At 35.6% G+C, this 57,671-nt stretch carries 60 protein-coding genes (2 of these 60 running past the window's edge); 28 read left to right on the forward strand and 32 right to left on the reverse strand.

Annotated elements, in window-relative coordinates:
* Both C7B89_RS08245 and C7B89_RS08250 read left to right on the forward strand, forming a co-directional pair.
* Positions 1 to 246: the 3' portion of an NADPH:quinone oxidoreductase family protein gene (locus C7B89_RS08245; RefSeq protein WP_054550664.1), read on the forward strand. 747 nt of this gene lie to the left of the window's left edge; only the last 246 of its 993 coding nucleotides appear in the window; its start codon lies beyond the left edge, outside the window; the stop codon is at positions 244 to 246.
* Positions 247 to 534: 288 nt separating this feature from the next.
* The gene (locus tag C7B89_RS08250; protein ID WP_115673471.1) at positions 535 to 1,662 is read left to right on the forward strand and encodes an acyltransferase; all 1,128 of its coding nucleotides are present in this window, start codon (positions 535 to 537) and stop codon (positions 1,660 to 1,662) included.
* Positions 1,663 to 2,419: 757 nt separating this feature from the next.
* Here C7B89_RS08250 and C7B89_RS08255 read toward each other — a convergent pair.
* On the reverse strand, positions 2,420 to 4,891 hold the full coding sequence (locus tag C7B89_RS08255) for an S-layer homology domain-containing protein (RefSeq protein WP_115673472.1): 2,472 nt from the start codon (positions 4,889 to 4,891) through the stop codon (positions 2,420 to 2,422).
* A 676-nt stretch (positions 4,892 to 5,567) separates the two neighbouring features.
* On the reverse strand, positions 5,568 to 6,104 hold the full coding sequence (locus tag C7B89_RS08260) for a TetR/AcrR family transcriptional regulator (protein ID WP_048391146.1): 537 nt from the start codon (positions 6,102 to 6,104) through the stop codon (positions 5,568 to 5,570).
* Between the two features lie 133 nt (positions 6,105 to 6,237).
* On the opposite strand from C7B89_RS08260, the gene C7B89_RS08265 reads away from it, so the two are divergent.
* Positions 6,238 to 6,978 (forward strand): SDR family oxidoreductase, encoded by a 741-nt coding sequence (locus C7B89_RS08265; protein ID WP_244205593.1) that lies wholly within the window; start codon positions 6,238 to 6,240, stop codon positions 6,976 to 6,978.
* A gap of 93 nt (positions 6,979 to 7,071) precedes the next feature.
* Here the strand turns inward: C7B89_RS08265 and C7B89_RS08270 are convergent, their stop codons facing one another.
* The 4 genes from C7B89_RS08270 to C7B89_RS08285 all read right to left on the reverse strand — a co-directional run bounded on the left by C7B89_RS08270 (position 7,072) and on the right by C7B89_RS08285 (position 9,755).
* Positions 7,072 to 7,383, reverse strand: coding sequence for a cupin domain-containing protein (locus tag C7B89_RS08270; RefSeq protein ID WP_048391149.1), 312 nt, complete (start codon positions 7,381 to 7,383; stop codon positions 7,072 to 7,074).
* A 41-nt stretch (positions 7,384 to 7,424) separates the two neighbouring features.
* A complete protein-coding gene (locus C7B89_RS08275; protein WP_115673473.1) occupies positions 7,425 to 8,411 on the reverse strand; it encodes an ABC transporter substrate-binding protein in 987 nt (328 codons plus the stop codon).
* 82 nt (positions 8,412 to 8,493) lie between these two features.
* A complete protein-coding gene (locus tag C7B89_RS08280; protein WP_115673474.1) occupies positions 8,494 to 9,321 on the reverse strand; it encodes a helix-turn-helix transcriptional regulator in 828 nt (275 codons plus the stop codon).
* A gap of 218 nt (positions 9,322 to 9,539) precedes the next feature.
* Positions 9,540 to 9,755, reverse strand: coding sequence for an opine metallophore biosynthesis dehydrogenase (locus tag C7B89_RS08285; protein ID WP_115673543.1), 216 nt, complete (start codon positions 9,753 to 9,755; stop codon positions 9,540 to 9,542).
* A 105-nt stretch (positions 9,756 to 9,860) separates the two neighbouring features.
* Here C7B89_RS08285 and C7B89_RS08290 point away from each other — a divergent pair, with 105 nt between their 5' ends.
* Complete coding sequence (locus C7B89_RS08290) at positions 9,861 to 10,481, forward strand: flavin reductase family protein (RefSeq protein WP_048391158.1); 621 nt, start codon at positions 9,861 to 9,863, stop codon at positions 10,479 to 10,481.
* 189 nt (positions 10,482 to 10,670) lie between these two features.
* Here the strand turns inward: C7B89_RS08290 and C7B89_RS08295 are convergent, their stop codons facing one another.
* From C7B89_RS08295 to C7B89_RS08315, 5 genes are all read right to left on the reverse strand, one after another.
* A complete protein-coding gene (locus tag C7B89_RS08295) occupies positions 10,671 to 11,612 on the reverse strand; it encodes an alpha/beta fold hydrolase (protein ID WP_244205603.1) in 942 nt (313 codons plus the stop codon).
* Between the two features lie 274 nt (positions 11,613 to 11,886).
* Positions 11,887 to 12,819, reverse strand: a complete 933-nt coding sequence (locus C7B89_RS08300; RefSeq protein WP_054550654.1) for an EamA family transporter — start codon at positions 12,817 to 12,819, stop codon at positions 11,887 to 11,889.
* Between the two features lie 386 nt (positions 12,820 to 13,205).
* Positions 13,206 to 13,415, reverse strand: coding sequence for a hypothetical protein (locus C7B89_RS08305; RefSeq protein WP_048391161.1), 210 nt, complete (start codon positions 13,413 to 13,415; stop codon positions 13,206 to 13,208).
* 227 nt (positions 13,416 to 13,642) lie between these two features.
* Entirely contained in the window at positions 13,643 to 14,296 is a 654-nt protein-coding gene (locus C7B89_RS08310; protein ID WP_115673476.1) for an MBL fold metallo-hydrolase, read from the reverse strand.
* 29 nt (positions 14,297 to 14,325) lie between these two features.
* A complete protein-coding gene (locus tag C7B89_RS08315; protein WP_115673477.1) occupies positions 14,326 to 15,249 on the reverse strand; it encodes a DMT family transporter in 924 nt (307 codons plus the stop codon).
* A gap of 113 nt (positions 15,250 to 15,362) precedes the next feature.
* On the opposite strand from C7B89_RS08315, the gene C7B89_RS08320 reads away from it, so the two are divergent.
* Both C7B89_RS08320 and yiaA read left to right on the forward strand, forming a co-directional pair.
* Positions 15,363 to 16,781 (forward strand): aminotransferase-like domain-containing protein, encoded by a 1,419-nt coding sequence (locus C7B89_RS08320; protein WP_115673478.1) that lies wholly within the window; start codon positions 15,363 to 15,365, stop codon positions 16,779 to 16,781.
* A gap of 437 nt (positions 16,782 to 17,218) precedes the next feature.
* A complete protein-coding gene (gene yiaA, locus C7B89_RS08325) occupies positions 17,219 to 17,689 on the forward strand; it encodes an inner membrane protein YiaA (RefSeq protein ID WP_048391167.1) in 471 nt (156 codons plus the stop codon).
* Positions 17,690 to 17,813: 124 nt separating this feature from the next.
* Here the strand turns inward: yiaA and C7B89_RS08330 are convergent, their stop codons facing one another.
* The 4 genes from C7B89_RS08330 to C7B89_RS08345 form a co-directional block, all read right to left on the reverse strand.
* Entirely contained in the window at positions 17,814 to 18,863 is a 1,050-nt protein-coding gene (locus C7B89_RS08330; RefSeq protein ID WP_054550650.1) for a 2,3-butanediol dehydrogenase, read from the reverse strand.
* Positions 18,864 to 18,882: 19 nt separating this feature from the next.
* Positions 18,883 to 19,521 (reverse strand): GntR family transcriptional regulator, encoded by a 639-nt coding sequence (locus C7B89_RS08335; RefSeq protein ID WP_048391171.1) that lies wholly within the window; start codon positions 19,519 to 19,521, stop codon positions 18,883 to 18,885.
* A gap of 558 nt (positions 19,522 to 20,079) precedes the next feature.
* Positions 20,080 to 21,057, reverse strand: coding sequence for a serine hydrolase domain-containing protein (locus tag C7B89_RS08340; protein WP_115673479.1), 978 nt, complete (start codon positions 21,055 to 21,057; stop codon positions 20,080 to 20,082).
* Between the two features lie 91 nt (positions 21,058 to 21,148).
* Entirely contained in the window at positions 21,149 to 21,754 is a 606-nt protein-coding gene (locus C7B89_RS08345) for a TetR/AcrR family transcriptional regulator (protein ID WP_048391175.1), read from the reverse strand.
* A 291-nt stretch (positions 21,755 to 22,045) separates the two neighbouring features.
* Here C7B89_RS08345 and C7B89_RS08350 point away from each other — a divergent pair, with 291 nt between their 5' ends.
* The gene (locus C7B89_RS08350; protein WP_054550648.1) at positions 22,046 to 23,443 is read left to right on the forward strand and encodes a hypothetical protein; all 1,398 of its coding nucleotides are present in this window, start codon (positions 22,046 to 22,048) and stop codon (positions 23,441 to 23,443) included.
* A 30-nt stretch (positions 23,444 to 23,473) separates the two neighbouring features.
* Here the strand turns inward: C7B89_RS08350 and C7B89_RS08355 are convergent, their stop codons facing one another.
* From C7B89_RS08355 to C7B89_RS08370, 4 genes are read right to left on the reverse strand one after another with little or no spacing between them, the layout of a single operon-like run.
* Positions 23,474 to 23,872, reverse strand: coding sequence for a GntR family transcriptional regulator (locus C7B89_RS08355; protein WP_115673480.1), 399 nt, complete (start codon positions 23,870 to 23,872; stop codon positions 23,474 to 23,476).
* 21 nt (positions 23,873 to 23,893) lie between these two features.
* Positions 23,894 to 24,673 (reverse strand): ABC transporter permease, encoded by a 780-nt coding sequence (locus C7B89_RS08360; protein WP_048391181.1) that lies wholly within the window; start codon positions 24,671 to 24,673, stop codon positions 23,894 to 23,896.
* Positions 24,674 to 24,679: 6 nt separating this feature from the next.
* Entirely contained in the window at positions 24,680 to 25,582 is a 903-nt protein-coding gene (locus tag C7B89_RS08365; RefSeq protein ID WP_054550646.1) for an ABC transporter ATP-binding protein, read from the reverse strand.
* Positions 25,566 to 25,817 (reverse strand): PLD nuclease N-terminal domain-containing protein, encoded by a 252-nt coding sequence (locus C7B89_RS08370; protein WP_054550645.1) that lies wholly within the window; start codon positions 25,815 to 25,817, stop codon positions 25,566 to 25,568. Before C7B89_RS08370 ends, C7B89_RS08365 begins: the two co-directional genes overlap by 17 nt.
* A 183-nt stretch (positions 25,818 to 26,000) precedes the next feature.
* On the opposite strand from C7B89_RS08370, the gene C7B89_RS08375 reads away from it, so the two are divergent.
* Together C7B89_RS08375 and C7B89_RS08380 are read left to right on the forward strand one after the other, a co-directional pair.
* Entirely contained in the window at positions 26,001 to 26,540 is a 540-nt protein-coding gene (locus tag C7B89_RS08375; RefSeq protein ID WP_048391183.1) for a transcriptional regulator, read from the forward strand.
* A 32-nt stretch (positions 26,541 to 26,572) separates the two neighbouring features.
* On the forward strand, positions 26,573 to 27,433 hold the full coding sequence (locus C7B89_RS08380; protein ID WP_048391185.1) for a YitT family protein: 861 nt from the start codon (positions 26,573 to 26,575) through the stop codon (positions 27,431 to 27,433).
* 41 nt (positions 27,434 to 27,474) lie between these two features.
* On the opposite strand, the gene C7B89_RS08385 is transcribed toward C7B89_RS08380, so the two are convergent.
* Positions 27,475 to 28,638, reverse strand: coding sequence for a YbfB/YjiJ family MFS transporter (locus tag C7B89_RS08385; RefSeq protein WP_115673481.1), 1,164 nt, complete (start codon positions 28,636 to 28,638; stop codon positions 27,475 to 27,477).
* 100 nt (positions 28,639 to 28,738) lie between these two features.
* On the opposite strand from C7B89_RS08385, the gene C7B89_RS08390 reads away from it, so the two are divergent.
* Positions 28,739 to 29,617 carry a LysR family transcriptional regulator gene (locus C7B89_RS08390; RefSeq protein WP_103117676.1) on the forward strand — a complete coding sequence of 293 codons (879 nt, stop codon included), beginning with the start codon at positions 28,739 to 28,741 and terminating at the stop codon, positions 29,615 to 29,617.
* Positions 29,618 to 29,702: 85 nt separating this feature from the next.
* Here C7B89_RS08390 and C7B89_RS08395 read toward each other — a convergent pair whose 3' ends face one another.
* The gene (locus C7B89_RS08395) at positions 29,703 to 31,304 is read right to left on the reverse strand and encodes a Na/Pi cotransporter family protein (RefSeq protein ID WP_208644730.1); all 1,602 of its coding nucleotides are present in this window, start codon (positions 31,302 to 31,304) and stop codon (positions 29,703 to 29,705) included.
* Positions 31,305 to 31,583: 279 nt separating this feature from the next.
* Here C7B89_RS08395 and C7B89_RS08400 point away from each other — a divergent pair, with 279 nt between their 5' ends.
* A complete protein-coding gene (locus C7B89_RS08400) occupies positions 31,584 to 31,889 on the forward strand; it encodes a hypothetical protein (RefSeq protein ID WP_048391191.1) in 306 nt (101 codons plus the stop codon).
* 4 nt (positions 31,890 to 31,893) lie between these two features.
* Here C7B89_RS08400 and C7B89_RS08405 read toward each other — a convergent pair whose 3' ends face one another.
* The 5 genes from C7B89_RS08405 to C7B89_RS23220 form a co-directional block, all read right to left on the reverse strand.
* Positions 31,894 to 33,405, reverse strand: a complete 1,512-nt coding sequence (locus C7B89_RS08405; RefSeq protein ID WP_115673483.1) for a sensor histidine kinase — start codon at positions 33,403 to 33,405, stop codon at positions 31,894 to 31,896.
* Positions 33,389 to 34,090, reverse strand: coding sequence for a response regulator transcription factor (locus C7B89_RS08410; protein WP_048391196.1), 702 nt, complete (start codon positions 34,088 to 34,090; stop codon positions 33,389 to 33,391). Before C7B89_RS08410 ends, C7B89_RS08405 begins: the two co-directional genes overlap by 17 nt.
* A 53-nt stretch (positions 34,091 to 34,143) precedes the next feature.
* Entirely contained in the window at positions 34,144 to 34,731 is a 588-nt protein-coding gene (locus C7B89_RS08415; RefSeq protein WP_103117674.1) for a DedA family protein, read from the reverse strand.
* Complete coding sequence (locus tag C7B89_RS08420) at positions 34,731 to 35,303, reverse strand: class I SAM-dependent methyltransferase (protein WP_054550638.1); 573 nt, start codon at positions 35,301 to 35,303, stop codon at positions 34,731 to 34,733. The genes C7B89_RS08415 and C7B89_RS08420 overlap by 1 nt, the downstream gene beginning before the upstream one ends.
* Before the next feature lie 461 nt (positions 35,304 to 35,764).
* Positions 35,765 to 36,130, reverse strand: a complete 366-nt coding sequence (locus C7B89_RS23220; protein WP_244205594.1) for a hypothetical protein — start codon at positions 36,128 to 36,130, stop codon at positions 35,765 to 35,767.
* Between the two features lie 285 nt (positions 36,131 to 36,415).
* On the opposite strand from C7B89_RS23220, the gene C7B89_RS08430 reads away from it, so the two are divergent.
* The 4 genes from C7B89_RS08430 (at position 36,416) to C7B89_RS08445 (ending at position 39,791) form a co-directional block, all read left to right on the forward strand.
* Positions 36,416 to 37,315: a hypothetical protein gene (locus tag C7B89_RS08430; protein ID WP_115673484.1), complete on the forward strand. Its 900-nt coding sequence runs from the start codon at positions 36,416 to 36,418 to the stop codon at positions 37,313 to 37,315.
* Between the two features lie 137 nt (positions 37,316 to 37,452).
* Positions 37,453 to 38,088 carry a TetR/AcrR family transcriptional regulator gene (locus C7B89_RS08435; protein WP_115673485.1) on the forward strand — a complete coding sequence of 212 codons (636 nt, stop codon included), beginning with the start codon at positions 37,453 to 37,455 and terminating at the stop codon, positions 38,086 to 38,088.
* A gap of 21 nt (positions 38,089 to 38,109) precedes the next feature.
* The gene (locus C7B89_RS08440) at positions 38,110 to 38,991 is read left to right on the forward strand and encodes an ABC transporter ATP-binding protein (protein ID WP_244205605.1); all 882 of its coding nucleotides are present in this window, start codon (positions 38,110 to 38,112) and stop codon (positions 38,989 to 38,991) included.
* Between the two features lie 2 nt (positions 38,992 to 38,993).
* A complete protein-coding gene (locus tag C7B89_RS08445) occupies positions 38,994 to 39,791 on the forward strand; it encodes an ABC transporter permease subunit (RefSeq protein ID WP_175400711.1) in 798 nt (265 codons plus the stop codon).
* Positions 39,792 to 39,830: 39 nt separating this feature from the next.
* Here C7B89_RS08445 and C7B89_RS08450 read toward each other — a convergent pair whose 3' ends face one another.
* Entirely contained in the window at positions 39,831 to 40,427 is a 597-nt protein-coding gene (locus tag C7B89_RS08450; protein WP_115673487.1) for a TetR/AcrR family transcriptional regulator, read from the reverse strand.
* 116 nt (positions 40,428 to 40,543) lie between these two features.
* Between C7B89_RS08450 and C7B89_RS08455 the strand changes: the two genes are divergently transcribed.
* The 6 genes from C7B89_RS08455 (at position 40,544) to C7B89_RS08480 (ending at position 46,238) form a co-directional block, all read left to right on the forward strand.
* Positions 40,544 to 41,272: an ABC transporter ATP-binding protein gene (locus tag C7B89_RS08455; RefSeq protein ID WP_115673488.1), complete on the forward strand. Its 729-nt coding sequence runs from the start codon at positions 40,544 to 40,546 to the stop codon at positions 41,270 to 41,272.
* The gene (locus tag C7B89_RS08460; protein WP_115673489.1) at positions 41,269 to 42,285 is read left to right on the forward strand and encodes an ABC transporter permease; all 1,017 of its coding nucleotides are present in this window, start codon (positions 41,269 to 41,271) and stop codon (positions 42,283 to 42,285) included. The genes C7B89_RS08455 and C7B89_RS08460 overlap by 4 nt, the downstream gene beginning before the upstream one ends.
* 159 nt (positions 42,286 to 42,444) lie before the next feature.
* Positions 42,445 to 43,317 carry an ABC transporter ATP-binding protein gene (locus C7B89_RS08465; protein WP_115673490.1) on the forward strand — a complete coding sequence of 291 codons (873 nt, stop codon included), beginning with the start codon at positions 42,445 to 42,447 and terminating at the stop codon, positions 43,315 to 43,317.
* 18 nt (positions 43,318 to 43,335) lie between these two features.
* On the forward strand, positions 43,336 to 44,034 hold the full coding sequence (locus C7B89_RS08470; RefSeq protein ID WP_048391214.1) for a hypothetical protein: 699 nt from the start codon (positions 43,336 to 43,338) through the stop codon (positions 44,032 to 44,034).
* Positions 44,035 to 44,066: 32 nt separating this feature from the next.
* Positions 44,067 to 44,786 carry a response regulator transcription factor gene (locus C7B89_RS08475; protein ID WP_115673491.1) on the forward strand — a complete coding sequence of 240 codons (720 nt, stop codon included), beginning with the start codon at positions 44,067 to 44,069 and terminating at the stop codon, positions 44,784 to 44,786.
* Between the two features lie 9 nt (positions 44,787 to 44,795).
* The gene (locus tag C7B89_RS08480; protein ID WP_115673492.1) at positions 44,796 to 46,238 is read left to right on the forward strand and encodes a sensor histidine kinase; all 1,443 of its coding nucleotides are present in this window, start codon (positions 44,796 to 44,798) and stop codon (positions 46,236 to 46,238) included.
* Between the two features lie 13 nt (positions 46,239 to 46,251).
* Here the strand turns inward: C7B89_RS08480 and C7B89_RS08485 are convergent, their stop codons facing one another.
* Positions 46,252 to 47,010 (reverse strand): DUF4184 family protein, encoded by a 759-nt coding sequence (locus tag C7B89_RS08485; RefSeq protein WP_115673493.1) that lies wholly within the window; start codon positions 47,008 to 47,010, stop codon positions 46,252 to 46,254.
* A gap of 159 nt (positions 47,011 to 47,169) precedes the next feature.
* Between C7B89_RS08485 and C7B89_RS08490 the strand changes: the two genes are divergently transcribed.
* The gene (locus C7B89_RS08490) at positions 47,170 to 47,928 is read left to right on the forward strand and encodes an ABC transporter ATP-binding protein (RefSeq protein WP_115673494.1); all 759 of its coding nucleotides are present in this window, start codon (positions 47,170 to 47,172) and stop codon (positions 47,926 to 47,928) included.
* A 3-nt stretch (positions 47,929 to 47,931) separates the two neighbouring features.
* The gene (locus C7B89_RS08495) at positions 47,932 to 50,316 is read left to right on the forward strand and encodes an ABC transporter permease (protein WP_115673495.1); all 2,385 of its coding nucleotides are present in this window, start codon (positions 47,932 to 47,934) and stop codon (positions 50,314 to 50,316) included.
* A 39-nt stretch (positions 50,317 to 50,355) separates the two neighbouring features.
* Here C7B89_RS08495 and C7B89_RS08500 read toward each other — a convergent pair whose 3' ends face one another.
* On the reverse strand, positions 50,356 to 50,805 hold the full coding sequence (locus C7B89_RS08500) for a 2-thiouracil desulfurase family protein (protein ID WP_115673496.1): 450 nt from the start codon (positions 50,803 to 50,805) through the stop codon (positions 50,356 to 50,358).
* 82 nt (positions 50,806 to 50,887) lie between these two features.
* Between C7B89_RS08500 and C7B89_RS08505 the strand changes: the two genes are divergently transcribed.
* Together C7B89_RS08505 and C7B89_RS08510 are read left to right on the forward strand one after the other, a co-directional pair.
* On the forward strand, positions 50,888 to 51,433 hold the full coding sequence (locus C7B89_RS08505) for a GrpB family protein (protein WP_115673497.1): 546 nt from the start codon (positions 50,888 to 50,890) through the stop codon (positions 51,431 to 51,433).
* Between the two features lie 19 nt (positions 51,434 to 51,452).
* On the forward strand, positions 51,453 to 51,938 hold the full coding sequence (locus C7B89_RS08510) for an NUDIX hydrolase (protein WP_066036627.1): 486 nt from the start codon (positions 51,453 to 51,455) through the stop codon (positions 51,936 to 51,938).
* Between the two features lie 48 nt (positions 51,939 to 51,986).
* Here the strand turns inward: C7B89_RS08510 and C7B89_RS08515 are convergent, their stop codons facing one another.
* From C7B89_RS08515 to C7B89_RS08525, 3 genes are all read right to left on the reverse strand, one after another.
* Positions 51,987 to 52,502, reverse strand: coding sequence for a DUF6886 family protein (locus C7B89_RS08515; RefSeq protein ID WP_115673498.1), 516 nt, complete (start codon positions 52,500 to 52,502; stop codon positions 51,987 to 51,989).
* 13 nt (positions 52,503 to 52,515) lie between these two features.
* On the reverse strand, positions 52,516 to 53,256 hold the full coding sequence (locus tag C7B89_RS08520; protein WP_115673499.1) for a class I SAM-dependent methyltransferase: 741 nt from the start codon (positions 53,254 to 53,256) through the stop codon (positions 52,516 to 52,518).
* 185 nt (positions 53,257 to 53,441) lie between these two features.
* Entirely contained in the window at positions 53,442 to 54,626 is a 1,185-nt protein-coding gene (locus tag C7B89_RS08525; RefSeq protein WP_115673500.1) for a YbfB/YjiJ family MFS transporter, read from the reverse strand.
* A 117-nt stretch (positions 54,627 to 54,743) separates the two neighbouring features.
* Here C7B89_RS08525 and C7B89_RS08530 point away from each other — a divergent pair, with 117 nt between their 5' ends.
* The 3 genes from C7B89_RS08530 to C7B89_RS08540 all read left to right on the forward strand — a co-directional run.
* Entirely contained in the window at positions 54,744 to 55,634 is an 891-nt protein-coding gene (locus tag C7B89_RS08530; protein WP_115673501.1) for a LysR family transcriptional regulator, read from the forward strand.
* A 194-nt stretch (positions 55,635 to 55,828) separates the two neighbouring features.
* Positions 55,829 to 57,196: a guanine deaminase gene (gene guaD, locus C7B89_RS08535; protein ID WP_112117588.1), complete on the forward strand. Its 1,368-nt coding sequence runs from the start codon at positions 55,829 to 55,831 to the stop codon at positions 57,194 to 57,196.
* 51 nt (positions 57,197 to 57,247) lie between these two features.
* A protein-coding gene (locus tag C7B89_RS08540; RefSeq protein WP_115673502.1) for a uracil-xanthine permease family protein crosses the window boundary here: on the forward strand, positions 57,248 to 57,671 show its beginning. 926 nt of this gene lie beyond the right edge of the window; the window shows 424 of its 1,350 coding nt (coding positions 1-424); its start codon is at positions 57,248 to 57,250; its stop codon lies off the right edge, out of view.

The raw sequence follows: 57,671 nt of genomic DNA on the forward strand, positions 1-57,671 counted from the left end.
GCAGGTACACAGCTTCCTACAAGTGTATTTCCCTTCATTTTAAGAGGCGTGAGTTTACTTGGAATTGATTCTGTTTATTGCCCAATGGACATTCGATTGAACATTTGGCATCGACTAGCGACTGATTTCAAACCAGCAAACCTTAATGATTTTATTCAGCAAGAGGTAACACTACAACAACTTCCTGATGTTTTACCTATTTTACTGAAGGGTCAAGCAAGAGGTAGAATCCTTGTTGCATTATAAGGAGTTTAATTAAGCTTCCTTCTTTATTCTATTTCCCAGAAAATAATTCTAGATGGCAAATAACAACATACAGCTACTACGCAAAGCGAGCGTGGTAGCTTTTTTTATTGTTGACATCTCCCTGACATAAAAGCGCTTTATAGTAGCTCATGAACAACCCACTTGTTTCCTTTAGACAAATTTAGGCAACAAAGCTTGTCTAAATTTGTACTAACAAGCATACCAATAGAGTATGTAGGCAGTATTCCGGGAATTCAATACTATAATTAATACTTTGGAGATGATCGTATGAAGCGAGCACATATTAATGAATTAGCTATTACACGGGCTTTAGCCATTCTAGCTGTTCTTCTTATTCATTCTACTAGTACACCTGTAACGGCTTTATCTAGTGACTCAAAATTATATCCATTTTATGTATTTTTCAATATCTCCCCTAAATTCGCTGTCCCTGCTTTTATTTTTTTAAGTGGCTTTGTATTATTTTACAATTATATACAAAAGGATTTAACAAAGGAGCTTATCATTCATTTTTATAAAAAAAGAGTGACCCAAATACTCATTCCTTATCTCTTTTTTTCTATTTTTTTTTATGCAGCAATGCAATTTTATGTGACACATGATTTAGTAGACACATGGCGTTCTCTATTTAGTATCGAATTTCTAGAAAAACTTTTATTAGGCAAAGCGTATACGCATCTATACTATATTTTTATTATTGTTCAATTCTATCTTATGTTCCCATTATTCCTATATATTTTAAAGAAAAAACCAGCACTATCTCCTTATTTAATTTGGATTGGGTTCGTTCTTCAATGGGTCTTTATTCTATTAAACGCTGAGTTATGGCAGTATCCCTATAGAGGGAGTATCGCTTTTTCCTATCTCTTTTATTTCTTAGCAGGGGCATTTTTAGGAATTTATTTTGAAAAATACAAAGGATGGCTTCAACTAAAAAAAGAAAATTTTCCTATCAAGATACTTTTTGTGTGGTGTATTTGGCTAATTTCTACTATATATAATGTTTATTTATATTACTTTGTTTATACATCACAAACCTATATAGTGAACAGCACAATATTTGAGCTAGTTTTTCAGCTACAATCTTTAACAGCCTGTATTGTCTTATTACAGCTTTCTTTCTGGATCTATGATAAATGGAACCATGCTTTTGTAAATGGCTTAATCAATCTAGGAACAGTATCATTTGGCGTCTATCTATTGCATCCATTTTTCCTTTTCCTTTATAGACAATTAAGTACTGGTGGTAATAGTATTCTGTATCATCTTTGGAGCATTGGGGGCTTTATCTTTGCACTCTTCGTTCCATGGATGGTCGTGCTATTGATGGGCAGATTCTTTAAGTACCATTGGATTGCCTTTGGTCCTATCCCGAGTAAATTCCCTTACAAATAGCCGTTCATTATGCACAGCCAGTCGTCGATTTGTTGCCGTCAACTGGCTGTGTATATTTAGTTGAGAACCTGTTATTTTGTGCTTACCGTTACTGAAATACTAATGTTTCTTCTGAGGTGCATTATTAAATAAGAAGAAACTAATTAAAAAGGCCCTGTGGAAATCTACCAAGGGGTTTCATAGTGTTAAAAAACAATCAATAAAATTTTTGTAAAAAGTGAAAATGAATTTCCGTTGCAGGCTACTTACTTTCCTGTGGGCGAGCGCCGAATTGCTTCCTCCGATACCACTCCGTTTAGCGTTTTGCCTGTCTTGCTATCCCACGGGAGTCAAGTAGCCCTCCCCTCCCCCACAAAAGTGTTACCTTATTAGCAAAGGTTTGCAAATAAAGTGAAGGTTTTATGAAGAGGTGTTATCACGCATCATTTATCCTACATTGAAAATAAAAACCTATCCTTTTTCTAATCATGCAAATCATGGGCTATTTTGATCACTACTGCTAGTATGAAAAATAAGGAAAAAACACTTTTGCAGAATGGTTGATTGGAGTGGAGCCAGCGTCACTCCTAGGGGATTTAGCGTCTCAGAGGAGACCCTGGAGCGAACACAGCGGCTCATCGGACGCCCCCTGGAAAGGACCGCTGGCGGAACGGAAATCAACCTCTCGCAGGTCTTTCTTTCCTATTAGCATGATCTTATTTAAACACTAAAAAAGCCCTGTGGAAATCTCCACAGGGCTTTTCAATGAACGATTTAATTATTTTGCAATAGAACCGTCTTTTACTTTGTTGTTATTAGCATCAACTAGGTTTGTTGATTTGAATTCAACTACAATGCTGTCAGTTAATGCATAGTCAGCTTTAGTTGTCGCAGTAAGTTTACCACCAGCTACTGTAATAGAAGCAAGTTCTACAGTTGATCCTGCAATTTTAACAGTAACACCTGTTGGAGCAGCTTGATCAGCAATATTTTCAGAGAAATCTACTGTAAATGTTTTGCTATCTACTGCAGTTACTTTAGTAGCAACAGGAACAATATTTTCTTTAAGTGCTACTTGAGTTGTCACTTTTCCACCTTTAAGCGTGTTACCTTTTGTATCTACTACATTGCTAGCTTCAAGTACATAATTACCATTAGCTGTGATAGAACCTTCTGGTAAAGTGAATCTTACTTTCTTAGTACCATCTACAAACTGAAGTTGCGTACCTGCAGGAAGTTCTTTTCCTCCAAGTGTGTAGTTAGCAGCATTTGTAGCTGTTGCAGTCACATCTTTAGCATACTCAACTGTGAATACGTTATTATCAGTTACAACAACTGGAGTAGCGCCGAATACTAATGAATCTGTTGGTGTTTCAGGTGTAGCTTCAAATACGCCTGTTGTTACATTGAAAGTAACAGTATCAGCAGTTACATTGCCAGCTAAATCTGTTACTGCTTTAGCAGATAACTCGAAAGTGTATGTTGAATTGCTATCTAGATCAATGTCAACTTTTACAGTGTTTTTCTCTGCACCCTCGATTTTACCGTTACCATCTACATCGAAACCTGCATCTGCTTTTACTACTGTTTCTTTTCCAGTAGTGTAAGCAATACCATTTTGTGTTTTAACAGTTAATTTTCCTTCTACTTTTACTGGCTCACTAAAAGTAAGGTATAATGCATCAACGTCTGTAGTAGCATTTACATCATCAGCTACTAACATTTTAGTAGCAGTAGAAACAAGTGTAGCAGGTGTTAAATCTTTTGAAAGAATAGCATTGAACTCAAATGCATCACCTGCATTACCAGCTAAATCTTTTTGTCCTTCTACTTTAATGTTTGTATTAATGAATGTAGCTGTACCTAAAGCAGATTTAGCATCAATAGTGAATACAGTTTTATCCTCTGTATCTTTAATATCAGCATCTGTTAAATAGAATACAGTTGATCCTACTGTTACTTTTGCATATTCTTTAGTCTCTGCATCTGCATTAAGATTTTGTTTCATTAATTCTTCAGAGAAATCAAACGTAATTTCTGTACCATTCACTGCTGTAGAAACAGTTGGTTTTGAATTATCAACGTCTGCTTTCAAAACTGTGAAGTTAACTGCGATAGGATTTGCGATATTATTAGCGAAGTCAGTTGCACCAACAATGTCTACTTTGTAAGATTGTTCTGCTGTTAATCCAGTAATTGTTAATTTCTTACCAGATAAAGTATAGCGATCTTTTGATAGTTCTGTACCATTTAAGCTGATTGTTCCTTCACTTTGTACAGGCTCGTCGAAAGTGATAACAGCTGTAGTACCTTTAGCTTCTACAGAATTAACGCTTACAGGAGTCGTATCTGCAAATGTGATTAATTTGTTGAACTCTTCAGTTAGAACTTTAGCATCTGCTTTTGTTTTAATTGGTTTTACAGTTACTTTACCATTTGTTAATTTTACTTCTTTATCAGTTGTTAACGTAACTGTCATACCGTCTTCAGATACTACTGCGTTAGTGATTGCTACACCTTCAACAGCATATTTTGTTGTGATTGCTGCATCTTTTGCATCAACAGCTGTGTTGAATTTCACTTCAAGTTCTTTTGCATTAAGCCCTTTTACAGCTTCTACAGCTGGTGTTACTTCTTGAACTGCATCAATCGTACGTTTTACCATTGTAGCGAATTCTTCGCGGCTAATTTTATCTTGTGGTGCTAATAAAGAGCCTTTACCATTGATTACACCATTTTCTACAGCTGTTTCTAAGTAAGATACAGCCCATTTAGAAGCTTTAGAAGCATCTGCAAATTGGCTAAGATCTGCTTTACCTGTTAATTGGTAGCCCTGAACGATGACTTTAGCAGCTTGTTCTCTTGTTAATTGAGCTTTAGGCTCAAATTTACCATTGCCCATACCATCAAATAATTCTGGTGAAGTTGCAAGTACAGCATTATAGAACCAATCATTTTCACTAACATCAGAAAAATCTTCAGTACCAGTAGCTTTTAAATCTAATGCTTTTGATAAAATTTCAGCCGCTTCTGCACGAGTAAGTGTACCAGCTGGGTTGAAGTTTCCTTTTTCATCGCCTTGGATGTAGCCTTTATCAGTTAAAAATTGAACAGCTTCTTTTGCCCAAGATGAAATGCTAGCTGCATCTTGAAATTCCGCAGCTGATGCTACTGGTACGATTGCTGATGCTACAAGTGCTGCTGTAGCTGTAGTTGCGAAAAATTTACGACCTTTGTTTTGTTTTGTCATAGTATATTCCTCCAGAATTTTAATAAATTATATTATTCTGTGAGAACAATATTATCGCGCTATTTAATTATAAAATTATAAAAATATGTATAAATCGTTCCCACAAATAATAATTCAACCAATTATATGTAAAGCAATCTTCTAAATTTTTCATGATTAAATATCCCAATCAAACTGTAATTTGCTTTACAAGACAATAATATAACTTCATTACCAATAAATAAACGCTAAAAATAAGGTAATTTTAATACTGCATTGGTTATATAGGGAATCTTTTCATAAAAAATTTCTATAATTTAGAAATACTATAACCTTTAACGGCAAAAGTAGCTGTTTCAATTAAATTTACAAATAATTCCTTTTTTAATCTAATCCGATTTCATTATTTTTTCGATATAATGATATACAGAATCATAAATTTTTATCCTCCTGAAATTACATCTACGATTCTATTATCCATTTATGCCTCGTTAGAAATATTCAATTGAGTATCTGAATGCTTTGATTGCAAATTCTTCATTTACCACATTATCCTATCTTCCATAAAGAAATAGATTGCCTTAGCTGAATCTAATAATAAAAAGAAACGGATTGGGGAAATACTTATTTCCCCATCCGTTTTATAATTTTGATCATAAAAGCACAACAAGCAGTACTTACTTTGAAAGATCAAGACTTAATGAGATCTACTAACAACAGACCAAACCTGTTCAAACAAATGTAGATGGTCCCCCTGATTCCACCGTTCAGCAAAATAAGGATTATGGAAGTAAGTAAAAGCTACAATAACTGCCATCCCCTTATTTTCCCAACCACTAATTTCTTCAACTTTTTTAGCAAGATGCTGGAGATGATCTTTAATTAAATCTTTATTTGTTTCTATATAATTTGTATACAACAGAAACATTTTTTGATGATTTTGATACAGATTTCTTTTTGTGACGTGAAGAAGCCATAGCCAATCATGTAAAGCGATTTCCGCATCAACGCCTTTTTTAGGACTCCATTCAAACAAATCTTTAGAAGTATTATCCAACCACTTAAGGGCAAGCTTTTGGAGCAAATCGTCCTTATTCTTATAGTGTTTATAAAGCGCAGCATGTGTTACGCCTAGCATCTTTGCAATATCTGATAATGTTGTTTTATTTATACCTTTGCTTAAAATAATTGCTTCAGCCGTAGAAAAAATCTTCTCTTCTGAAAGAATAGCCATTAAATATACTCCTTTCGCTTCTCATAGTTACATTTTGTTGACAATGTAACTATAACATGTGTAATATACAATAACAAAGTTACAAAATCGAAAAATTGTAACTTTTAATAACGGGTTGTGGAGGATGAATTTTATGGTGAAAGAAATGTATGAACGTGTTGCTTTGGTATTAGGCGGATCTGGAGGGATAGGACGTACTGTTGTAGCAAAATTAGTAGAGGAAGGTTATGCAGTTGGCGTTCACTTTTCTTCAAGTGAATCAAAGGCTAACGAATTAGTTGAAGAAATATTAGCTGATAAAGGACATGCTATAAGTGTGGGAGGTGATGTAGCAAATGAAATAGAAATGAATATGGCTTTTGACCAAGTAGAAACCGCTTTTGGTGGTATAGATGTCGTGATAAATACAGCAGGAATCATGTTACTTAGTCCAATTGCAGATTTGAATTTAAATGATTTAGATAAAATGCATCGCACAAACATCAGAGGTACATTTGTTATCTCACAATTAGCTGCACAACGAGTAAGGAGAGGTGGCTCCATAATTAATTTCTCTACCTCTGTCAATCGTAGCCAATTTCCAAACTATGGTGCTTATGTAGCAAGTAAAGCAGCTGTTGAATCTATTTCAATGATTCTAGCTCGTGAATTAAGAGGAAAAGATATAACTGTTAATGCAATAGCTCCTGGACCAACGGCAACACCTTTGTTCTTCAATGGAAAAGATGAAAAACAGATTCATAATTTAGCAAATGCTGTACCATTAGAAAGACTAGGAGAACCTAGGGATATTTCAGAAGTTGTTTCTTTTTTAGCAGGACCAGCACGTTGGGTAAATGGACAAGTAATCTTCGTAAATGGTGGTTTAGCTTAATAACGAACTGTTCCCAAGGTAAATACCCCTTTAGATTAATCTAAAGGGGTAAGATAAAAAATCATCTATCTCTTTTTGTTATTCTGGTAATGCCTACATGACCTTAGGCTCCACAAGCATAATATGGCATTCCTTTTCAGCAAAGGGCATGTGTTCCGCTCCTCCAGGAACAATAAACATCTCACCTTTGGATATTTTCACCTGACCATCCCGAAAAGCAATAAACATCTCCCCTTCGAGCACAATAAATACCTTATCAGCCCCTTGATGTTCATGCCATATAAAATCCCCAGCAATCTTCACCACTTTGAATTGAAAATCGTGTATTTCACCAATAATTTTCGGTGACCAAAGCTCCTTTAATTCGGATAATTTCTCATTTATATTGATAACTTGATCTTGCATATTCATCTCTCCTTATTTACTTTTGGAAAAGGTTTTTCCTATTATTCGTCCTTTTGTAAGGCTTCTGTTATATTTTGCAAAGCGTACTCGATAGCTAATGGACCTCCTGTAATAGCGGAAGTATCCATTAAATGAATATTACCTTTTTTTACGGCATTCATATTATTCCAGACATTGCTTTGATTTAACTCACTCATTAATGCTTCCTTTTTTGTAATATCACCGATAAGGAAAATATGGTCTGCTTGAATAGTTGAGATGCCTTCAAATGCAGCGAATTGATTATTATTCCCCTTAAATGTATGATCTGGTGTTAGACCCAAACCCTTTTCTTTATCGAAAGCAAGTGTATAAACAGGGTTATCTTCACCAAGAACATTAAACGTTTTTCCGTCCCAAGACAAAATAAGCGCTACAGACTCTCCTTGAATTGACTTTAATGCTTCACGTCCTATTGAGATATCTTTCATCATTTTATCAATTACTTTTTCCGCCTCATCGTCTTTTCCGATAATCTCGGCTACTGTACGAAGTCCATATTGCCAGTCTTCGTAGATGTCCTGTGATTGCAACGTAATGACTGGGGCGATTTTTTCTAGGGATTCATACAATTTTTCATGATGTTCTGTTGCTAAAATATAATCAGGACCAATCGATAGCGTTTTTTCAATACTAGGGGACAATTTATCGCCTAATTCCTCTGTTGAATCTAGCTTACCGTTTAAATAAGACAAAGTGGATAAATATTCTTTATCAGTAGAAGCTGTAGGTGGCTCACCTAATGCAACTAAAATTTCAGGGTAAAAATACCATAATGAAACAATTTTTTCTGGTTCTTTCTCGATGACAAATTCCTTACCTAGGGCGTCTTTAATGGTTCTAGGCCACGCAGTTTCTTCTACATTAGCTGCTGATGAAGATATGTCTTTTGTAGTTAACCCCTTACTTTCAGCAGGTGATTTATGACAACCTCCCAATATACCTGCTAGTAGTAGCATTAAAAATAGCAGTCCTTTAATCTTTTGCATTGAAATTCCTCCAACATAAAATCTCTGATATACACTTAGTATAGTAAAGTCATGTTTGGCGGAGAATGGAAGCTTGGTGAACTTAGCATGGATTATTGATGAACTTATCTCGATATTTAGTAGGAGAGATACCATATTGCTTCTTGAATACTCTACTAAAATAAAAGGGATCAGTAATTCCCACCGTTTCTGCAATTTGTTGTACAGGCACATCACTTGTAAATAGCATTTTTTGAGCCATGTTTATACGATAGTTTAATAAATATTCTGCCGGACCCATCCCTGCATGCTTTCTAAATATATAGGATAGTCGATTTCGATTAACGTTATATTGTTCGGCAAGAGAGGTAATGGAAAGGCTTTGATAATAGTTTTCATGAATATAAGTAGTTATTCGTTCGAATAGAGTGTGTGACGCACAGCTATTTTGTCGATTAGCCACACATAATAATGCTTCATTCAGTACATCACGAAATAGCATTTCTGTCTGAAACATTGATATACCTCCACGCTGATTATATACATGCCATAGACGCATAATTAACTCGATTAGACGAGGAGATTGTCCTATCGGTAATTCAAAATGCTGATGTGAAAAGCTTGTCTCTGCTAAATTCTCCGTACATATCCTGTACAAAACCAGAATATATTCCCAATTTGCATCATCAAAATTTTTTTGATTTAGTTTCATTTTCGCTCCCCCGTGTACAACTTTTCCTGGTGAAAAGATGTAAGGGGTGCCATTAAATTGAAATTCTATTTTTCCACAAAGGGGAAAAACAAATCCTGGAAAAGAATCTGTATAATCAGCGAAAGGTACACCTGTATTTCTAGAATATCGATAGATTCCTTTTACTTGGAAAGGAGTGTTTGCTAAATGCTCTGCAAGCTGATTTACGTCGATTTTCATACTTATATACCTCATTTCAATAATAATTTGTTTAGTCCTCGGTAGTTGGGTTGAATTATAGTTTTCATCTTATTCATTACCAAAAATATAAAAAGGTAGGGATGACGGCTCTCGCCTACCCCTACCTTATCGATAACGATTATCATTGTCAATTAAGTTGAAGCCTCCCTCTTATACCCAAAGATCCATCAACCTCACTCATTTCATTTCCCTATCTTTTATCCTCTTCCTAAAAGCAATTTCTTGCAAATCATCTCTCTTTCTCTTGAGAAAGATTTTATTTGGAAGGCTTCTGAAAGCCTTTGATTCTCAGATAAAGCTACTGCTTGTAACAATTTTTCTTCATAAGTTTGTACAAAATGATCAAGCGTCCGACTGGTTACTTTCAGGACTTTCGCAATATGGAGACTTGAAACTATACCTTTGCTCAACATTATAGATTGAAGTATCAATTTTGTAATCAACACTTCGATGAACGTCGAAATGTTTATATTTTACAATGAGTCTGACAGTGAAAACATTTATGGGAGGAACCAAAAATGAAAATAATGAAACAAATGCCAAATACAAAAATAATAAATCCTAAAATTTTATATTATGGATTTCCTGTAATTTTACTAAGTACGTTAAATGAGGATGGAACAGTAAATATTAGCCCTTTATCTTCTTCTTGGGTATTAGGAGACTGCATTATCTTAGGGATTGGTCTTGGAGGAAAGGCAATTGAAAACTTAGAACATCATCCTGAATGTGTCATAAATATCCCAGACCCCTCTCTCTGGGAAAACGTGGAACAGTTAGCTCCTTACACAGGAAAAAATCCAGTTCCTGATTTTAAGAAACAGATCGGTTTTACATTTAGAAAAGAGAAATGTGATATTAGTTGCTTAACACCTATTGGGTCTACAACGGTTATTCCTACTCGAATTATGGAGTGTCCTATTCAAATCGAAGCAAAGGTAAAACATATACGTATTCCAGATTATTCTCCTAATTTTGCTATCGTTGAGACCCAAACGACACAAGTACATGCCCACGAAGAAATAATTATTGACGAAAATCATATTGATCCAAATAAATGGAGTCCACTAATTTATAATTTTCGTCATTATTTTGGTTTGGGTAGCAACCTTGGTAATAACTTCCGCTCTGAGATCTAAACATTGGGATTAAAACATATGGTTCACAAAAAAGACCAGGTTCTCATTTGAGCGCCTGGTTATTTGTTAATAATTAGGTCTATAATAATATGCTTGCTGCTCATACGCACTAAATACTTCACTATTAAGCAATACAATAATTAAATCTGTTTTTTTCCATTTAGAAATGAAAAATCTTTCTTAGAACATTCACTTTATCTCTTTCATAAATTCTCTAAAGTCTTCAACGATTTCTTTTGCTTTTGTACGATATAAGAAATGATCCCCTTCAAATGTCATCACTTTCCCATGGACAGAATTAGCTATTTGTTTTTTATGCTCTGGTACCCATCTGTCCGTTACTGGATGCTTCTCTTGTATAAACAAAATAACTGGAAGATTTTTAGGGAATATTAAACTTTCAGCCGCTTTAAAGTTAGCATACATCATTTCAGCTTCATTTAACTGGCTGAGATTATACATATTTTTGTGCTTAAGAATTTTCAGTTGTTCTTTTGTTTTCTCATCATAGGGTAGTTCGACATATGGGTCATCACTAAGCTTCACCTGCAATCTAGCTAAACCTGATTTTTTTAGTAGTTTTAAAGTAGTTATTACTGAAGGTTCAATCTTTCTTTCACTTATTGTCGGAACACTACTATCCAGCCCGACAAATGCACTTACTTCGTTTGGATATTTGTTCACATAATCCAATCCGTAAAGGCCTGAAATGGAGTGACCCATTAGAATATAACGCTCAATTTGAAGGCGCTGTAATGCTTCATGGATTTCACTAACAATATTCTCAGTGCTTCTTTCTTTTTCGGTAAGAGCACTTAATCCATAACCAAAAGGCTCAATGACCACAACCTTGTAAAATGGAGATAATTCATCTACTAGTAGTTGAAAATCAAGTGCTGGTGCTGCTGTTCCATAACCAGGTAAGAGTACGACGGTTTCTTCTCCTTCTCCCTGGATAAAGACATTCATTTTTTTCCCCTCTACGGTGACAGACTGACCATAAGTTTCTAGTTTTCCTTGCTCCATTTTGCTACAAACAATATCAACAAGGAAAACAACCGCTAATAAAAGTAATATGGCTATAATTAAACCTACTACTATTCTACTTATAAAGGTTATCGTTTTTTTCATTATTTTGGCACGAGGGTATAGAACAGCAAGCGATAACTGTGTTTTCCTTTCTTCTCGTGCCACACCTCCCTTTCATACTTTCTTCTCCCTATCAATCTATCTCGGCTACTTTCATAAACCGCTAAGGATAGCTTATACAATGAAGGTGTACTGCCTATGACAACAATATGAACAGCGTATGAACAAAAAAATAGTACGTCATTAAATAAATACAGAAAGGACCTAATGATTCTTTTGCTAAGACATTGCTTAATTGACATGAAAAAAAGGATCTTCAAATCGAAGATCCTTTTGCTACTTTGTCAGATTTTCTGTATTTAGCTTTTACATTTTTTAATAATCCATCTTTATCAAGCAAAGTTGGTAAACTGATACCGATAACGATTATGACAATACCTGCTATTTGCAAAGTTGTAACCGTTTCGCTTAAGAGGATAACTGATACCATCACCGCGATTGGCAATTCAACAGCACTCAATATGGATGACATACCTAATCCCACTTTAGGCACTGCAATTGTGAATAAGAAAACTGGTATAATCATGCCAAATAACCCCAATGCTAAACCATAAATCCACAGTCCTTCGTTAAACAAAGTGCCATTCCAAATAATTTCTGGAGACTGAAAAGCCGCAGTCGTCATGAAAGCGAAGAAAGAAACCAATACTAAGCGATTAGAGGTTGTCATACTTGCGGTTGTCTTTCCGTTTACATATAAAAATAAGGAGTAACAAAGAGCAGCTGCTAAACCCCATAACCACCCTTGAAAAGGTATTTGAGACAAATCAACATCAATTATACCTGCAGCTGGTATGGTTCCAGCTACTAATATAATTAAAGAGATGAATTCAATTCTACTTGGAAATTGCCGTTTTGTGATACAAGAAATCAGCATACCAATCCATGTAAATTGGAACAGTAATACTACTGCCAAGGAAGCAGGCAAAAAGTTTAAAGAATGACCATATAAAATATTTGTTAACCCTGTTAACATGCCTGCAAACAGAAGGATTTTAACGCCTTTAAAGCTAAAATTTGATCTATTTGTAACTAAGGAAATACATACTGCTATACAAAAGCCGATAAAAAACTGACTTGTAACTGCCTCAGATACAGAAAAGCCACTACGCATTGCCAGTTTTATAATAGTTGAAACGATACCAAAACTACTAGCTGCAATCACTACTAATAGGGGATAAAGATACATCTTGATTATTCACTTCCCTCTCAAAACTTGTCTATTGATGAAATATTGTTTATGATTTTGAGATGTCGAAAAAAATCATAATCTCCAATATATATCACAGATTGTTATTTTACAATCTTTTTTTCGTTAATAATGAATCCTCTCGTAGAGGAAAACCTAATTTTTAAAAATGATAAAAAAGCCAAAACCCACATGTATCAAGGGTTTGGCTTTTATCTTTGTATTTCATTAATAAAGAATGTTAAATTGAATGTTTTTTCTCAATTTCCTTCAGCATAAATCTTATACTGTAATAATCCAATCAAAAAAAACACCCCCCTCTATAAAGAACATAGAAGTGAGATGTTTTTAATGTTCACTAATAGTATTAGAATGGCCGCAAACGTTTAGCGTGACTCTTTTGGCGGTTGGCATACATCACATTTTCGTTGGTTTTTATTTTTAAATTTCGTAAATGTTTTTTCAAAGTTAGTACCACATGCACATTTAAATAGTAGCTTTTGAGAAAAACCATGGTATTCAGTCGTTAGCAACTTACTTTCTGAATTGTTCTCAACAAATTTCTGAATTTCACCAATTGTCCAACGTTTATTCATTTCCTTACACCTCCATATTTAATCGTTCCGCGGAGGCTTTTCTTGGCATCCGTTATAAAAAAGAGCTTAAGTATCTTAAGTGCCTCATTATAACATGAGCTGGCTCACAATAAAACAGAAGTTTTACAAGCGTTGGAGGGCTGTACTCGTGCCTGTTACGGTTCGAGCGAGCCTCTAAACATTTGGTTTTCTAAGGAAATTTCATCTTTAATCATTATTTTTAAGATTCAAAGCTTTTGAATCTGCTCTTTAATATCCACCGTGCATAATCCTCCGTGATAACAAATCACCGATTCAATGTCTAGGTCTACATATTTTTTTAAAGATTGTTGAGCAACCTCTAAATCTAAAGTGGTTGGAACATGAATCCCTCCCAATATACCATTTACACTATACATCGAATCGCCGGCAACAAGCGTTTTACTTTGCTTCAAATATAAACTAATATGGCCAGGCGTATGTCCTGGCGTATGGATAACTCGTATTCCCCCACAATATGGTAGTTCTTGACCGTCTTTCAAGGTCTCATCCACTTTCCCCTTGGGTGGATTCTCTATGTGCCCGTCTTTCAAAAGCGGTAAATCCCCCTGAATATAAGGCTTATCTAGTTCGTGCGCATAAATTTTTATATGACTACCGCAATTTTGCAATATTTCAGGAAGACTGCCTATATGATCGATATCCTGATGTGTCAAAATCACAACTTTTAATTGGTTGAACGACACGCCTACCTCTTCCATTGCCTTACGTAAATCTTCCATTTGACCTGAACATCCGGTATCAATTAAAACAGCCATCTCCTGATCCCATAAAAGCGTTGGATGAATGAAGGCTCCGTTAAATTTAAGCTCCAGAATCTCTACTCCCCTAGAAATTTTCATCATTTCTTCCCCTTTATGATTAGATTTTATTATTCTTTTACATCCTGAAGAACGGTCCTCTTCCGCCAAAGCAACTCTCTCAATGTTTCAAAATTGACTAGAATCGTTCCAACAATAATCGTCAGAGTACCTATTCCTGTTAACCACGAAATATATTCATGATAGAAGGTAACACCTAATATAACGGCAATTACTGGTGAAATATACAGCCATGTGGACGGAAAAACAGGATTTGTTCGTGACACAAGCCAATAATAAATGCTATGACCAATCATTGAACCAAAAATAATTAAATAAAAAAGAGAACCAATTGAAGCTGGACTTAAAAGATAATGAAGCTGAATGTTCTCAGTAAAAAGTGACAAAATGATTAATAAAATCCCTCCATGCATCATTTGTGCTGCATTTAAAGCAATTGGAGATGTTGTTCCAAATTTTTGGATGACATGCTTCGTATAAATTGTTCCAGATGCATAGAAAACTTCACCTAAAATAATAGCGAAACAACCAACCATCCAGAAGGGACTAATCTCAATTGCAAAACTAGGTAAGATTAAGAACGTAACACCAATGACTCCGACAACACAACCAATAAATGATTTTCGGTCTCCTTTTTGCTTCAATATAAATGTCTGAATAACAATAATCATCATTGGACCTGTAGCAGATAAGACAGCTGCGATTCCAGATGTCACATACTGTTCTGCCCAATATAATGTGGCAAACGTTCCAAAGGTTAAGGCCACTCCTGTAAAAAACATTTCTTTTCGAAATACTAACCGGATTGTCGTTTTTTCGCGCCAAACCATAAAACTAAATAGTAGTAAACCGGCAATGAAAAAACGAAGACCAGCTGATAAAAACGGAGGAACTCCTGCATCAACACCAACTTTAATTGCTAAAAATGTTGTCCCAAAAATCAAACACATAAAGAAATAATTAATCATTACCATATCAAACTCCTCCTCTTTTTCTATCATAAAAGAAGTAGGATAGAACAGATTAAAAAGGATAGAACAGATCAATTTGGTTCGTGGTACAATCGGTTTGAATAGGAGGAATCGATGTGGGCAAAGCAAATCAAAATGAAGATTATCTTTTTAAGAAAGTCTATGATGATGTACTGCACCGAATAGAGCGTAAAGAATGGAAAGAACATGAAAAGCTTCCCTCCGTCCGGCAATTAGCATCTGAAATGAATGTCCATCGGCTAACGGTATTAAAAGCTTATCAACTATTAAAACAGCATGACAAAGTTTATGTAAAAGATAAATCAGGCTATTTTGTCCAATCAATTGTAACAAAATATATTGAATGTTTAGATCAAGACAATCCCATTGTTTCAGCATACGTAAAAAAAAATCATTTATCCGAAATCCATCAGCCATCTGTTTCCTATCATTTTTCTCAGGCATTGATTGATCCTAATCTTTTGCCTAATCACTATTTTTCAAATTACGTGAAGGAAGTGTTTGACCTATATCCGAAAGTACTGGCAACCTACTCAACGGTGCAGGGTGATTTAGAGCTACGTGAGACACTGACCCAATATTTTATCAACCACTATAAAACACATTTGAGTGCAGATGAACTGTTAATAACATCTGGCTCACAGCAAGCCATTCACTTAATTGCTCAAGCTTTTATTAAGCCAAGAGACGTCGTTTTATTTGAACGTCCAAGCTATAGTGCTGCGATTGATATCTTTAAAGCACAAGGAGCTCAGATTGTTACGGTGGATATCCACCCTGAGGGCTACGATTTAGAACAGGTCGAATACTATATTAAAAAATACAAGCCACGCCTATTTTATCTCAACCCTACCTTCCATAATCCAACTGGTTATACGGTTTCTGTTGAGCAGCGCAAAAGATTAGTGGAATTAGCTGAGCACTATCGGTTTCTAATAATAGAAGACGATGCCTATCACGACATTTATTTTGACCAAGCCCCACCACCTCCAATTTACACATTTGATAGTGTTGGGACAGTCATTTATATCCGAAGCTTTTGCAAATACATCTCTCCTGGTTTGAGAATTGCAACTGTTATTTGTCCATCATCATTAATGAAATCACTATTAACAGAAAAATCGCTAGCTGATAATGGCTCACCACTTCTCAATCAAAAAATTTTTCTCCATTACTTCTCCTCACTAAGATTGCAACAACATTTGGAGAAAATCCGGATTGCCCTACAGATTCGAAAGGAAATTATGGAGGAAGAGCTAGCTGTAACAGGCTGGCGATGGAACAGTCCAAAAGGCGGTCTAAATTTATGGGTACAGCTCCCAGACGATCTTCCAACTGAATTATTATTATCTAGAAGCATCGCACAATCGATCTCCTTTGTGCCAGGTCAAGTTTGTGATCCATTAAAACAACTATCCTCCTGGATACGTTTAAGCTATTCCTATGCAAACGAAAAACAGCTAAGAGAAGGAGTAAAAAAGTTGGTTACAGTGGCGCAATCACTTTCTAAGTGATCGGACTAGCGATTTAATTAAATCTATAAACGGTGGTATTCACAGCTTTATCAACCATTTCAATTATTTTTTCATCGGTGGCACGAATCGTAATAAGCGGTAGACATAGCAACAACAGGCAGACATATACACCTAACATATTCAGCTGTCTATTTGAATAATATGAAAAAAAGTTATACACCTAGCTCTTATCTGTTCAAAATAATTACAGCAAATCACAGCAAAAAATTGTTCTCGGTGTAGAACACAATTTTACCAAGGAATGATAAGAGTGCTTTCAGATTTGAGAAAGCCATATTAACTCTATATTCCAGTAAAAATAACAGCCAAATTAACTTTATTATTGAAGAGCGAGATTTAGAAAAATTTCTATTCTCATAACCTCCCTGTAGAATGATAGAATGTTTTTATACAGTGATAGAAGGAGGAGAAAGATATTGTCTAATCAAAATGAGTCTTCATTAGATAAGGAAAAGCAGCCTAATCCGAAAGTTAAAGTAGAAAGAAAAGAGGGGGAACCAACTGCTGCTTTCAAGGGGGCTTCCTGGGGCGCATTGTTAGTAGGTGTTACGGCATATTTTATAGGCTTGTTTAATGCAACGATGCAACTAAACGAAAAAGGATATTACCTAGCTGTTTTAATATTTGGACTCTATTCAGCAATATCCTTACAAAAAGCAGTAAGAGATAAAGAAGAGGGAATACCAGTTACTAGTATTTATTATGGTATTAGCTGGGTTGCACTTATTGTATCTATTTCATTAATGGGCATTGGGTTATATAATGCTGGGAGTATTGTTTTAAGCGAAAAAGGGTTCTATGGTATGTCATTTGTTCTAAGTTTATTTGCATCCATCACGGTTCAAAAGAATATTAGAGACACACAGAGAGCTAGAGAAAGAGATTAAGTTACTGAAAGAGTCGAGAAGTTCATTCTCGATTCCTTTTGTCATTTTTTCTTAAGCTCCATACTCCTCCAGACTATAAAAAAAGAAAAGAGCATGGCTGTCATCAGCCATACTCCTCTCAATTTTATTTTTCTCCGCTTATTTCGACTAAAATTTTAGATTGTGTTTTGTCATTTGTTAACGTTTTGAATCCTTTTTCAACAATCTCATCTAGGTCAATTTGACTTGTGATGATCCCTTGTGGATTTAGTTGACCAGCGCTCATTGCATCAATTGTTCTTTGGAAAATTGACGGTGTATAAACAATGGATGATAATACATTAACACCTGTGTTTGTAAGTTGCATTGGATTCCATTCGATTGGTCTTGCAAAAATCGAAACAATCATCATGTTACCACGAGGTTTTGTTACATCAATTGCTTGTTTAAAGGTAGGAGCAACTCCTGCCACCTCAAAGGATACATCAACCCCATCTGCAACAATCGCACGAACTGCTTGTACAGGATTTTCTTTACCTGAATTAATAGCATGGGTTGCACCTAATTCTTTTGCCTTTTCTAATCGATCATCGGATAAATCTAATACGATAACTTTACTAGCACCTGATGCTTTTGCAGCGATTACTGTTAATAATCCAATTGGTCCAGCTCCAAATACAGCAACAGAATCACCTAATGTAACCCCAGCATCTTTAACAGCTTGTACAGCAACAGCCATTGGTTCTACCAGTGCACCATCTTGTAATGTTAAGTTATCTGCTAAACGATGTATATTCGTTACAGGGACATTAACATATTCCGCAAATCCACCGTTTCCATGTAAACCAATAAAGTTAAATCCATCATAACGATCGACTTCTTCATGTTTATTTCTATATGTTAATGTAGGATTGATGACAACTCGGTCCCCAGCCTTAAAGTCAGTAACCTTAGAGCCAACTTCTTCGATGATACCAGCAAATTCATGTCCCATTGTAAGTGGGGCAACTTCACCTGTTAAATCAGCTTTTTCATTAACTGGTACGAAAACCGGACCTTCTTCGTATTCATGCAAATCACTTCCACAAATACCAGCCCACGCTACTTTTACTTTCACTTCTTCTTCTCTTAAAGCGCGTAATTCAACCTCTTCAACTCTAATATCTTTCACACCATGCCAAACTGCAGCTTTCATTTATGTTACCCCCATAAAATTATTTAAATTGGTACCATAAAATAACATCCTTAATAGCTACTCGTGCATGATCAAAATCCGACACTTCTATACACTTGATAAAAGTATTGATGGACATATGATAGGATTCAACTAGATTCATCTTCCATTTGGTTTGTGCAGCTACATTTGTAACAAATATTGTTTCTTTAAAGAATCGTAGCATAGCAATATTTCCTGTAACATCAAAAAACAATTGTAACAAGTGGGCAAACGAAACAACATATTCATAAATATTTTCAGCAGACTTTCTTTGTTTCATAGCTTCAAATCGAAATAATAGTTCATTTTGCAAATCGGCAGTCCATTTAGATTCACACTTGGTTAGTGCAATATCCAATAGATGATAAAGCGCTTCCAAATAATCCTTTAATTCCTGATCCGTTATAATCTTCACTCTTACACCTTTATGTTGTACTTTTTCAACTACACCATCTTTTTGTAAAAGATATAGAGCCTCACGGACAGGTGCATGACTTACTTGTAACTCCTTTGCAATTTCTGCCTCTATTAAGCGCTGACCTTGTTCATAGTAACCAGAAAATATGCGAAATAATAATCGTTCAGCTATTTGCTCAGAAATTGTTTTTTTTGAAATTGAATTTTCATCAAACCCCATTAAACCACTCCAATAAATTTATATCCTTTTATTTTAACATAGTTCTGTGTATAGGGTGATTAGCTAAAAGCGTTATATATTATGGATTATAGATTATCGATAATCTATAAAAGTATTTTAATCTATAAACTCATTTCTTTCAAATATCTTGTTTTGGGTAGGTAACTAAATAATATCAAGTACCTTTTATGAGAAAATTTATAAATGCAAAAAAGATGGTGTTAAGTTGATCAGATTGGTATATGGAGATAATTTGCGATATGAGTTACTCAATACTAACCCATAAAAAATGCACACAAATTGCTAGTTATTGTCTAACAATTTGTATGCCATTCATCTTAAAGTGATTTGTTATGAGTTGACGATGTATATCCCTTTTTTTCCATTAACAACTATTGCGCTATATGAACCACTAATCTTCTCTGTTACAATTTATATGGGCTTACCAGCACTTTGCATACCGAATGCAACCTTTTAATTATACTATTTCAAAAAGACTTAGGAATAACTCCTAAGCCGTTATCATGTTTCTTCTCATATGAAAAAGAGTCTGTACCCCTAGTCTCTATTCTCTATATAACTAACAATTTGATTGGCAACAGTTGATGTTAACAACGTAGATATATTACTTAAAACAATAATTGTTGCGTCACTTTCTATCAACCTTAAATAGGAGGAAGTAAAACCATTAATCCCCCCATGATGAAAAATGAGCGTATTATTCTTTTTTGTCTTAGTAATGTTCCATCCATATCCGTTGCCAAAACGACCTGATGAAAGCATCTGAGTTGTTATATTTTTCGATAGTAAACAATTATTTTTTATTGCATCATCAAGTAATTGTAAATCTTCTACTGTAGAAAATAACCCACCAGCAGAATAGGTGTTAGACATATTGATGAAACTAGCATGATAAATATTATTTTTTTCTAACTCATAACCGCTTGCTTTATACTTTTGAATAGCCACGTTATAATCAAGTCCAGTATTTAACATAGATAGAGGCTGAAGAATCTTTTGTTTAAGAAACTCTTCATAACTTAAACCACTTGTCATTTCTATAATCTTACCTAATACAATGTATCCTGAATTAGAATAATTAAACTCTTTCCCTGGTATAGATTTGAATGAACAAGAAATAATCCAATTTATTAAATCATCTGGTGATTGTAGTTGATAAGATTTTAATAAAAAATCAGGTTGATCAGTAATATTACCAATGCCAGATGTATGCGTTAATAGATGTTCGATCATAATTTGGTTACCTTTTGGAAAATTAGGAATAAAATTATCTACAGTATTATGTAACTGTAACTTTTGCTCTTCAACTAGCATTAAAATTGCAATGGTAGTAAAGATTTTAGTTACAGATCCAATACGGAACTTTGTAATAGCTGTATTTGGTATATCCCATTCATAATTAGCTTTTCCAAATGATTCTTTATATATTGTTTCTCCTTGATCAACCACTAAGATATTTCCACTAAACCCCTCTTCTTTTGAGTTTAAAAATGAATGAATATATGATTTTAGCAAATATCAAGCACTCCTTATTTTGTACTATAAGTTACTTGAAATGTTATCCAATGGCATTTACCAACTTCCTCCTTTCGAACTTTACGAGATCTTAAAGCTCATTTCTAAGATTTCTGCGAATTTCCTTTTGCTTTAACTTTATTAATTCTATGATACTTTTACAGATTCTTTTAAGTGACTCATTTGATTTGTAAGTGAGTACGAAAATACTGCCACCTTCTATCATGCTAAAGACTAAATACGCCATTTCTGTAGCTTCCTCAGGGGGCCAATTTGATTGGATAAACTTTTCTCTTAATATCATGATAAGTTCTTCATAGGCATTCTTGCATGCTAAACGAAGTTGCTCACTCATATGCCAAGTTTCCAAAGAAATAAGTGCAAGTGGAATTCCATCATGTGCAATTTTTGGATTGAAACTTAAACATTGACCAAAAAAACACTCTAAAGCTTTAATTACATCATCATGCTGTGAAAATAAATTTCTCAACTCTTGAGCAGCAAAATCTTTTGTTCGATTAATTGCCTCTGTCGCTAATTGCTCCTTGCCTTCAGGAAAATAATAATAAAGCGAACCTTTTGGACAACCCGACTCTTTAATAATTTGATTTAATCCAGTAGCATGGTACCCTTGTTTTTGAAACAGTGTTGACGCGGTTGATAAAATTTTCATTTTACTTTCTTGATTTCTAGACATTTTCCCCTCCGAAATTATAACGACTGGTCTATATAATAAATTGTTAAGACGATAAAGTCAATAGAACTGATTATTGCTTCACCTTTACTCGTTTAATAGTTAATTCAACTTTCATTTTTAATGGCAAGCTCTAATTCCTCACCTTTTATGATTACTTGATCTACATCAAATAATTTATTTTAATTACCCATTAATTCAGACTGCTTTTCACAGGATCAAAATTTTTTAAAATCAGCACCATCTTTTTTTCTCTTCATATTCTATAGAATCAGAATATTGAGGGGGAAACGTATGGGGATTGAATTCACAGCTCTCCATTGGATTTACGTGGTTTTTATTGTGCTCATCATCGGATTTATGGTTAAACGTCGCGATACCACCCTCATTTGTGTAGTAGGCATCTTTATGCTAGCGATTGTTGCAACTGGTGATTTTACTTCTTCCATAAGTGGTGTGTTTAACAGCTTTATTTATGCCATAACTGAGCTGCTATCAACGATTCTTATTATTTCGATTATCGTGGCGATGAGTCGGGTCATGATGTCTTCAGGTATTAATGAGGTTATGGTGGCCCCTTTCACAAAGATCATTAAAACACCCGCACTCGCTTATTGGACGATTGGACTTTTAATGATGTTTATTTCTTGGTTTTTCTGGCCATCACCTGCAGTAGCGCTATTAGGAGCCGTGCTCTTGCCTGTTGCGATTCGGGCGGGCCTCCCAGCACTGGGGGTTGCCATGGCGATGAACTTATTTGGGCATGGTATTGCATTATCGAGTGATTTTGTCATTCAAGGGGCTCCAAAATTAACGGCTGATGCTGCTGGTATCCCTGTTGGAGATGTTGTTTCAGCCAGTATTCCGCTTGTTATCACAATGGGCGTTGTAACGACAATTGTTGCTTATATTTTTTTAAGACGTGATATGAAACGAGGAACGCTACTTTTAAATACTGGCAACAATGAGGAGGAGGATGGTGAACAAGAAACTGCGGAAAACTTACTGTCAATTGGGCAAAAACGATTCTTCGCCGTACTTATTCCTATTGCCTTTATCTTAGACGTTATCGCTATGTCAGTATTCAATTTAACGGGCGGTGATGCAACGGCTTTAATCGGTGGAACCTCTGTTTTTATTTTATTGTTGCTTAGTATGGTTGCTCATAAATCAGCGGGATTAGAAAAGACAACAAGTTATTTGATTCAAGGATTTCAATTCGGCTTTAAAGTCTTCGGACCCGTAATTCCAATTGCTGCTTTCTTCTATCTTGGAGATGCTGGCTTTACACAAATTCTTGGAGATCACCTCCCCGCTACTTCACACGGTATTGTCAATGATCTGGGTGTCGGTCTTGCAGCAATAGTTCCGTTAACAAAGGAAATTGCTGTTGTTACATTGGCAATTGTTGGTGCCATTACTGGGTTAGATGGTTCGGGCTTCTCCGGAATTTCTTTAGCAGGTTCGGTTGGTAGTCTATTCGGGAATGCCATTGGTGGGGGAACAGCCACTTTAACTGCTTTAGGGCAAATCACAGCTATATGGGTAGGCGGCGGCGCATTGATTCCTTGGGCATTAATCCCAGCAGCTGCTATTTGTAATGTCAGCCCATTTGAGCTGGCAAGACGAAATTTAATTCCTGTAGTCATTGGACTGATTGTGACAACGATAGTTGCTGTATTTTTAATTTAATAAAAATAGTAAGAGATGGACACTAGGTTATCAGTAGCCATCTCTTTCACTCTCCGTATAATACTTTTGTAAAATGTCATAAAACATTTCTTTTAGTTGAGATTTTTTCATGCCTAAAATATAAGCCTCTATCAATAATTGCTCCACTTTCATAGCTATTTGGTGACATGAAATAGTCGTTGCTTTATTAGGATCTACGATAACAAATGCTCTAGACTGAGGCTTAATGGTGATGATCCCCTTTTTTTGAAGCTCTTTGTAGCTTTTATGAACTGTATGCAGATTGAGGTTTGTTTGTTCCGCTAGCTGGCGAATTGAAGGCAAATGGTCCCCCTTTTTTAAGCTTCCAGTCGCTATGGATAAAAGCAACTGCTGTGTGAGTTGTTGATAATATGGAATTTTGCTTCTTCGATTTACTTTTACATTCATTTGTCGAGGATTTCCTCCATATTAAAATTTCTTTTTGGCAATAAAATGATGCATGATAGCCATCATGAATAGTACAAGTAACAGTGTGACAATAATATTAAAGCTATACCATTTTTCTATGTCACCTGTCATGATTATCGTTGTAGCATACAAACTATTACTAGCTGGATTTATGACATCTAAGAATGGATGTAAACCAGCACAAAAACGACAAATAAATAAGACACCAATACTAATTAAAGCAATAAATGGTGTACTATTAAAAAATGTACTCATCATGGCAACAAATGTAATGATGAACAACAGCCAAATACAATAAAATGCTAAAGCTATCAATGCGCGCATTATCGGTACAGAGGTAAATAAATAAGATGTATAGCCAAGGGACATTGCATAGCCAAGCGAAATACATAGGACGGCTAAAATATAATGAGTAAGGAGTTTACTGTTTAAGTAGGATGTGATTGATACTGGCCTTGTTAAAATGAAGGCCATCATTCCATTCGCTTTTTCTCCTTGAATAATACCCATCGTTGCAATAGCAAGGATGATTATACCTAATTGATCAAATTGCGAATTAAGGGTTGAAGCAAGCACTTCTTCTCCTCCTGGCTTTGCCATTGTTGGATCAATTATAATCCCTTCTATACCACCCATTGATTGTAAAATAGCAGGCAAGAAATACATCATAATCGGCTGAGTTAAACCTAGGAGGATATAGACGATTGGTAGCCAAACGACTTTATATTCCTTTGTCATTTGATTCATTTCTTTTTTACTTAGTGCTATAAACGTATTCACTTCAAATTACACCACCAATTCTAAAAATATTTCTTCTAAGCTTTCTTGAAGGCCAAGATCAAACTTTGTAAATAGTACATTTGAATCCAATCCGTACTGTAGCAATCGATGGGCGTCCTTTTCCAAGTGATTGACATATACTTTAAAACCTTCCCCACAATTTTCGATTCTCTTTACATAAGGTAAATGTTCAATCGTTGTTAGCCACTTCACATCTTTCTTTTGAACCGCTAAAAAGATAGCTGAATCTTGATAGCGATTAAGTAACTCTAATTTTGTTGCATCTTCTATTTTGTAACCATTTTTAATGACCACAAAGCGCTCACAAACTTCCTCCGCATCGGCTAAAATATGTGTAGAAAGTAATATGGTCGTTTCTTTTTTTATGTCTTTTAATAGATTCAGCACTTCACGTCTACCAATTGGATCTAGAGCTGAAACTGGTTCATCCATAATGATGAAAGCTGGCCTGTGTAATAAAGCTTGTGCGATTCCAAGACGCTGTTTCATACCTCCTGAAAATGTTCCAACATGAGCATATGCTTCTTTCCCTAAGCCTACCTTTTCCAGAAGAATTGGGATGTCTTTTTGTAATTGATTTTTCGAAATACCCGAAAGTGTCCCCATAAAGGCTAAAGTTTCAGAGGCTGTCATCCACGAGAAGAAATTAGGGTACTGTGGTAAATAACCAATATGATTTTTCATCTTTGAAATTTTTTGCCCATCAAGTACAATGTCCCCTGCATCTGCATAAAGAATATCAGCAATAATCTGAATTAATGTAGATTTTCCTGCCCCGTTTGGTCCAATAAGCCCTACACATTCATTCGAATCTATAACCATTGAAAAGCTACTTACTGCCGTTTTCTGTTTAAATTTTTTCGTAATATTATTAATTTCTAAGCGCACGTTTATTGACATCCTTTCTTCCCATCACGAAATATAGAACAGAACCAATTGTATTAAAGAACAAAATAATAATGGCCCACATTAGTATGTTTTCTCTGCTATCTCTATGTTTATATAAATCTATTAGTGCAACAGTGATAAGTAAAAAACCTACGAGTACAAATGGTAAAAGAATTGGTAGTATGTTTGCCCAATCAATTTGATTTAAGTCTTCAAAACCATAGTGTAATTTCATTTTTATAACCCCTTTCATTATCATTATCAATAATGATAACAAAAGAATGAAAAAATTTCATTACCTTTTTACTGTACATCTTTAAAAAAACGCTATAGTATATTTTTTGATAATGTTCTCAAATTGATAACATTTGATTGCTTCCCTTGATACTATCTCATTTTCTGGTAGGAGGATCGGTTTATGCGTAATAAAGCAGAGGTATTAATGCACCCTGTGAGAATGAAAATTTTACAAGCTCTGATGCACAATAAAGAAGAGGGTTTAAGCACATTGGAGATGATTTCTGTCATTAAAGATGTACCACAAGCCACTCTATATCGTCATATCCAAATTTTAGTCGATGAAAATATCATAAAAATTGTGAAAGAGCGAAAAGTTCGTTCTGTTACAGAGAAGTTTTATGCATTAAATGAAGGAGCAGCAAAACTTAGTAAGGAGGATTGGACTCAACTCACAACCAAGCAAAAATTAAATTATATTTCCTACTATCAATTGGCTTTACTATCTCAATATCAAAATTATTTGCATTCACTTGATGAAAAAGAAAGCACAACAGATTTAGCAACTTTTTCTTTAATCGACTTAACGTTAACGGACGATCAATTCAAAAACTTTGAAAATGAATTAAACGATTTATTAACTAAATACTATAATATGACCGATTCAAATAAAGGTTTGGAGACTAAAACAATTGCTTTAAATATTATTCCAAAGCCTTAGGTACTATTGACGTAAAGAAATGGAGAAGATTTATGAAAAAAGGAAAGTCACTAGAAAATATACGAAAATTAATTATGATCATTATTGGGGCAGTTATAGCCGCATACGGACTAGAGGCCGTGTTAATTCCGAATGCTGTCATTGATGGCGGTGTAACAGGTCTTAGTATTATGGGTGCGCACCTCTTTGGTATCCCGTTAGGCGTACTGCTCTTTGTATTAAATATTCCGTTCATTTATATCGGCTACAAGCAAGTTGGAAAAACCTTTGCCTTAATGAGTAGCGCTGGTATTGCAGCATTATCGATTTCTACAGTGCTTTTACATGACGTCAAAACCATTTTAGGCCCAAATGATCCCCTCCTAATTGTCTTATCTGGTGGTATGCTCCTTGGTGTGGGTATTGGAATTGTCCTACGAAATGGTGGCGCTTTAGATGGCTCAGAGGTTTTAGCTGTACTATTATCTCGTAAAATTCCATTTTCAGTCGGCGATATTATATTATTTATCAATGCCTTTATTTTCTTAGGGGCAAGCTTTATCTTTGGCTTAGAGAGTGCTCTCTACTCAGCGTTAACTTACTATATTGCCAAAAATGTTATCGATATTATCCAAGTTGGTTTAGAAAAATCAAAAGAAGTTCGTGTTGTTAGTGGAAAATCCGAGGAGATTGGAGACGCTATCCAAGCCCGCTTAGGACGTGGTGTTACCTATACACATGGACGTGGTGGTTTCTCCAATGAACCAACAGAAATCTTAAACTGTGTCATTAACCGTATGGAAGAAAATAAATTAGTTTCGATTATTAAAGACATCGACGAAGGCGCTTTTGTAGTCATTTCTGATGTGTCAGAAGTTCGTGGTGGTAACTTTAAGAAACGAGATATCCATTAATTTCAAAGTAAGTAAGGCGCACTATGCCTTACTTACTTTTTTTAGTTGCTTCTATCATATTTTAGGCCTCCTATTAAACATAATCCTCCCAGCATTACTACTAAGGAAGCCCCAACTAAGGCATACTGATAGCTATTTGTGTAACTTGCAAGTGTGCCTGCAATGGATGGACCAATCATTTGTCCGAGCGCATAGCCAGCCGTTAAATAACCTATCATTTGATGACTATTAACTGGTGCAAGTTTCCTCGCTAATGTTGTACAAACAGTTGTAATTCCCATAAAGGTTGCCCCAAAAATGAAGGCACTAGCATAAAGGGTCATCGAATTTGTAGCTAGCGCAGGTAAAACAATACCTATCGCTTGCAGTAGCATAGAGATGAGTAAAATTTTCACATAGCCATAACGCTGTGCTAGCTTAGACCAAACGATACATGAGGGAATTGCTGCAACACCCACAACAAACCATACAAAGGCTGCATCTCCATGAAAGCTTGTCGACTCCTGTGCAATTGATACAATAAATGTGCCTGTGACAATATAGCCAAGCCCCTCTAAGCTATAAGCGATGATTAACCATTTCATCCAAGACTGAGGAGGCGTTTTCTGTGAAATTATCTGGCTTTCCACTAGTTGTTTACTTGGTGTAATAGGCTTAATGAATAGTACAATCAAGACAAACAATACAATACTAAATAAAGCTAATACGATCCAAGTTCCATTCCAATGGAAAACAGCTTGGATTGGTGAAACAATTACCGCACTTAATGCAATCCCTATTCCCACCCCACTATAGAACAGCCCCGATAGATGCATATGACTACTGCTGGCTAACTGGTCTAGTATAAGGCTTGTTATAACAACAAAAATAAAAGCACTCACAACACCCGAGATAAATCGTAATAAATACCAAATGATGATTACATTTGTAAAGCCCATGAAGGCTGTTGTTAAAATGCTGATAACAAGGGTAATTTGCAAAAAGAGAATACGTTTATTCCCTATTGGTAAACGACCTGCCACCCAGGCTCCAACCAAATAACCTAAGTAATTACTTGTTGCTAAGTAACCTGCTGTTGCTCGGCTAAATTCAAAAGTTTCTTGCATATAAGGTAAAATAACCGTATACGAAAAACGGCCGATGCCCATAGCAATAACTAAAGCAAAAATGCCCCCGATTAAATAGCGTACGGTTTCCTTGTGCATATCATCACTCCTTCTATTTCACTATATCGAATATCTAGGTATCAAAAATAGATCTAATTCTTTATAATAAGTATCAATAAAATTGATAGCTGGAGGGCATATGAATATTAATGATTTAACGATTTTTCGAACAGTCGTCCAAACAGGTAGCTTTTCTAAAGCTGCCACAGCACTTAATTACACACAATCCAACATCTCTATGAAAATACAAAGTCTTGAGGCACTCTACGAAACAACCTTTTTTTATCGTGGACATCGAGGGATACGGTTAACATCAAAAGGAGAACAATTCTACGAGTTAGTCCTAAAAATGCTTCATCTCTATGAAAAAACCTTTGAGATCATACATGAAACGGAGGAACAACGAGGCGTTTTACGAATTGGTTCGATGGAAACAACTGCTGCATTACATTTACCAACTCTGTTAAGCACATTTCATCAAGCACATGAACAAGTGGATATCACCATATTAACAAGCCCTTCTCAGTACAATATCGAACGGGTAGAAAACTATGAACTAGATGGCGCATTTGTTACCGGACCTGTTTATAAAGAAAATATAATGATGAAAGAGTTTGTCTGTGAAGAGCTTGTTATTCTCACTTCTAGCAAGCATAAACCTATTAAGCATCTACAGGATTTAGAGGGAAGCACTGTGATTACATTCCGCCACGGCTGTTCCTATCGAGCCATCTTGGAACATTGGTTACATGAAGAAGGGGTTCGACCACAAAATCGAATGGAGCTTGGTACGCTTGACGGTATTATTGGCTGTGTTGCTGCTGGGTTAGGTATTACCTTACTACCACTTGCAATTGCGGAAAAATATATGGCAACACAAGCATTAACATTGCACAAGATAAAGAACAAGCAAGCACGTATTCCTACATGGTTTATTTATCGTAAGGACGAAGTACAATCCCCCATCCTAACTTATTTTTTAGAAGCCATAGAAGCTTATGACTATCCGACAGTTTGAGGGTTCTATCTGTCATTTTAACAATTCTATCCTTCCACTAATAAAAAAGCTGTTCAGCAGATTATCTCCACTGAACAGCTTATTATTAGGCAATAACGGTTTCCGCTATGTTAGAAGCATGATCACCAATTCTTTCTAAATTACTCACAATATCCGCAAATACAATACCTGCTGAACCTGAGCAAACTCCTTCATTTAATCGCTTAATATGCAATTTACGTAAACGTCTCTCCATATTATCAATTTCATTTTCTTTTTCTATCACTTGCTGTGCTAAGGAAAGGTCACGCTTATCAAGGGATTCAATAGACATTTTCACAGTTTCTAATGTAAAAACAAACATATCTTCTAACTCCTGCATCGCTTGTTGACTTAAACGAACACGATTACTATCCTTGTATTGCAGAAGCTCAATTATATTTTCTACATGATCACCAATTCGTTCGATATCCCGAATATTTTCAAATAAAGCATGATGCACTTGGGAATCATGGGTTGATAGAGATTGTTTTGATAGCTCCACTAAATATTCCGTTGATTTGCGGTCTAAATTATTAATGGCTTCCTCCAATTGGCCGACCTTGCCGATTAACTTAGCATCATCCGTTTTCAAAATCGTTAACGTTTCTTCTAGACCTTGAATACTATACTCGCCCATGCGCACTACTTCCATTTTTGCTTGACCTAATGCCACTGATGGTGATTTGATAATCAAATTTTTATCCAAAAATTTTGGTTTGTATTCAATAACTGAATCTTCGCCTGGAATTAGTTTCGTTACGACATAAGCCCAAACACCTATGAATGGTAACTGAATGATTGTATTGATGACATTAAACGTTCCATGTGCAAAGGCTATTTGCATTTTCGGCTCTAAATTGAGCACCCCTGCAATCCATTCCACATAGTTCGTAAATAATCCCAATATGAGCATAAAGATAATTGTACCCACTACATTAAATAGTAAATGTGTGGCAGCTGCTCGCTTTGCTGCAATAGAAGCACCTAAAGCGGCTAGAATTGCTGTAATCGTTGTACCAATATTATCTCCAAACAAGACAGGTAATGCCCCGTGTAAAGTTATTAAATCTTCAGCATAAAGCCCTTGTAAAATCCCTACTGTAGCTGAGGAAGATTGAACAATCAGGGTGAATATCGTTCCTACTAATACCCCTAAAATCGGCACATCAGACATTTGTACAGTCAAATCTAAAAATGGTTGCCAATCTCTAAGCGGCTTCATTCCACCACTCATAAGCTCTAAACCAATAAATAAACCTGCAAACCCGAATAATACTTGTCCCATATTTTGAATGAAACTTTTCTTAAAGAAAAATAAGCATATCGCGCCCACTGCCATAATTGGATATGCGTAAGCACCTACATCTATTCCTATAATAAATGCTGTGATGGTTGTCCCAATATTAGCTCCCATAATAACGCCTATTGCTTGACGCAATTTCATAAGTCCTGCGCTCACTAGTCCAACAGTTATAACGGTCGTACCTGAACTTGATTGTATGAGAACTGTAACAACAATACCAACTAGTACACCCATCAATGGGTTTGTTGTAAATTTATCTAAAATATCTCTTAGTCGATCACCTGCAGCCCTCTGCAAGCCATCTCCCATAAATTTAATAGCGAAAAGAAATAAGCCTAACCCTCCAAGAAATTGGAAAATCATCTCCTGTACATTGATAGCCAATCCATTCAACCCTTTCCTTGTTGTCAGACTTTATTATTAATAGTTTTAAGCTAGCTGTACATATCATTTACAATGGATTAAATTAATGTTTACACGCCCTTTACAATTAGTCCAAAAAACGGACATATTCAAATCAAATTCAACAAAAAACAAACAAAAAAAACATGAAAAAATCTTCAATCAGATTTTCACATGTTTTCTTTTGACGACTGAATGCATTTCCATTAGGCTGTACTTAGACACTGAAGGGAGTTTTCTATGGATATTTTTATAGCTAGTAACCGCCAATTACCGATCCGCTACTATGTGCAGGAAGCAATTTGGATTCGACGTGGTGGCAGTATTAAGCTGCCAGATCTAACACTGCCATTTTTCGTTGAGGTAGAGATTAAAAATCAATATAATTTACATATCATTGCAGATTATATTATGGACTTTCAACGACAATACAAGCATACTGAAATCCAATTATTAATCAGAAACACAGCTACCCTAGCAACCCTGCAAGACATGCTGTCACATCATACACAAACACAACATGCCATTACTATTCTTCCATTGTAGTCAGTTATGTAGCTGCTAACGGCAATGTGATAATAAAGTACAGTGTCTCATTTTTGTATTTTGCGTGAATCGTTCCTCCGTGAAGCTCCACTATGCTTTTGGCAATCGCTAGTCCAAGCCCTGAGCCCTCGGTTACATTTGTTCTCGATTGATCTTTTTTATAAAATCTCTCAAATAAACTAGCAAGCTCCACCGATGTAAAGGCATCACTTTGATTCGCTACACAAATACGCACATGGTGTGCTTGTCCTTCAAGGGAAACCATAATTTTCCCTTCAGCAGTACTATAATTGATCGCATTGATGAGGAGATTATCAAAAACTCGTACAATCTTTTCCGAATCCAGCGCAGCAACAATTCGATTCTCTGGAAAATGTTTTATAAAAATACGTTGTTTCTCCTCTGCTAACGGTACTAATTCCTCCATTAGTTGTTCGAGCAGCTCATTTACACAAACTTGTTGTCGCATTAAAGTATTTTTATCATTCGTGAGCTTAGTATATTCAAATAAATCGTCTATTAAATTTTTTAATTGTTCGGATTTAGAAAAGGCTATTTTCAAATATTCGTCATATTGCTCTTTTGTCTCATACTTCTCTTCTCTTAATAAACGCAAATAACCCATGATTGAGGTAAGAGGTGTTCTAAGGTCATGTGAAACATTTGTAATAAGCTCGTTTTTTTGTTGCTCAATTTTCCTCTCCATCTCGATACTTGTCATAATTTCTTCTGCCATTTGATTAACATTATCCGTTAGTGAAGCAATTTCATCTTGGCCTTTTTTCTCAATACGAAAGGCTAAATTTCCTTTTGCGATTTCCATAACCCCCTCTGCTAATGCCTCAATTTGATTCATTTTGCGTTTTGTTATCAAGAAAAATGATACGATAAACAACATAACACCAATGAAAAAAGGTATGGGACCTTCATTCGTACTTGTGATGGCTTCTCCTTGTGGAAGTCCACTAACAAAGAAGTAATAATTTTTATCTTGTAAAGTTAGTGGCACTAATGTAGTAAACTCTTCACGAGAAGTTTCGATCATATGATAGGCATTTTCAAAAGGTTGATTCATTGTAAAGCCCATGACATGCCTTATTTCTTCATGCAAATCGATTTGTTGCTCTTTTACCTGCTTTGTTTTATATAAGATCTTACCTGCCTCATCCGTGACGACAATTTTGAATGCATTGTCCTCATTTTCTATTTTTCCATTTTCTTGATCGATCAATTCTCTTAATGCTTCAACACTATTTTCTTGGGTTGCCAATGCTGCTGTATCCTGTGCATGATAATACATCATCTTCATACTACCACTATAATCCACAATCACTGTCTCATTGTTATTCTCAAAAAATGGCACTACTGCACGTGCCACTAAAAAACTGCCAAGTGCACATAATAAAAACGTTGTAAATAGTTGAATACGAATGCTACGTTGAATATTATTTTTTATTTTCGCACCAATTTGCTTCAGAAACCTTGGGAACTTTAAAAGCCTAAAGAACTTTTTCAACTTTATACCCTACTCCCCATACGGTTTTAATATATTGTGGATTCCTTGGATTTGCCTCAATTCGCTCTCTAATTTTTCGAATATGTACCATTACAGTATTTTCCGATTGAAATGCTTCCTCTTTCCAAACTTTTTCATAGATTTGCTCTGCACTCATGACAATGCCAGGGTTACTAACAAGCAATTCCAAAATAGCAAACTCCCTAGGTGTCAGCTTTACTCTTTCATTGTTAACAAAAACTTCATGTGTCGCTGTATTGATACGTAAATCGCCAACTTCCAGCTCCTCTCTATTGCTGCTATGTAAGCCACTCATTTTCAGGTAGCGACGGAGCTGTGATTTAATGCGGGCAATTAGCTCTAACGGATTAAAGGGCTTAGTCACATAATCATCAGCACCTATCGTTAAACCACTAATCTTATCCATATCTTGAGATTTGGCAGTTAGCATAATAATAGGCATTTCTGCTATTTCTCTTACCTTCATACACATTTCAATGCCATTTACTTTAGGCATCATTAAATCCAATACAATTAAATGTACTTTATGCTTTTTTACTAACTGTAAGCCCTCTTCTCCATCACATGCCTCTAACACATGAAACCCCTCATTTTTCAAATAAATGCCTATCAGATTTCTTATCTCTTTTTCATCATCTACAATTAAAATTGTTTCATTACTCATCTAATCCCACCATTAATCAAATATTTTCCATTTATAATGCTCCTCCATTTTAGCTATTTTTTTATTTTCCGTATATAAAAATAATAAATACAGCTAACAGTCACGATGAATAACCCAAAGTACATACCATATTTCGTAGCAATCAAAGAAATATATTCAATTTGACTGCCAAATAATAAACCTAGTGTAAAATAAATCAATGTCCAGACAAAGCCTGTTGTATAGGAAAATAAGGCATATGTTTTAAAAGACATATTATTCATTCCCACCAAGTAAGGGAGGATATGTCGAACAATTGGAATAAAGTAACTCAGGACTAATGCAAAGTGTCCATATTGATCTAACAATTCTTGTGATTTGGTTAAGTACTTTGCCTTTTTCTTTTTCACAAGTTTATCGAGTACACGATGACCAAATAGTTTTCCAAGTATAAATCCTAGAGAAAGCCCTGAAACAACGCCTAAATAAGTAAGTAAGAAAGATTTCCATATGATCAATTTTCCTAGCGACGATAGAAAACCACCACTCATGACAATCATTTCATCTGGTAGCGGCATGCCTATGATCCCTAGCCATAAACTAAAAAACAAAGCAAAATAGCCATATTGTTCAATAAATAATAAAAGATCCTTTAGCTCCATTAGCTGACCCTCGTATTTCCTAGCCTACAGCTCAATACATAGGCTGGTGGCATATTAATCCATACTTTCTCATGTGAAATATTCTGAAAATAGGTTTGGAAAAATGATTTTTTCACAAGTGAATATTGGAAAGTAATGAATTTTCCATTGTACAAACAATCCCTCACATTTCTTAAAATACAACACGATACTTCCGCCTTTAACGATGTAAATGGCAGTCCAGAAATAACATAATCTATTTTTTCGATATTCAAATCTGTCAAATATTGCTTCAAATTTTCTGCTGAACCATGGATCACTACAACATTAGCTACATGAGCAAATTGCCTACGCAGTTTCTCACAAAAAATCGCATTATGTTCAATGAGAACAAGCAATGTAGCTGGCTTTTTTCTTTTCACAAGCTCCTTTGTAAAGGCCCCCATCCCAGGGCCAAGCTCTATAATGCATTGAGCCGTCTCAAAGCAAATAGGTTGCACCATTTTATGCGCTAATTTCTTAGAACTAGGTGATATAGCGCCTATTGTTTTTGGATGCTTTATAAATTCAGTAAGGAAGGTGATGAGCTGCATTTAGTTGTCTCCTCGCTTTGCTTTCTTTATTGATGGTTTTAACTATAAAGAGACTTTCTTAAAGATTTGCAAGGAGAATTCTTAACTTTTTCTTAATAATTGACATTATTTAGTTAGTAGATCAACACGATCTCATACGGTGAAAACAAAAAAGTCGCTCATTTTCATTCATGAGTGACTTAATTGCTTGATTTCTATATTCATCTTCATTTTTCTTTTTACACTCTTCATCCCTAAATGCTATTAAAATTCAATTTCATTGGTATTGAACTCACACACATTAATTCTATAGATGTAGCCCCCTCCCCATTCTTTCCAACGTTCAAGTAACCGTTTCCCCAAGATGATTGATCGCAATATAATCTTCATTTTTAGCTGTATCAATAGTAATGATCATATTTTCCTCTTTTCTTAACAGCTGTATAAAGGCATGGTCCTTTCTTATACGACTTATTGTAATTTTAATCTTTTACTCTATGTCTTATGATTCCAATATTAATCCCTCTTATAATTAATTGCCCTAAAACATAAAAAAATGAAACAAAGATAATGGCTACATCTCTTCCAAAAGGCTTAAACCAACTTCCATCATCATCTATAAAAAAATGGCCTAACATTAAAGACAAAGCAGTCATCAAAAAATTTAGGACAATGAACAAAGGTAGATGATCATTTCTAGATACTATGCCAACCCCAATAATGAAAAAAAGAAATAACGGAAATAAGAAGCTAGCCTCTTGGTTTGAGAGGTGGCTATTATACTCGTAAAAATGAAATAAAAACGGGAATGGAAATAGCGACAACATACTTTGAATACATCTTTTCATTTCAGCTTCACCTCCACAAAAATATAATATGATTATTTAAGTGTAATTTTACACTAATTATAATCTTTTATCTATAAAAAATAAAATGTATAGGATGGTAATTCTTCTGTATTAACTTCCTCCTGAACATCAGTACAATTTCCCTTAAGATTCATAAAAGATTAAAAGGTACTTCGTTCTAATGACTATTTCCTACATAAAATAGGCATACAATTGCTGCCAATCGAATAGAAACCTATATAGGGAACATTTAGTCATGGGAAAAATAAAGTGGGGTGTGTAAGGATGCTTAAAGTAAATGATACAAAAGAAATGGTACTTGAAATTGTGCAAGATGACCCATTGTTTGTGGCACTGCAACATACACCTTTAGAGGAAAACCTCTATAATGATGGGTATTTAGCAGAGATCGATGAATCGAAACACTATACAATTGCAGAAGTCGCGGGCTGGTTTGATATTACAGACGCCATGCTTCGCTACTATTTAAAACCATTTGAACAGTATATTTTTGACAATGTTTCGCCCAATACAAATAGCAATATTCGTTTAAACCTACCTGCTATATTGAGATTGCGCATGATTTTATTATTGAAGGATGAGTATCGTGTAAGGGGGATTAAATTATTGCTAGGTATTGATGATAACGGTCAGTTGCTGAAACACCAAATTACCGCAACGACCATGGATTCTGAGGATTTATCACATAAAATCGATTTGCTTGGAAACGTCCTACAGCAAATGATTCAAACAGGTCTTTTTCAGATTTTGCCGAATGAAGAGCAAGGGACATTACAAGTTAACATTAATCAGGACTTTCTTGACAAAAACATTCAACGTCTTTCGACCGATTCTATCCTTCAAGTGGAAGAAATTCAAAAAGAAACGTTGGAGCTAAAGCAGGAAAATGAGCATCTACAAAATCAAATTACCGAGCTGCAAGAAAATAGCGTGAAGGACATTGTCCAAAAGATTAGAGAGCGTCATATAGAAAATGAAATCGTTTCTACATTACGTACAGAAGCATTACAGCAATATTCCCAAAATCATAAAGTCGGTTTTTTCACCAAATTTTTCAAGTCCGCACAAATTGAAATGGACAAAGAGCAATTCGTTCTAAGCTATATTTCAAAGCATTTAGAAGAACGTTTAGAAATTGCATTGAACAATTATTATGATAAGTAAACTGAAGCAATGGAGAGCATGAGTGAGACTATTGGAAATGGTCACAATCATGTTCTTTTTTATTTTCCCAAATCACATTGACCACAGTAGTCAATTTCTATATAATGGCATAAAATATGACGGAAAGGAGTAAAAAATTGTATCAAGCTTTTATGAATTTAACCGAAGAAAAGCGCCAAGCAATTATTAATGCTGCCTTAAGGGAATTTTCGCTCAATAACTATGCTACCGCTTCAACAAACAAAATTGTGAGCAATGCCAATATATCAAAAGGCATTTTATATCACTATTTTGGTAGTAAAAAAAATTTATATCTTTTCTTATATGACTATACAACTACTAAATTCTCTGTGGCACTTAATCGCCAAATTGATTTAGCAGAGCCTGATATTTTTAAGCGTTATGAACAGATCATGAAAATTAAAATTGATCTCATGAAGCAATATCATGCGCTGTTTGATTTTTTGAAAAAGGCCTATGCTGAAACAAGCTCTGAGGTACGAGATGAACTAAATCATTACAATGCCGCTTTTCAAAAAAATGCTTATGTAACTGCATTCGAAGGAATTGATACTAGTTTATTCCGAGAAAATTTGGATATAAAAAAGGCAATTGATACTATTCAATGGGTAACAGATGGTATCAGTCATCGTTATGAGGAAAGATTAAAAGCGCATGTAGATAATCAAGAGCTCTTTAATGAATTAATCGAGCAATGCATGGAAGAGGCTAGTGAATATTTTCTATTTTTGAAAACATTATTGTATCAATAAAATGGGGTGAGTGACGTGTCCATGATTGAAGTAAACCATTTAACTAAAAAGTTTGGCGATTTTTATAGTATACAAAATGTTCATCTACAAATTCCAAAGGGTGAAGTGTTCGGTTTTTTAGGACCAAATGGGGCAGGAAAATCCACAACCATACGCCATTTAATGGGTTTTTTACAGCCAACTGAGGGCTCTTGTTTCATTAACGGTTTAAATTGTCGGGAGGCATCTGCAACCATCCAACAAGTTGTTGGCTATTTACCTGGAGAAATTGCGTTTATTGATAAAATGACGGGTAAGCAATTTATTCACTTTATTGCTAAGTTAAGAGGGATGAATGATTACACCCATGCCGAGGAATTAATGCATTTCTTTGAATTAGATACTTCTGGGCTCATAAAAAAAATGTCGAAAGGTATGAAGCAGAAGGTTGGTTTAGTTTGTGCCTTCATGCATCATCCCGAAATTGTCATTCTAGATGAACCTACTAGTGGTTTAGACCCGCTCATGCAAACCAAATTTATTGAATTCATTTTAGCTGAAAAGGACAAAGGAACGACCATTTTCATGTCCTCTCATATGATTGAAGAAGTAGAGAAAACTTGTGATCGTGTAGCGATTATTAATGCAGGTAAAATCGTGGCGACTGAAACCATTACAGATTTAAAGAAACGTAAATCTAAAAAATACATGCTTGAGTTTCAAGATGAGCAAGAGCTCACTCGCTTCCTTGATGAGGAATATGTACTTGAACGTATCTCTTCTACAAAAGTTATGATTACTATAATGGGAGACCTTCAAGCATTTCTCCATACGCTATCTAACTATAAAATTATAGACTTAGACGTTATTTCCCAGTCACTAGAAGATATTTTTATGCATTATTACGAAAGTGGAGGTGCTTAATCATGAATTTTACCTTATTCAAGCATGAGTTATTTGCCTCTCTTAAACTATTCACCATAATTATCGGTGTACTAATGCTATATATTGTCAGTGTAATTTATATGTATAACCCAGAAATGACGGATACACTAAAAAAATTAACAGAAACAATGCCTGAGATGATGGCAGCCTTTGGTATGACCAGCATTGGCGATACCTTGATAGAATTTCTCTCCACCTATTTATATGGATTTTTATTAATGATTCTTCCTTTGGTATTTTCTATCATGTTAGCCAATAAGCTCATCATGGGCTATATTGATAATGGTTCGATGGCATACTTAATCGCTACACCGAATACACGTTTTAAAATTGTCTTTACACAAGCACTATTTTTGATCATCAGCCTTTTTACACTCCTTGCTGTTACTACGTTGGTCATGATTGTCTTTGCAGAAATATTATTCCCTAATGAGCTGGACATAACGGCCCTACTGCTGTTAAATTTCGGGCTATTTTTATTGCACTTTGCCATTAGTGGATTCTGTTTTCTTATGTCTTGCAGCACGAAAGATTTAAGAACATCCTATGCCTATAGTGCTGGCATTCCCATTGCCTTTTATCTGATTGAGGCACTGAGCAATATGGGTGGTTCACTAGACAAATTACAATACATTACAATCTATTCATTGTTCGATTCCGTTCAATTAATCCAACAAAATAGCTCTTGCTGGTGGATGCTAGGTACACTTTTCCTCATTGGCTTGCTTTGCTATAGTCTAGCAATCCGTTTTTTTGTAAAACGAGATTTACATCTCTAATTTCTAGCCGCTACAGATCCAGTGCTGTAGCGGTTTTCATTAAATAGTACCTATTACATTTCCTAAAAAACGTATTAATCGAAAATGTAGAGCGACCATTTCTTCTACTGTTAAGTTCTCGTTCCCCTTGTCCAACCACTCCTGAATGACTCCCAAAATGGCAGATGCTATAAAGGCTTGTAAGTATTGTTGAAACTCTGGATCTTGTGCTTCCTTGCGTATAAGCGATAATCTGTCCAAAATATGACTCCCAAAGATCATTTTCACCTTTTGTGTAAAGCTAGGGCTCCCCTGCTCTCCTAATAACATACGAAAAGCTGGTGCATGCTCTTTTATACACGTTATCACCTTGATAAATGGCTGATAGAGTTGCCCCATTTTTAACGTTTGAAAAGCATCCAACGGCTGAACATGTTTGACATAGCGCTCTAACTCCATTAATAGCTCTTGCTGCAAATCCTCCATCACATCATATTTATCTGAATAATGTAAGTAAAACGTGCCACGATTAATTTCAGCTACAAACGCTAAATTCTTTACAGTCACACGCTCAAAGCCTACCTCCTCTACTTGTTGGATAAAAGCATTTTTAATGGCTTGCTTCGTTTCAAAATTCATTTTTTCATGTACAGACACATATTTCCCTCCATTTACTTAACACTTGCTGATAAACTGTTGATTGTATTTGCTCACATGCTACCGTAAAATTTTTATCAAATCAACATTGTGTTCAGTGAAGGAGTGAGGACCATATGGGCAACCAGGCAATCTCTATTAAGTCTCTCGAAAAACGATTTCAACATAAGCAAGTTATTGCCCCCCTTTCTTTGGATGTTCCTAAGGGACAGTTAATGGGTTTACTCGGTCCGTCAGGCTGTGGTAAAACAACACTAATCAAAATGATTATGGGCATGCTGAAACCTGATAGTGGTACTATTCAAGTATTAGATTTGAATGTTCCTCATAAACAATTATTAAATGACATTGGCTATATGGCACAATCAGATGCACTTTATACAGATTTAACGGGAGAAGAAAATCTACATTTTTTTGCAAAGCTTTATTCACTATCTAAAGCGGAACGAATAGAAAGAGTAGCCTATGCAGCAAGCCTCGTTCGTTTAACAGATGACTTACGACAAAAAGTAGAAAATTATTCAGGGGGAATGAAACGTCGATTATCTCTTGCTATTGCCCTTATTCAAAATCCTAAACTACTCATTTTGGATGAACCAACGGTGGGGATAGATCCTGTCTTAAAAAAGGAAATTTGGCAAGAACTGATTCGTTTAAAAGATCAAGAACAAAAAACCATTTTAGTGACGACGCATGCGATGGATGAAGCGGAAAGATGTGATCAATTGGCCATGCTGAGAAGTGGACATATTATTGCACAGGGTACCCCACAAGAGTTAAAAGAACATTATCAAGCAAAAGACTTTGATGAGGTGTTTGTAAAAGCTGGAGGTGACGTTCAATGAGAATAAGTGCTATCATCACAAGAATCATCCAACAAATGAAAAGAGATAGACGGACACTTGCTTTATTATTTTTAGCCCCACTTCTTGTCTTGTCCTTAATGTATTTTATTTTCAATAGTAATGAGGCTTCCGTCACACTTGTGGTCTCTAATGCGCCCGCCCCATTGATCGACAAATTAAAAGAGACTGATTTTACCATTATCGTGGACAATGATTTTTCAAAAAAACAGCTACAAGATAAAGAGTATAATGGTTGGCTAGCAGTAGAGCAAAATGTTAGTAAGTTAACTTTATTAAATGATGATCCTTCTCTGGCAAAGGCTTTAACGATGCAACTTGCTCAAATCTTACAGCCTACACAAGCCTCTATAGGCAGTATGAAAACGGACTATGTTTATGGTGATCAGGATACGGCTATTTTTGATATATTTAGTCCTATGCTCATTGGCTTCTTTGTTTTTTTCTTTGTTTTTTTAATTACGGGCACTGCCTTATTAAAGGAGCGTACTTCTGGAACATTGGAGCGTTTACTAGCGACACCGATTAAACGTTCAGAAATTGTAGCAGGCTATATGGTTGGCTATGGTTTATTTGCGTTCCTGCAAACAATTATTATCGTCCTGTTTGGTATTTATGTGCTCGATATTGTCCATGTAGGCTCCATCTGGCTTGTCCTACTCATCAATATGATGGTCGCTCTTGTCTCGTTATCCTTAGGTGCGTTGCTATCTAGCTTTGCCGCTTCAGAATTTCAAATGATGCAATTTATTCCGCTTGTTATTGTTCCTCAAGTGTTCTTCTCGGGTATTTTCCCGCTGGATAGTATGGCGGAATGGCTTCAAAACATTGGGCGTATCATGCCTCTATACTATGCTGCGGACGCATTGAATGGTGTGATGTATAAAGGTTATTCACTTTCTGATATTATAGTGAATCTCAGCATTCTTGCTTGTTTTGCCATTGTTTTCATTATGTTAAATATTATCAGTTTAAAAAAATATCGTTCGTTGTAATCAATCCTTAAAAGTTCTGCTATTTAAAAAGCAGAGCTTTTTTATGTAACTGAAATAACTAAAAACAGGAAATATAACCAATTTAATTGAAGTGAATGGTCGATTTTCATTATAATTATTTTATGGAGAAGAATTATCCAAAAATAAAGGTGTGTGAAGATGACTACTATTTTGGAAGTACAAAACATCTGTAAACAATACAATGGGAAAAAAATTTTAGAGAATGTATCGTTTTCAATTGCGTCCAATCAAATCATTGCTCTAGTGGGGAAAAATGGTTCTGGAAAAAGCACTTTACTCAAGATTATTGCAGCATTCATTAAACCAGACAGTGGTTCTATTGTGAAGCATAAAACGTCTTTAAAAGTTGGCTATGTACCAGAAACAACTCCTTCTCATATTTTATTTACGCCTCAAGAATATCTTTATCACATGGGCTGTATACGAGGCATGGCTAAAAAGCAGCTTTTGCAGAAGATAGAAGAATTACTTGAGATGTTTCAACTAAAAGAGGAAAAAGATACAAGGATTGTCCATTTCTCTAAAGGGATGAAGCAAAAGGTGATGATTATGCAGGCGATGCTAGAAGAAACTGATCTACTGATAATGGATGAACCATTGTCAGGACTTGATGCCAAGGCACAAAATGATTTCGAACAAATCTTAGCTAGAGTAAGAAGCAAAGGACTCAGTATCCTCTTAACCTGTCATGAAACCAAATTACTCGAAAACCTTGTAGACTCCGTTTTACTTATTCAAGAGAATACGATCATTCAGATAGAGGGTTTCGATCGCAATCCAACGCATCGATTAATTTTTGAGATTGCTAGCCTATCATTACTCGATGAAATCATACCTTCGATAGAGATTCAACAACAACAACTTTTAGTGAATGGACATTATGAAATAGTGACGATTGTTCCAGCAAAGGATTCAGATCAAATTTTACTGAAATTATTACAACACAATGCTTCAATTAAATATTTAGCTACTGTCCACTACAAAAAAGAACAATTCTCTTCTCATTTTTGAAAGGAGGAATCGAAAAAGATGAGCAGTTTAGTACGTTATCAATTGATAAATTATTTAAGAACCTATCAATACGTTCCACCTTTTACAATCTTCATTCTATGTCTTATCGTTAATTATACTTTTGTCCCTAATCCAATATTAGATAGTTATTCATTTACATCTCTTGTGCTCTTTTTTTTAATGGGCTGGTTTACTGTTACATTATTTCATGCTGAAGATGAAGGACAAAAAATGATTACTACCCTTCATACGAGAAAAACAATAGACTACAATTTAGGGATATTCATCATTTGTGGGCTGCTTGCCTTTAGCCTAAGCTGTGTTTCTGTCATCTATCCAATCCTAATAGAGGCATTTTTTGAGAAGCCCAAACTATTACATATTTTACTAGGTTTCTTGTCTCATTTTAGTTTATCGTTACTTGCCATTGCACTCACTGCTTTATTTACTAGGGAACTCGTGAAAAATAGGCGAAATACGTGGTGGGGTGTAATAGGCATCCTTATTATTTCTGTCGTGATCGCTACTTTAAAAGATTCTATTCTAACTGGACTTCTTTGGTTACTTCCTCCTCTTCATTTTTCATTAGAAATGATGAGTGTGGGCGATCAAATTGAAGTTATACCCAACGTTTTTTATTGGCAATACACATGGATTATAATTTATGCATTCCTTATCATTGTTTTGTTTTTTTTCCTAGTCAACCGAAGAAAATGATTTAGACATCTTACTAAGGAGAGATAGTATGTATGAGCAACGGGAACATCAAAGTACTAATTGTTGAAGACGAAAATGATATAGCTAATATTATAAGGGACTACTTAAGTGTTAATCAGTTCGATTCACATATTGTTCGAACAGGTCATGAAGCAATCCATTATTTGCAAGAATCTAAACCTGATTTCATTATCCTTGATCTTTCTCTACCCGATTGTGATGGCATTGAAATATGTCGTAAAATCCGTGAAAATAGCAATGTTGCCATTCTTATTTTAAGTGCTCGAGGAAGTGATACAGATAAAGTACTGGGATTAGGTTTTGGAGCAGATGATTATATGACAAAACCGTTCTCTCTAAGTGAACTTGTCGCAAGAATTAACGCTCATTTACGAAGACAGGATAGATGGCTTCAGCATAATGGACGGCATATGGGAGGAGATGTCATTCACATAGATAATATGGTCATAAATAAACAGGAATATATTTTTTTACGTGATAGCAAGCCAATACCACTGTCAGCAAAAGAGTTTGAACTGCTATTTTTCCTAGCTAAAAATAGAAATCAAGTTTTCTCTAAAGGTCAGTTACTTGATGCCGTTTGGGGTTATGAGACCTATGGAGATGAAAATACAATTACAGTTTATATTAGAAGGCTTCGAGAAAAAATTGAAGTCAGCCCTTCTCATCCTGTTTATCTTCAAACGGTTTGGGGAGTCGGTTATAAATTCAGTACACCCAATCACTCATAGGAGAATCAAATGTACCTAAAAAATTGGATGAATAAGTGGTTATGGACCCTATTAATCTTTGTTGTATTATTGTTTATCGTTGTCCTTTCACTATACTTTGCAACAGAGACTTCTCAAGAAGAATCACAAGATAAATATGTTATTAATCAAATTCGTTTATCAGTAAATCCATTATTATTGTACATAGAAGATCATTTTCCAAATTTCGCATTAGATTCAGCTGTACGTAGCACGCTACAACAAATGAGTGATGACAAGAATATTGATATTACAGTAGTTCAACTAGATGGAACAGTAAGTTACACTTCAATTAAGAATGATGTTTCAACTACTATTCATATTAAACATGATATACATTATGATTTATTTACCTCACAACAAGAGCCTGGAAAGATTAATATAGCCTTTCCGATTATGAATGGAGAAAGCAATGAACAGATAGGTAATGCTATTTTTTCCCTGAACAAAGACATTCTCTTTCCTTTAAAACAGACTAATTCCAACTCGATTCTTTTATTAGTCTTTATTGGCTTCTTGAGCCTTTTGATCATTTGCCTTGCCCTATTCATAGTAAGGAAAGTTCATAAAGATATTTTAAAGCCTTTAGATGAGCTAAAGGACAACACAGAGGAAATTGTAAAAGGAAATTACGAACAAATTACCATCCACTCGAAAATGGATGAGATTGGTGAATTGTATGCAGTATTTGATCAAATGCGATTAGAGATTAAACAGTTAGCCATCCAGCACAATGAACAAGAGCAAACTCAAAAGAAGCTCATTTCTAATATATCTCATGAAGTGAGAACTCCCTTAACCACAATCAAAGCATATTTAGACGCTATTTCAGAGGGTATTTGTCGAGATGAAGATTCGCTTATGGCCTATATTCAAATCATGCAGTCTAATACGGATAAGATGTCGAGGCTAGTTGATGATTTATTTATTCATACCTTAAAGGAGCTTGGTCATATCCCGATCCATTTAAAAGAACAATATAGCCAAGACGTTCTTACAAACATTCTGAAACCAATTCAATATTATGTCCAAACAACAAATATTCATTTTATAAGACCTACTAGTATTCCTAATGTCCTTATTCTAGTAGATGCTGATCGACTAGAGCAGGTGATCTCCAACCTTATTACCAATGCGTTAAAACATTCTTCTCATGAAGATACCATCACCATTACTACCTATATCGAAAATCAATCACTCTATATCCAAGTAATAGATACTGGTAATGGAATGCTTCCCGAAGATATGCCTTTTATTTTTGAACGTTACTTTAGAGGTCGGCAGCCTGGAAGTGAATCAGTCATTAAAAATGAAGGAGCAGGACTTGGCCTATCCATTTGTCAGCATATTATGGAAGCGCACCATGGGTCCATTTCATTTCATAGTAAGCCTAATGAAGGCACTACCTTTACACTTATACTCCCCATCTCGTAAAAAGACTCCCGTTTTAGGAAGTCTTTTTTTCTTTCAACGTTCTTTTCTTATATGCTAAAAAGAAAGAAAGGGTAAGTATACTACCAAAAAATGAATCGATAATACGGACAACCCATATTCCATAACTTCTTAAAGGAATGCCGTTAATAAGCTGCCATAGACATACATATCCGAGCGTTAAAACAGCTAGTAAACTCCAAAAGATGCGTTTTTTCCGTGGCGATATAGCTGGTATTTTTTTATCTTTGCTTAAAGTTGCTCTGTAATATACATATCCAAAGATTAACACAATGCCAAACAAGGTACTCCCGTATTGTAGAAATTTATAAATCGGTATTTGATAGCCAAAGAAAGTATATGTTTGAGTAAGAACTCGAAGTTTTGTCACCATAAGCCCATTTTGATGTGTAAATGAATCCCATATGACATGTGTTAACATGCCCAGCAATGCAGAGTAGCCAAAAACAAATACTTTCCATATGTTATTTCCTGCAATTTGATGGCTTTCTGTAGCTTGTAAAAACTCTGGTAAATGGCTCATGATTGGCTGTTGGATAAACCGTTGATAAATCAAATAGATGAAAAGAACGAGTGGCAGATTGAATAAAAAGAACCCTACAAAGGTATGACCAATCTCCCCTATCGGCCGACCTCTTAAAAAATATTCAAAATCTGGAGCCATACTTCCTAAAACTAATGCAGAAAAATGAATATATTTACTTTTTCGAGAAAAAGGTAAGACTGCCGCTGGATGAGCAAATGTTAAGGGCATATCTCAAACCTCCTTATTTATTACATCTATTAAATCGCATATTATAACGTTTACTATTAAGAAAGGTTACTCTGTCTGTAAGAATTTATTAATAATTTCATAAGGACTTACTAATAATTACATATTACACTAAAGAAAATGAGTTAAGGAGGCCTTATCATGGAAAAAGAGATACTGATTCGAGCCCAAAATTTATGTAAAACCTATTCAACCGGCAGCGAACAATTCCATGCTATTAAGAATATGAATGTCGACATTTATAAAGGGGATTTCACCGTTATTATGGGGAATTCTGGTTCTGGTAAATCAACGCTTCTTTATCTTTTAAGTGGGCTTGATGCCCTTACAGCAGGTGAAGTTTATTTTCAGGGAGAAAAACTTGATACCTTTTCTGAACGAAAGTTAGCTACTTTGCGTTCACAGAAGGTTGGCTATATCTATCAAAGTAGCAATCTCATTCCAGATATGACGCTACTAGAGAATATTGCTCTTCCTGGATACATCGCGAAAAAAAATAAAAAGGAAGTCATACAAAAAGCGGAGCAACTACTAAGTTTAATGGGACTTGAAAAGCAACGAAATCGATTACCCTCTCAAACATCAGGTGGACAGCAACAAAGAGCTGCCATTGCTAGAGCGTTGGTCAACAATCCTGAAGTGTTATTTGCAGATGAACCTACTGGTAGTTTAAATTTTGATCAAGGTGTAGCAGTATTAGATACCTTAACGAATTTAAATAGAAATGGGCAATCCATTGTCATGATTACACATGATATGAAGGCAGCTTGTCGTGCGAATCGTCTAATCATCATTCAGGATGGAATAATAGATGGGATCTTAAACTTTGAAAAATATGATCATACCAACATACAAGAACGGGAACACATTATCTTTTCTTATGTTGCCGGGAAGGAGTAAAAAATGTACGCGATTATAACCCTTTGCTCTTCCTATATAAGAAAACGGAAAATACAAAATGGACTGATGGTTGTCCTTATTTTTTTATCAACACTTTTACTGGCGACTTCTGTCACTATACTGACCAATACAAACAATATTTTTGAAAAAGCCCATCATGATTCAAATGGTGCCCATCAAATTTTAACAATGGGTAACAATATTCATAACCCGATTGCTGTAAACGAATGGTGGCAAGAGCAACCAGGCGTGACTACTTCTAGTCTCATACCCTATAGAAATTTATCTAGATTTACCTTCAATGGGAAAGAAATATCCAATATCTATTTATTTATGATGAATACGCCAAATACACCGTTTATGATTGATCAATTACTATTTTCTGAGGGTGAAAAGCAACTCTCTCCTCCTAAGGGTACGATTTGGATTCCCACATCATTGGCATCAAGCGCTACCATTTCGCTCGGTGATGCAATTGAATTTCATACAGGTGAGAGCACGTTTAATTTAACAGTGTCAGGTATTGTGGTTGATATGCCATACGGAGGCCCTTTTACAACAAATGCTCGTATCTGGATGAACAATACTGATTATCAACAGCATTTAGCAACCATGACAGGTTCTGATCAGTACATGATGGCATTACGCTTTAATGACTATCAGCAAAACACCAATTATTGGGGTGATTTTGAAAAGTATCTGCAGGGACCTTATCTTGAATCTAAAATGGAATATGAAGAAATAGCTTCTTTTTATTTGATCATTAATAAAATCATTGGCTTTATTATGATCGCCTTTGGTATAGCTATGCTTTTGGTTTCCTTGTTTGTTATTGGTTTTAGCATTTCCGATGCCATTTTAACGAATTACAGAACAATAGGCGTTATAAAATCATTGGGTCTTTCTTCTCGAGAGATAAGTATCACTTACGTATTACAATTCGGATTGTTATCTGCTGTCGCGATTATACCTGGCATCATCATTAGTAAATTCCTTTCCAGAATAATTATAGAAAGCTCCTTATCATATATGAAGGCAGGAAATCATTTAACCATACATCAAGATACTCTACTCAACATAGTGATTGGTCTCATCTTATTTGGCATTGTGCTACTCACTGCCTATTTCTACTCACACAAGGCGCGAAATGTAGAGCCTGTTCAAGCCATCAAATATGGGATGTCAGAAAGTGCAAATAGTAAAATGAATCGGCGCAGAAACAGCTCGAATAGATTATTTCGATTAAGCAGTCTACCGATTCAACTTCAAATTGGTCTTAAAAGTATCACAAAAAACATAAAAAGTTCCATTCTTGTTATTGCACTTACTTCCATTACGTCTGCCATACTAGTCTTTAGTGTAGTCATATTAAATAGCTTTATTTCCATCAAAGAAACATCTCCTTCATGGGGATATGATGCCTCACATGTAGTAGTAACTGTATCTAATAAAGAAACTTTTACGAAACAACAATTTGAAGATTTTTTAATGGCTGATGAACGGGTTAAAGATCATGCATGGCTTGATCAATTCACAGGCATACTTCCTAATGACAGCAATCCCCCATTAAATATTAATGTCAATGTGATTGAGGGTAGCTTTGATGCCGCTGGCTATGTGACAATGTCTGGCCGTAATCCAATCAGTAAGAACGAAATCACGATTGGACTCAATGTCGCTCGCGCTTTAAATAAAAATATAGGCGACATTGTAGAAGTTTATCTTGAGGGGAAACCGCATTTTCTTATTGTTACTGGAATCTATCAATCGATAGCAAATATGTCAAATTCAGCAAGGATTACAGCAGAGGTTATTAAAGTTTATAATACTACCTACACTACTTCAGAGGTAAGTATGATTAATCTTTTAGATGAAACAGTCGCTACGCCATTCGTTGAGGATTTAAATACGCACTTTAAAAGTTCTGTATCAGCTGTCACACAACAGCTATTATTAGATGCCGTCTTTAAAGAAGTCGTGGCCGTTTTAGTCATTCCCCTTTCAATTGTTGGTATTTTATTTGTCATCGTAACCTGCATCATTATTTTTAGTGTATCACGAATTAATGTTAGAAAAGAAAGTAGCACGTATGGCATTTATAAATCGATTGGAATGACCTCTACAAATATTAGATGGTCGATTACAATAGGTATTTTAATTCTATCCATAATAGGTGCATTAGCAGGAATCTTTATCGGGATAAAATTAATTCCTCTTGCACTTCAGTCAATTATTTTAGATTATGGCTTACTCGAACTACCGCTTGTTATAAACTGGCCAACAAGTATCGGTATAAGCTTTGTAAGTGTAATAGCTGCCATTTTTGGCGGCTGGATTTCGACCAAAATAATTGCTAAAACGTCGCCTCGCATATTAATTGTTGAATAAATAAATTTGGCCCCTACTAGTTTAGGGGCCTCTCTTTAATCATTCAAAAAAATTCTCTTCAGATAGCACTACGATATTGTTTCTTCGAAGCAATGCCGTAGTTACTCCTTCGCCAGCTAATTTTGTTCCATTAAACGCACCGTTATAAATCTTTGCACTGCCACAGGATGGGCTATATTCCTTTAAAATGACATGAGTTGCCCCTACCTCAAGTGCTTTTTGTAAGGTTGCATAGGCTCCCTTCAGATATAAATTTGTGACATCTCGTCCAGAACTTTCAACCACTGTTGTGTTGCCATCAAGTACATCTTGTCCATTGCCACCTACAATTTCAGCCGGTTCGCGGGGCGTTGAAAAGCCTCCCATCAGCTCTGGGCAAACGGTGACAGCTTTATTTTCTAACACAAGCTTTTGTATTTTTTCATCTAGACTGTTTGTGCCATTATAACGAACATTTAAACCTGCTAAGCAAGCACTTATTAAAATCATCTTTTTCACACTCCCTCTACTATCTTTATTCCACTATAACACGCATGCTACAATAATTATGAAGACCAAGGGAGGAGATAAAATGCCTGATCCTATTTTGATTTTACCTTATACAGATGAATGGGCTAAGGAATTTCATAGCATAGGCTGTCAATTACGGGAGGCCATAGGAAACACAGCGCTGAGAATTGATCATATTGGCTCAACTGCTGTAACAGGGCTAGCAGCAAAGCCTGTAATTGATATACAAATATCCGTCGCATCGTTTACACCATTGGCAGCATTTAAAGCTCCATTAGAATCTCTAGGTTTTAGTTATCGAGCAGAAAATCCAGACAAGTCTAAACGCTATTTTCGAGAGGCTCCTGGAGATAGACGAGTACATATTCATGTTCGACAGGCTGGTAGTTGGGCAGAGCAGCTAGCCTTATTATTTCGAGATTTTTTGCGCCGTCATCCAGATTACTGTCGTCGCTATGAGCAGGTAAAATATGTATTGGCTAAGAAATACCAATATAATCGTCAACTTTATACAAAATCTAAAGAATCGATCATATGGGAAATTTTAAAACAAGCAAATCATTGGAGTCAGCAGACTGGCTGGTCTCCTGCCAATTCAGATAACTAAAGAAAAAGGAGGAACAAACTTGGCTGAATTTACAATTTGTTTTCTGAAGAAAGGTGATTATATCCTTTTATTGAATAGAGATAAGCCTCAGTGGATGGGCGCATGGAATGGTGTTGGTGGCAAAATTGAACAGGATGAAACACCATTAGCTGGTGCCTTACGAGAAATTAAAGAAGAAACAGGCATTACGGTTGAGGATATTACCTATAAGGGTAAGATTACCTGGACAGATGGCGTTGTAAACTATGGTTGTATGTATGCGTTTATAGCGGAACTACCTGAATCTTTCCCATATGTAACACCGATAAAGGTTGCTGAGGGCATTCTTGATTGGAAGGAGCTTACTTGGATTTTACACCCTGAAAATGTAGGTATTGCGGACTTAAAATATTATTTACCTAAGATGCTCAATGAAACAACTAACTATGATTATATTTTTACATATCAAGATAAGAAATTAGTCAATATCTCTTCAGCACCAATTGAACAAACATCGACTGTCTAATAATAAATAAGCCTCGTCCATGCAATAGGTGCATAACGAGGCTTGTTTTTAGAATCTTGGTTGTGCAAAGCGCATTCTGCATATTGACCAATTTAAGCTTGTATTTTGGATGTCATCATGTATTTCCCATAAGCTATCCACGATTCGCAATTCAACATTGCGCTCCAATAATGCTTTAGCTATATCATTGATCTCTGAGACATGGATGGGCATTTGTGTTAATTCACTCGTATAATAGCCCGCAATATCATCCTGTAAAGTGAATCCATTACTATCAAACTCATACAGGTAAAGACTTGTAGTTTTCAATACTTCCCACCACTTGTTTTCTATGACTACTACATGTAAAGCTTGATGTAGATATTGCTGTCTGTCCTGCTCTGTTGTTTGATCTCCTGCATGAAAGCAGACACGCGGACAATCTCTTGGCGTTAAATAGTTTGGCAGGCATCTTTCGTTGATTGCCCATACTAGCCCTTTTTTGGCATCTAAATCTGGTCGCTCAGGCAGTCGAGGATGAAAAATCATAATAGTAGGGTCTTCACTGACATGAAATAAACGCATCGGTACTTCTCCTTTATTTCTTTAATTTAAAAACAATAAAATCTGCACAATGCAAATCTTCCGCAAATTGAGGGTACTTCCTTAGCATGTCTTGTGATGGCTTGGGCTCTACAATAGTCTCAATAGTAAATCCAGCTTGCCTAATTGCTTGCACATAGCTTGTTAATGTTCGGTGGTATAGAACTATTGGTGGGTCAGCATCTAGCTGGTGATACTCCCCTTCATAAAAATAACGTTGGACTTTCCAATACTGTTGATCTAGCTGCTCATGTCTCATCCATCCACTATTTGGTGTCACAAAGCATGGGTGTAAAATCGAAAAAATAAAAGTGCAATTAGGTTTTAATAATCGAAACATCTCACATAAAGCAGCCTGATAATCCTCTAAATCTTGGAGAACCATATTTGAAACAATACCATCAAATTGTTCATCTGCTAAAAAGGATAAATTTTCACAATTCCCGTGTAAAAATTGAATAGCTTCCTGCTGTGATGTTCTTTCCAAAGCAATGTCTAGCATTTTTTGTGAAAAATCAACAGCTGTTACTCTTGCACCCTTCTTTCCCAGTAATCTGCTTAAATAGCCTTCTCCACATCCTGCATCTAATAGATGGTTTCCATCTACCTCACCTAGCAAAGAAAAGATGGTGGGATTTAACAGTACGACACGATGAATATCCCCCTGCTCATCGTAGTTTGCTGTATACCTTTCCGCATATCGATTCCAGCGTTGAATAGCTTGTTCTGTGTTCATTTACAGTCCCCATTTCAAAGTAAAATCGTAACGTTACGTCCTGTGTGCACTTGTCTATTTTTCCATATAAAGAAAAAAATATATAGACTTTTATTTTATTTTTTAATATCATGTAGATAGAGGCACGGCTTCTTTAAGTAAATGATAAAGCCAGAAATCCAAATAGGATTTCTGGCTTTTATGCGTTATATAGAAATTGTATGTTCAGCAACAGCTTCTTTTTTTACAGTTAGCCATCTACCAATTACCATAACGAGCAATGCAAGAAACACTATGACACCAGCAAATATAAGTGCTGCTTTATAGCTACTATAAACTTCAACCAGTTTTCCTGCGATAATCGGTCCGATAATTTGTCCAAAAGCATAAAAGGTTGTTAATAAAGAAACAACGAATCCGCTCTTTGTCGGGAATAGGTGTCGTGCATAGGAAGTAGTTAGCGTGACAATTCCTACAAAGGTTAGACCGAATAAAAAAGATGCTAATAAAACGCTCCATACCGTTTGTGCAAAAACAGGTAACAGGATACCAACCACTTGCAGTATGTATGCCACAAACAAAATTTTTATAGCTGAAAACTTCTCTAATAAGACCGTCCAAACAGGAGCTGATGGAATAGCCGCGAGCCCCACAATGACCCAGCTATAGGAAGAGTAAGCTTGAAGAGAAGGAATATTATGAATAATATCGACTAAAAAAGTACCTGTAATAATATAGCCTAACCCCTCTAAACCATAGGATAAAATCAGCCATGGCATAAAACCCTTTGTCATTTTTGTATCAAGAGATTTCGTAACTTTTGTGCTGTCCTGCACCACTAAACTTCTCCATAAATAAGAGGTAATAAATAAAAAAATCGCTGATAAAATTCCTAAGCCTAACCATGCACCCTGCCAAGCAAATCTTGCTTCTATAGCAGGTACACATAAACCTGAAATAGCAATCCCTAAGCCTATACCACTAAATACATAGCCAGACCATCGTGATAATGAATGCTTCGCCAAGTAATCCATAATAATACTCGATGTTAACACAAAAATAAGGCCCCCTGTAATGCCCGCAATTAAACGCAGAACTAGCCAAACACTATACACTTCTATTAAGCCCATTAATATAACAGATAGGACATTGGTAACAACACTTGCCATTAAAACATTTTTACGTTGACGATAAATGAACCCTGCCCATAATGCGCCAATGAAATAACCAATATAATTGCTTGAAGCTAAAAAACCAGCCACTTCCAATGAAAACCCTACATCATGACGCATAAAGGGTAGAATCGGTGTGAAGGCAAATCGACTAATCCCCATAGCAACAACTAATAATAAAATTCCTCCAAAGACAATTCCTATATGTTGTCGATTCATGATGAACCCCCCTCTCATATATTCTACTGTAATTAAAAGGATACAGAGCGCAAATTAATAAATCTAATATATAATGTATATAAAAGCATAAAAAAAATTTATGAAAGGTGTAACGACATGAATTTACATGCTCTACGTTTATTTACAAAGGTGGCTGAACTCAATAGTGTTTCCAAAGCGGCACAGACACTTATGATTAGTCAGCCTGCTGTAACCATTCAAATTCGAAATTTAGAGAAAGAACTAGGCTTGACACTGCTAGAAGCCAAAGGTAGGGGCATTTCGCTAACACAAAATGGTACTTTTTTATACAAACAGGCACAGCGCTTATTTGATCTAGAAACTGATATCGAAAATAAAGTTGAACAGCTTAAAAATACGGGCAATGAAGAACTGCAAATTGCCTCCACGCATGTTCCCTCCCATTTTTTACTACCTAAATGGTTAGCTCAATTTAAACAAGTTTATCCAGCAACACATATTCATTTAAAGACCGCCAATTCCCAGCAAGTGATTGAGGATTTACTCCATTATAAAGCTGATTTAGCTTTTATCGTCAAAGAAGATGGACATCATGCTGATATTAATTATCAATTTCTAATGAATTTGGATTATTGGTTTATTGTGCCGCACAATCATCATCTGGCAGGTCAAACAGTATCGCTTGCAGAACTTATGCAGCAGCCCTTCGTCACAAGGGAGGATGGTAGTTCCACAAAAGAATACTTAAATGCTCTATGTAAAGTGCATAAAATCCCTCCACCGAAAGTAGGTTTACAACTAGACGGGATTAATGAATCCATACATGCCATTGCGGCAGGTTTTGGTACAATGCTAGCACCATCCATAGCAGCTTCTAGCTTTATTCTACAGCAGCAAGTTGCCCGCGTTTTTATTAAGGACATTGATATCCAACGACCGATTTACCTTTGTACAAGAAAAAATGAATTGCATCACTCCACATCCTTTAATAATTTTCTTCACATCATCAATGAATCGATCATATAGAAAGAAGGCACTCTCAAATAGGTGCCTTCTTTTGTTATCTATCAACGCTTGTCAAAGCTGTAAAAATGTAGTTAAAAAGGTGCATGCATTTCTTTAGTCATTATATTAATATTCGTTTTTTTGTAGACTTAATAGTTTTTATAGCCTATAATAATCCATGTTATTATCAATAAACGAACATTAAGGTGGTTTTTATGTCTGAATATACGCATATTTTCAAAGGAACAGCTTTTACTAGTAAATCTGCTACTGACGTTCACATTTTAAAGGATTATTTATTTTTCATTAATGCTGACGGTATGATTGTTAAAACTATCGCTCCCGAACAACCTGATTACCAACAACTATTAATTACATATCAAAATCAAAATAACTTCCATGCATTAGCTGAAGGCCAATATTTCCTACCGGGATTTGTCGATTTGCATGTACATGCACCTCAATGGGCACAATCTGGGACAGCTTTAGACATTCCTCTTTACGATTGGTTAAACACATATACTTTCCCTATCGAATCAAAATTCTCCGATTTAGTATTTGCTCAAGAAGTTTATGAGGATTTAGTAAGCACACTACTTGCCAATGGTACAACTACATCATTATATTTTGCGACGGTCCATAAGGAGGCCAGTGTACTTTTAGCGAAAATCTGTGCTGAAAAGGGACAGCGAGGATTAGTCGGAAAAGTGGTCATGGACGATCCTGAACAGAATCCTGATTTTTATCGAGATGAAAACACAAAAACCGCATTAGAGGATACGGAGGAATTTATTTTAGCTGTAAAAAATTTAGCTAAAACGACTAAACAGGGTGTTTATCCCGTTGTCACTCCTCGCTTTATTCCAAGCTGTACAGACGGTGCCTTAAAGGGCTTAGGTGAATTAGCTGCGAAATATGATACACATATCCAATCACACTGTAGTGAAAGTGACTGGGAGCACAGCTACGTCAAAGAACGTTTCAACAAAAATGATGCCGTCGCCTTACATAATTTTGGTTTGTTAGGTGAAAAATCTGTCATGGCTCATTGTAATTTCTTAAGCGATGAGGATGCCAGATTATTTGCTGAAACTGGCACTGCCATAGGTCATTGTCCAATCTCTAATGCCTATTTTGCTAACAGCGTGATTCCAATCGCCCGCTTTCATGCAATGGGCGTTGATATTGGACTAGGTTCAGATGTTTCAGGCGGATTTTCTCCAAGTCTTTTTGATAATGCAAGACAAGCTGTTATGTCATCGAGAATGCTAGAGGATGGTGTAGATACAACCATTTCCGCCGAAAAGCGTGGTGTCCCAAATTCACGCATTACAATAAATGAGGCCTTCTATCTAGCGACAGCTGGTGGTGGAGAAAGCTTAAGTCTTCCAATTGGCCGTTTACAGGAAAACTATACATGGGATGTACAAATTATCGATACAAAAATTCCTACTGCTAGGCTTCCGATTTTTGATCCAAATGAAGATTTACACGATATATTCCAAAAAATCATGTATCTTGTACGGCCAGAAAATATCCGCGAGGTATGGGTGCAAGGAAATAAAGTTCATAGGAGAGGCTAATCATTCTCTTATTCTCTAATAAAAATCTATCATTTTGAGGTGTACAACTTCGTGGAAACACAACATAGAAAACTAACTAATCAAACAAAACAAACACAATTAACCGTGTTACCAGATGAAAAAATTTCGTTCGGCCAGTCTGCTCTACTCGGTTTACAGCATGTTATGGCTATGGATGTTTATGTGGTGCCCTTTTTAATTGCCATGCTAATCGGTCTACAAACTGGTCAGGCAAGCGCCTTGATTCAATCAACCTTTATTGCAGCTGGGGTCGCGACGATTGTGCAAACACATTTTTGTATGAAATTACCGATGGCACAAGGTCCATCCTATGTTCCACTTGGTGCCATTGTTGGGATCAATGCAGCAAGTGGTAGTGGTGATTTAGGTTGGAGTACTGTGCTAGGTGCTAGTTTAATTGGAGCCATTTTGGTTATTATTTTAGGCTATACAGGTATCTTCAATAAAATTGTCC

The organism is Lysinibacillus capsici (genome assembly GCF_003367505.1).
GTDB classification, from domain to species: domain Bacteria; phylum Bacillota; class Bacilli; order Bacillales_A; family Planococcaceae; genus Lysinibacillus; species Lysinibacillus capsici.

What these genes read in the sequence shown, in the direction of transcription:
- C7B89_RS08250 (WP_115673471.1), top strand. Translation starts at nt 535, where the DNA reads ATGAAGCGAGCACATATTAATGAATTAGCTATTACACGGGCTTTAGCC.
- C7B89_RS08255 (WP_115673472.1), bottom strand. Translation starts at nt 4,891, where the DNA reads ATGACAAAACAAAACAAAGGTCGTAAATTTTTCGCAACTACAGCTACA.
- C7B89_RS08260 (WP_048391146.1), bottom strand. Translation starts at nt 6,104, where the DNA reads ATGGCTATTCTTTCAGAAGAGAAGATTTTTTCTACGGCTGAAGCAATT.
- C7B89_RS08265 (WP_244205593.1), top strand. Translation starts at nt 6,238, where the DNA reads ATGGTGAAAGAAATGTATGAACGTGTTGCTTTGGTATTAGGCGGATCT.
- C7B89_RS08270 (WP_048391149.1), bottom strand. Translation starts at nt 7,383, where the DNA reads ATGCAAGATCAAGTTATCAATATAAATGAGAAATTATCCGAATTAAAG.
- C7B89_RS08275 (WP_115673473.1), bottom strand. Translation starts at nt 8,411, where the DNA reads ATGCAAAAGATTAAAGGACTGCTATTTTTAATGCTACTACTAGCAGGT.
- C7B89_RS08280 (WP_115673474.1), bottom strand. Translation starts at nt 9,321, where the DNA reads ATGAAAATCGACGTAAATCAGCTTGCAGAGCATTTAGCAAACACTCCT.
- C7B89_RS08285 (WP_115673543.1), bottom strand. Translation starts at nt 9,755, where the DNA reads ATGTTGAGCAAAGGTATAGTTTCAAGTCTCCATATTGCGAAAGTCCTG.
- C7B89_RS08290 (WP_048391158.1), top strand. Translation starts at nt 9,861, where the DNA reads ATGAAAATAATGAAACAAATGCCAAATACAAAAATAATAAATCCTAAA.
- C7B89_RS08295 (WP_244205603.1), bottom strand. Translation starts at nt 11,612, where the DNA reads ATGAAAAAAACGATAACCTTTATAAGTAGAATAGTAGTAGGTTTAATT.
- C7B89_RS08300 (WP_054550654.1), bottom strand. Translation starts at nt 12,819, where the DNA reads ATGTATCTTTATCCCCTATTAGTAGTGATTGCAGCTAGTAGTTTTGGT.
- C7B89_RS08305 (WP_048391161.1), bottom strand. Translation starts at nt 13,415, where the DNA reads ATGAATAAACGTTGGACAATTGGTGAAATTCAGAAATTTGTTGAGAAC.
- C7B89_RS08310 (WP_115673476.1), bottom strand. Translation starts at nt 14,296, where the DNA reads ATGAAAATTTCTAGGGGAGTAGAGATTCTGGAGCTTAAATTTAACGGA.
- C7B89_RS08315 (WP_115673477.1), bottom strand. Translation starts at nt 15,249, where the DNA reads ATGGTAATGATTAATTATTTCTTTATGTGTTTGATTTTTGGGACAACA.
- C7B89_RS08330 (WP_054550650.1), bottom strand. Translation starts at nt 18,863, where the DNA reads ATGAAAGCTGCAGTTTGGCATGGTGTGAAAGATATTAGAGTTGAAGAG.
- C7B89_RS08335 (WP_048391171.1), bottom strand. Translation starts at nt 19,521, where the DNA reads ATGGGGTTTGATGAAAATTCAATTTCAAAAAAAACAATTTCTGAGCAA.
- C7B89_RS08345 (WP_048391175.1), bottom strand. Translation starts at nt 21,754, where the DNA reads ATGTCTAGAAATCAAGAAAGTAAAATGAAAATTTTATCAACCGCGTCA.
- C7B89_RS08350 (WP_054550648.1), top strand. Translation starts at nt 22,046, where the DNA reads ATGGGGATTGAATTCACAGCTCTCCATTGGATTTACGTGGTTTTTATT.
- C7B89_RS08355 (WP_115673480.1), bottom strand. Translation starts at nt 23,872, where the DNA reads ATGAATGTAAAAGTAAATCGAAGAAGCAAAATTCCATATTATCAACAA.
- C7B89_RS08370 (WP_054550645.1), bottom strand. Translation starts at nt 25,817, where the DNA reads ATGAAATTACACTATGGTTTTGAAGACTTAAATCAAATTGATTGGGCA.
- C7B89_RS08375 (WP_048391183.1), top strand. Translation starts at nt 26,001, where the DNA reads ATGCGTAATAAAGCAGAGGTATTAATGCACCCTGTGAGAATGAAAATT.
- C7B89_RS08380 (WP_048391185.1), top strand. Translation starts at nt 26,573, where the DNA reads ATGAAAAAAGGAAAGTCACTAGAAAATATACGAAAATTAATTATGATC.
- C7B89_RS08385 (WP_115673481.1), bottom strand. Translation starts at nt 28,638, where the DNA reads ATGCACAAGGAAACCGTACGCTATTTAATCGGGGGCATTTTTGCTTTA.
- C7B89_RS08390 (WP_103117676.1), top strand. Translation starts at nt 28,739, where the DNA reads ATGAATATTAATGATTTAACGATTTTTCGAACAGTCGTCCAAACAGGT.
- C7B89_RS08395 (WP_208644730.1), bottom strand. Translation starts at nt 31,304, where the DNA reads ATGATTTTCCAATTTCTTGGAGGGTTAGGCTTATTTCTTTTCGCTATT.
- C7B89_RS08400 (WP_048391191.1), top strand. Translation starts at nt 31,584, where the DNA reads ATGGATATTTTTATAGCTAGTAACCGCCAATTACCGATCCGCTACTAT.
- C7B89_RS08410 (WP_048391196.1), bottom strand. Translation starts at nt 34,090, where the DNA reads ATGAGTAATGAAACAATTTTAATTGTAGATGATGAAAAAGAGATAAGA.
- C7B89_RS08415 (WP_103117674.1), bottom strand. Translation starts at nt 34,731, where the DNA reads ATGGAGCTAAAGGATCTTTTATTATTTATTGAACAATATGGCTATTTT.
- C7B89_RS08420 (WP_054550638.1), bottom strand. Translation starts at nt 35,303, where the DNA reads ATGCAGCTCATCACCTTCCTTACTGAATTTATAAAGCATCCAAAAACA.
- C7B89_RS23220 (WP_244205594.1), bottom strand. Translation starts at nt 36,130, where the DNA reads ATGAAAAGATGTATTCAAAGTATGTTGTCGCTATTTCCATTCCCGTTT.
- C7B89_RS08430 (WP_115673484.1), top strand. Translation starts at nt 36,416, where the DNA reads ATGCTTAAAGTAAATGATACAAAAGAAATGGTACTTGAAATTGTGCAA.
- C7B89_RS08440 (WP_244205605.1), top strand. Translation starts at nt 38,110, where the DNA reads ATGATTGAAGTAAACCATTTAACTAAAAAGTTTGGCGATTTTTATAGT.
- C7B89_RS08445 (WP_175400711.1), top strand. Translation starts at nt 38,994, where the DNA reads ATGAATTTTACCTTATTCAAGCATGAGTTATTTGCCTCTCTTAAACTA.
- C7B89_RS08455 (WP_115673488.1), top strand. Translation starts at nt 40,544, where the DNA reads ATGGGCAACCAGGCAATCTCTATTAAGTCTCTCGAAAAACGATTTCAA.
- C7B89_RS08460 (WP_115673489.1), top strand. Translation starts at nt 41,269, where the DNA reads ATGAGAATAAGTGCTATCATCACAAGAATCATCCAACAAATGAAAAGA.
- C7B89_RS08465 (WP_115673490.1), top strand. Translation starts at nt 42,445, where the DNA reads ATGACTACTATTTTGGAAGTACAAAACATCTGTAAACAATACAATGGG.
- C7B89_RS08470 (WP_048391214.1), top strand. Translation starts at nt 43,336, where the DNA reads ATGAGCAGTTTAGTACGTTATCAATTGATAAATTATTTAAGAACCTAT.
- C7B89_RS08475 (WP_115673491.1), top strand. Translation starts at nt 44,067, where the DNA reads ATGAGCAACGGGAACATCAAAGTACTAATTGTTGAAGACGAAAATGAT.
- C7B89_RS08480 (WP_115673492.1), top strand. Translation starts at nt 44,796, where the DNA reads ATGTACCTAAAAAATTGGATGAATAAGTGGTTATGGACCCTATTAATC.
- C7B89_RS08485 (WP_115673493.1), bottom strand. Translation starts at nt 47,010, where the DNA reads ATGCCCTTAACATTTGCTCATCCAGCGGCAGTCTTACCTTTTTCTCGA.
- C7B89_RS08490 (WP_115673494.1), top strand. Translation starts at nt 47,170, where the DNA reads ATGGAAAAAGAGATACTGATTCGAGCCCAAAATTTATGTAAAACCTAT.
- C7B89_RS08495 (WP_115673495.1), top strand. Translation starts at nt 47,932, where the DNA reads ATGTACGCGATTATAACCCTTTGCTCTTCCTATATAAGAAAACGGAAA.
- C7B89_RS08500 (WP_115673496.1), bottom strand. Translation starts at nt 50,805, where the DNA reads ATGATTTTAATAAGTGCTTGCTTAGCAGGTTTAAATGTTCGTTATAAT.
- C7B89_RS08505 (WP_115673497.1), top strand. Translation starts at nt 50,888, where the DNA reads ATGCCTGATCCTATTTTGATTTTACCTTATACAGATGAATGGGCTAAG.
- C7B89_RS08515 (WP_115673498.1), bottom strand. Translation starts at nt 52,502, where the DNA reads ATGCGTTTATTTCATGTCAGTGAAGACCCTACTATTATGATTTTTCAT.
- C7B89_RS08520 (WP_115673499.1), bottom strand. Translation starts at nt 53,256, where the DNA reads ATGAACACAGAACAAGCTATTCAACGCTGGAATCGATATGCGGAAAGG.
- C7B89_RS08525 (WP_115673500.1), bottom strand. Translation starts at nt 54,626, where the DNA reads ATGAATCGACAACATATAGGAATTGTCTTTGGAGGAATTTTATTATTA.
- C7B89_RS08530 (WP_115673501.1), top strand. Translation starts at nt 54,744, where the DNA reads ATGAATTTACATGCTCTACGTTTATTTACAAAGGTGGCTGAACTCAAT.
- guaD (WP_112117588.1), top strand. Translation starts at nt 55,829, where the DNA reads ATGTCTGAATATACGCATATTTTCAAAGGAACAGCTTTTACTAGTAAA.